Genomic DNA, 56,603 nt, shown 5'->3' with positions numbered 1-56,603 from the left:
TACACGCCACCACAAGTGGTTTGCGCCCGGCAAGCTACTTCGCGCTCGCCGAGGCGCACGGCAAGCTCGGGCACGCCGCGGAGGCGAACGATGCGGCCGCGGGGGCGCGATCGTGCGTGCCGGCCGACTACTTCTTCATGCATACCGGCTTGTCACTGGCCGACGGGTGGGCGCTGGCGACCGGCGGGCGCCTGGGCGAGGCCGTGGCGACGGCGCAGGCGGCCGCGCGAGTCGCCCGCGACCGCGGCCAGCCGACCCACGAACTGGCCTGCATACAGGCGGCGGCGCAGTGGGGTGACGCCTCGGGCGCCGGACGGGCCCGCGCGCTGGCCGACACGCTGGCGCTGCCGCTGGCCGATGCCATCGCTTCGCACGCCGAGGCCCTGCGGGCAGGGAACGGTGAGGGCCTCCTCGCGGTTTCGGCCGCCTACCGGGCGATCGGTGACCGGGCCGCGGCCGCCGACGCGGCGGCACAGGCCTCCGTCGCGTTCGTCGAAGGACAGCAGCACAAGCGCGGGCTTTATGCGTCGGCATTGGCCGGCGAGCTTGCCGAGGAGTGCGGCGGTTTGTGCACGCCGGCGTTGCGGACTCCGGCGGGTCTCAAACTCTCGGGTCGCCAGCGCGACGTCATCGAGCTGGTCGTGGCCGGCCTGTCCAACCGTCAGATCGCCGAGAAGTTGGTGATGTCGGTGCGCACCGTGGAGGGCCACGTTTACCGGGCCTGTCAGCGGGTTGGCGCCCAGTCCCGCGAGGAACTCGCGTCGATCATCCGATCGGGACCGGGGTCCGACTGACGGTATTCGAGTAGGCGACTACTCGTGCGCTTGGCGGAAACCGGTCATACCGTTGCGATCTCAACGAGAAAAGGAGAGCGCAATGAAGTACGTAGTGGCGTGGACATACCGCCTGAACGGCACCGCGGCCGAGAACGACGAAAGCCTGCGACGGGGCCTGGCCGCGTACTCGAAGTGGTCTCAACCGCAGACCACGACCTATCACCAGTTCGTCGGCCGCATCGACGGCGGCGGTGGATTCGCGGTGGTGGAATCCGACAATCCGGCCGACTTGGTCGAGACCACAAGCCAATTCGCCACGATCCTGGATTACCAGATCTATCCCGTTGTGGACATCGCCGAAGCCGCGCAGGCGCTGCAGCAGGGCGTGGAGTTCAGGGAGGCGATCGGCTAGGCGCCGAACACCCGCGCCGACGCCCACAGTGCGAGCACCGCGAGCACCAGGGACACCGGCACGGTACACACCCCGAGGCGGGTGTATTCGCCGACGCCGGCGTCGACGTCGTGCTGGCGAAGCACCCGCCGCCACAACAGGTTCGACAGCGAACCGACGTAGGTCAGGTTCGGTCCGATGTTGACCCCGAGCAGCACGGCCAGGATGGCGACCGGCCCGCTCGGCGCGACCAGTGGCAGCAGCACCAGGGTGGCGGGCAGGTTGTTGACCACGTTGGCCAGCACGGCGGCCACCGCCGCGATGGCGAGCAATGCCGGCAGCGTCGAACCGGACGGCAGCACCGCCGACATCGCCTTGTCCATGCCGTTGACCATCACCGCCCGCACGACCACGCCCAGCGCGAGCACGAACACCAGGAACGACACGTGGGCCGACCGCGCGATGTCGACCACCGAGGTATGCCGGCGGCTCAGGCTGCGCACCGCCAGCACCGCCGCGCCCGCGAGGGCGACCCAGGCCGGGTCCACGTCGACGGACTGGGCCACGGCGAACCCGGCCAGCGTCAGCCCCACGACCACCAGCACGAGCACCGGCGGCCGGGGCGCCGGCCCGGGTTGCTCCGGATGGGGCTGCACGCGCAGGTCGCCGGCGAAGAACCAGCGGAATACCGCGTAGAGCGTGACCACCACACCCACCCACGGCAACGCCATCAACAGCGTGAACCGGGTGAACGAAAGGTGGGCGGTGTGAAACGCCAACAAATTGGTCAGATTCGACACCGGCAGCAGCAGGGAGGCTCCGTTGGCCAGGTGCGCGGTGGCGTAGGCGTACGGGCGCACCGGGGTCCGCAGCCGACGGACGGCGGCCAGCACCACCGGGGTCAGCAAGACCACCGCGGTGTCCAGGCTCAGCACGGCGGTGATCAACGAGGCGATGACGAACACCCGCCGCAGCAGCGCCCCCGACCCGACGCTCCCGCGCGTGATCGCCGCACCGGCCGCCTCGAACAGGCCCTCGTCGTCGCACAGCTTGGCGAGCACCAGCACAGCGCCCAGGAACCCGACCACCCCGGAAAGCCCGGCCACCTCCTCGGCCGCCTGACGCACCGATATCGCGCCGACGGCGATCAGGATGAGGGCCGCGGGAACCGCCGCGACCGCCTCCGGCAGGCCCCGCGGGCGCACGACGGCGAAGGCCAGGACGGCAGCCAGCAGCACCAGCGCAAGGGTCAAGGTCAATGTATTGAACCCGTCTCAGGCCCAGGGGTTTTCGCGTCGCCACACGGTGGGCAGGTGCAGCCCGACACCATCCGCCGCGGCCAACTCGTCGAGGATGCGGACGGAGGAGTCCAGGTCGTCGCCCGCGTAGGGCAAGGCCCGCAGCGGTTTTGACAGCGGCCGGAAGAAATCGTCCCAGTGAATCATGATCACCCGGCGCGCCCCCACCGCGCGCACGGTCTCGGTCCAGTAGTCGGTCAAGTACGACCTGGGCTGTAGTCCCAACTGCCCGACCGACAGGTAGACGGCATCGGCGTGGTGACCGGCCAGCGCACCCTTGACGAATCCGGCGCTGCCCTGAATCAGCAACCGCCGGTCCGTCGGCCGGTGGTGGACCAACGTCGACCAGGGCTCCCCGCAGCGGTAGGCGGACGCCTTGACCGGCGGGGTCAGCGGCGTGTCGATCGTGCCGGGAAAGCGGTCCGGCGGGCAATGATGGGACTCCACCAGGGTCACGTCGTACGCGCCCAACGTCATTGGCTCACCGCTGGTGGCGATCACGATACGGTCCTCGGGCAGCCCGTAGCCACGCCCGACGTTGGCCGCCGACCGCCCGCCCACCAGTCGCGCGCCGGTGCGGTCGGCGACGAGCGCGGAATCCAGCGCGTGATCGATGTGGGTGTGCACCGGGATGACCGCCTCCAGCGCTGACACGTTGGCCCGCGCCAGGCAGGCGTCCACGCGGGCGGCCGACGGCGCCACCTTGCCGGCGGCCACCCGGGCCAGGCTCGGCCGGGAGAAGTAGCCGTCGGTCAGCAGGGCCGACGAGCCGTCGTCGATCAGCAGCGTCGCCACGCCCAGCCACGTCGCCGATAGGGCCCCGGCTCTGGCGGGCGGCGCGTCGAACCGATCCGCATACCGCGCGATGTCGGGCCGACCGAGTTTGAGCCGCATCAGCTGAACGCCCCGATCTCGACGCCCGCGGCCTCCAGCCCGTCGCGCACGGCCTCCGCGATCTGCACCGCGCCGGGCGAATCGCCGTGCACGCAAACCGATTCCGCGGTGATCGTGACCGGGGTGCCGTCGATGGCGGTGACCCGGCCGGAGGTCACCATGCCGACCACGCGGTCGGCGATCGCCGCCGGGTCTGCAAGCACCGCGCCGGGTTCGCGGCGGGAAACCAACTGGCCGTCCGGCCGGTAGGCGCGGTCGGCGAACGCCTCGGCCACCGTGCGCAGACCGCGGAACGCGGCCTCGTCGAAGAACGCCGAACCCGCCATGCCCAGCACCGGCAGCGCCGGGTCCACCATCCGCACCGCCTCGGCGACCGCGGCCGCCTGGTCGCGGTCGGTCACAATCGTGTTGTACAGCGCGCCATGGGGTTTGACGTAGGACACGGCCGAGCCGGCCGCGCCGGCGAGCGCCTGCAGCGCGCCAATCTGATACGCCACGTCGGCGATCAGGTCCTCGGCGGCGACGTCGATGAAGCGCCTGCCGAACCCGGCCAGGTCGCGATAGCTCACCTGCGCCCCGATGCGGACGCCGCGCTCGGCGGCCGAGCGGCAGACCCGCAGCAGGCCGGCGGGGTCCCCGGCGTGAAACCCGCACGCCACGTTGGCGCTGGTGACGATCCCCAGCATCGCGTCGTCGTCACCCAGGCGCCAGACGCCGAAGCTTTCGCCCAGGTCGGCGTTTAGGTCGATACCGGCCACCCGTCCAGCTTATGGGGCGGCGCCGTCGCCACCCGGAGAGGCGGTCGCCTTTGCCGTCGCTACCGGGTGACGACCGCGGCTGCGATCTGCTGGGCGACGTCGACCGCGGCCGCCCCGGGCAGGAAGGACCCGCAGGCGGCCACGTCGATGACGATGTTGTTGCGCGCGGTGAGCGCACGCTGGCACCGCCAGCCATCCGGGCTACCGACCTGCTCTTCCGACGTGCTCAGCGTGCCGCCCACCTTGTGGGAATCGGCCACCGCCCACGCGATCTCGGGCTGCCCCGGGGGACGGTCGACGAATCGGCGGTTGGCGCAGGCCGACCACCTCCGGACCGATGCGTCGTAGAACGCGTTGGCCTGCCTGGCCGTTGGGTAGGAGATCACGGCCTGGTTGACGGAGTCGTTGCGCACATTGGGGTCGTCATAGCTGTCGTCGAGTCGTTCGCCGCGCACCGCGGTCCAGCCGGTGTCCGCGTATACGGCCTGTTGGGCGGGCCCGGCCATGGCCAGGCAGCTCCTCTCGCTGAACGTCTGGCTGGAGTCCCACATGTCCGGCGTGCGATACCGGAGCCGCATTCCCGCACCCAGGATGTCGTTGACTTTGCCGTCGTCGAGCAGCAGCCCGTCCAGGGCGGTGACGGCCACCGGGGCCTGCGACAGCGGACCGCGGGTGTCCGCGGGCGCGGCGCTTCCGCCGACGACGGTGGTGCAGCCGGCCGTGAGGGCGCACAACGCCGCCTGCAGGACGATCGCGATTTGCCTACGCACCAGAGCCTTTCGGACGCGGGCCCGTCTGTGCCGACCAGCTTAGGCGGCGACCTCCTGTCGACGCCCCAGCGACCAGCAGACCAGGTAGATCAGGAAGGAAATCCCCGCGACGAAGACGGACACCGGTACGCCGGGCGCCAGCGACAGCACGATGCCGCCGACGGCGGAGACCTCGGCGAAGACGACCGAGGCCACCATCGCCGCCGCCGGCGAGGCCACCACCCGGGCGGCCGCCGCCGCCGGCGTGATCAGCAACGACATCACCAGCAGCGCACCCACGATCTGCACGGCCTGCGCGGCCACCACGCCGACCAGGGCGGCGAACACGATGCCCAGCGCCCGAACCGGCACGCCGCGGGCCGCCGCGACGTCGGGGTCGACGGTGGCGAACAACAGCGGGCGGTAGCACGTCGCGATGACGGCAAGGACGAGCAGGCAGACCAGGGCCAGCATGCCCAGCCCGGTGTAGCCGACGCCGACGATCTGCCCGGTGAGCAACGCGAAACTGGTCGCGGTCCGGCCCGGGTAGAGGTAGATGAACAGCACCGCCAGGCCCAGCCCGAAGGCCAGCACCACGCCGATGACCGAATCGCGTTCGCGGGCCCGCCGGCCCAGCACGCCGAACAGCGCGGCCGCCAAAGCGCTGCCGACCAGGGCGCCCAGCCCCACCTCGACGCCGACCAGCAGCGCGAAAGCCGCTCCCGTCAACGACAGTTCGCTCGAGCCGTGCACGGCGAACGACATCTGCCGCATCACGATGAACGGCCCGATCAGCCCGGCCACCAGGCCCAGCAGCGCGGCGGCGAGCAGCGCCTGCTGGACGAAGTCGTGGCGCAGTAGGTGGGCGGTGACGTCGAAGTCGAGCAGGTGGGCCAGCACGCCGGTCAGCCGGTTATTCACCGTGGGCCCAGTCGGTCGTCTCACCGACCACCACGTAGCGGTCCTTGACCTTGACCACCGCGATGTCGGCTCGGTAGAGCGTCGAGAGCGTCTCGGTGGTCATCACCTCGTCGACGGTGCCGATCCGGAACCGTCCGTCGACCAGATAAATCAGCCGGTCGACGTACGGCAGGATCGCGTTGAGGTCGTGGGTGACGACGATGACGGCGGTCCCGGCATCCCGGCGGCGACGGTCGATCAGCGCGGACACCAGTTTGGCGTTCGCCGGGTCCAGGGCCAGCAGCGGCTCGTCGCACAGCAGCAGCATCGGGTCGCTGACCAGCGCCTGCGCGACGCGGATCCGCTGCAGCTCGCCGCCGGACATCACGCCCACCCGGATGTCCGCCAAGTGTTCGGCGTTGACCTGTCGCAGCGCCTCGGCCACGGTCGCGCGGCGGCGGGCGCGGTCGGCGGATCTGCGCGGCATGCCGCCCCAAAGATGCCCGTCGACGCCGAGCCGAACCAGGTCGCGTCCCCGAAGCATCACGTCGGAGTCCATCGGTCGGTGTTGCGGCACGTAGCCGACGCGTCCGCTGCCGGAGTGCATCGGCTCTCCGTCCACCAACGCGACACCGGCGGACAACGGCAGCTGCCCCAGCAGCACCTTCAGCAACGACGTCTTGCCGCTGCCGTTGGGGCCGAGGACGGCGATGAATTCGCCGGGCGACACGGACAGGTCGAGGTGGTCCCACAGCACCCGGTCGCCGAACGCCAGCCGCGCACCGCGCAGCGAGACGGTATCCGGACGGCTGTCGACCGCGCGGACCGCGTCGAGGCTCACGGTTGCACTGACCGGCGCGATTGGAGCGCGGCCAGCAGCTGGTTGACCGTGTTGCGCTGCCACGTCAGGTAATCCGTGCCGTCGGGCAGGGTCTCGCTCACTTCGGTCACCGGCACGCCCGCGCGCCGCGCGGCGTCCCGCACGCCGTTGATCGCGGGGGTCGACGTCTGCGGGTTGACCAGCACCGCCGACACCTGACGATGGTCGATCAGGTCGAGCACGAACGCCATGTCGGCGGGCGAGGGGTCCGTCTCGTTCTCGTTGGCCGCGGTGAAGGCGGCCGGTGTGCGGTTGACCAGACCGGACGCCTCCAGCAGGTAGTGGCCGACGGGTTCGGTCGCGATGACCCCCGTGCCGGGGTAGGCGCTGGCGATGGCGTGTTCGGAGATGGCGATCGCGTCGGCGCCGCGGCAGAAGCCGGCGGCGTTGGCCCGGTAGTCGGCGGCGTTGGCGGGATCGATGGCGGCCATGCGGTCGGCGATCGCGAAGGCGACCGATTTGGCGACGTCGAGGTCGTAGAAGACGTGCTCGTTGGCCGGCTGCTCGGCCGAGTCCCTGTGGAACGAATAGGCGCCGATCGCTTTCACGCCGGGGTGGCCGGCGAGCACTTGGTCCACCCAGGGGTCATAACCGCCACCGTTGTACACCACCAGGGTGGCGTCGGTGATGGCCGCGGCGTCCGCGGGGCTGGCTTGATAGGAGTGCGGGTCGGTGTCGCCCCCGGTCAGGATGGACTTGACCGCGAGGTGACGGCCGGTGACGGCGCTAGCCACGCTGCCCCAGGCGCCGGTCGAGGCGACGATGGCGGCCGCCCGCGGGTGTGCCGGGCCGCCGCAGCCCGTGCCCGCGGCCAGCAGGATCAGCACGGCGGGCAGCCAGCGCAGCGCGCCGGCCACCGCGATTCGTCCCCGCGTCAGCGCCATGCGTGCGTCCGATGTCCTCTCGCCGGCCGGTCGGCCGACCCATAATACTAATGAAAATCGTTTCCATTACAAAGCGGCGAGTGGAAGCCGCTTAGGCGCGCATCCGGATTCGCTGTAGCGTCACCGATTGTGAGTCCCGCACCACGCCCGCGTGCGACTCTGGCGTCGTTGGCGGACGAACTGAAGGTTTCGCGCACCACGATCTCCAACGCCTTCAACCGGCCGGATCAACTCTCGGCCGACCTACGCGAACGCGTGCTCGCGACGGCCAAGCGGCTGGGGTACGCGGGTCCCGACCCGGTGGCGCGCTCGCTGCGCACCCGGAAGGCCGGCGCGGTCGGCCTCGTGATGGCCGAGCCGCTCACTTACTTCTTCAGCGATCCGGCGGCGCGGGACTTCGTCGCCGGAGTCGCGCAGTCCTGCGAAGAGCTGGGGCAGGGCCTGCTGCTGGTGGCCGTCGGGCCCGGCCGCAGCATGGAGGACGGGACGGGCGCCGTGCTCGGCGCCGGGGTGGACGGCTTCGTCGTGTATTCGGTGTGCGACGAGGACCCGTACCTTCAGGTCGTCCTGCAGCGCCGATTGCCGGTCGTGGTCGTCGACCAGCCGAAGGGGCTCGCCGGCGTGTCCCGGGTGGGGATCGACGATCGGGCGGCGATGCGTGAGTTGGCCGACTACGTGCTGGGGCTGGGGCACCGCGAGATCGGGCTGCTGACCATGCGGCTGGGCCGGGACCGCCGACAGGGGCTGGTGGATGCCGAGCGGTTGCGGTCACCGGCGTTCGACGTGCAGCGTGAACGCGTCATCGGTGTCTGGGAGGCGATGTCGGCCGCCGGTGTCGACCCCGATGCGCTGACCGTGGTGGAGAGCTACGAGCACCTGCCGGAGTCCGGGGGGACCGCCGCCAAGGTGGCCCTGGAGGCCAACCCCCGCATCACCGCGTTGATGTGCACGGCGGACATCTTGGCGCTTTCGGCCATGGATTACCTTCGCGCACATGGCATTTACGTCCCCGGCCAGATGACCGTCACCGGTTTCGACGGCGTGCCCGATGCGATCGGCCGGGGGTTGACGACGGTGGCCCAGCCGAGCCTGCAGAAGGGCCGCCGGGCGGGGGAGTTGCTGTTGCGTCCGCCGCGGTCGGGCCTGCCGGTCGTCGAGGTGCTGGACACGGAGTTGATCCGCGGCCGCACCGCCGGTCCGCCGGCTTAGCTAAGAGTCCTGATCCCCGATCAGCAACCGCACGGCCAGATCCAGCCGCTTGCTGACGTCGGTGGCCGAGGCCCGCCGGGTGAGCCAGGCGAGCAGGTTGGACAGCCACACGTCGGAGATCACCCGGGCGATGTGGTACTGGTCCTCGGTCGGTTCGCCGTCGGCCATCGCGCGGGCGAACATGGAGTCGATCAGCTTCTCGACCTGGTCGACCTCGCTGGCCGCCGACGCGTCGGCGAACACGTAGGCGCGCGTCATGGCCTCGGTGAGCAGCGGATTGCGCTGCATCGCGCGGTTGAGCTTGCCGACCATGAAGTTCAGCCGCTGAAACGGCGTTCCCCCGGCGACCGACGACCGGTCGGTCTTGGCGTCGATCCGGCTGAACTCCCGGCCCAGGGCCGACACCAGCAGGTGCACCTTCGACGGGAAATACCGGTACAGCGTGCCCACCGCCACGTCGGCGCGGTCAGCGACGGCGCGCATCTGGACCGCCTCGTAGCCACCCTTCGACGCGATCGCCATGGTGGCGTCCAGGATCCGCTTGCGGCGCTCCCGCTGTGCTTCCGAGCCGAGTTCGGACTCCGCCAGTACCGCCACGTTCATCACCTCACGCGGCTGCGAGTCTGAACCGCGGCTCGCGTTGGCCCTCGAGTTGGCACTGGCTGGCATATCGCGGGTTGCTCCTGTTCCTGGCGGCTCGCTTGCAAACGATACGCATGCTGAGTGTGAATTTCCCACCTCCGTACCGCCGGGACAGCCGCGTGTGCTGCTGTGATGACGTTCGACTTGACGGTCGATCGCTGGCACTATTAGAACACGTTCTAGTCTGCGACGAGGCGGGTTGCGCAGCGACCCGAGCCGAGCAGGAGAATCGAGAGCTAGGGGTCGTAGGCCCCGAGTCATGTCGAGTCAACGGACGTGGAGGTCCCGAGGGTGGTAGCGACCGTCACAGACGAGCAGTTCGCCGCGCGCGCCCTGGTGCGCGACTGGGCCCGCAATTCGACGTCGGGGCCGGGCGGGACGACGGCGATCCGCGAGGTCGAGCAGGGCGACGCCGACGCGTGGCGCCCGGTCTTCGCCCGCCTTGCCGAGCTGGGCATCTTCGGCGTCGCGATCGCCGAGGAGCATGGCGGCGCCGACGGCAGCGTCGAGGACTTGTGCGCGATGGTCGAGGAGGCGGCCAAGGCGCTGGTTCCCGGCCCCGTCGCGACGACCGCGCTGGCGACGCTCGTCGTCACCGACCCCGAACTGCTGGCGGCGCTGGCCGCCGGCGAACGCTTCGCCGGGCTGGCGCTCGAGGGTGACGCCCAGTTCGACGGCCAGCGCGCCTCCGGAACCCTGCCGCTCGTGCTGGGCGCCGCCGACGGCGGTGTCCTCCTGCTGCCGGCCGGCGACGAGTGGCTCCTCGTCGACACCGAGAGCGACGGCGTGCAGGTCGAGCCGCTGGAGGCGACCGATTTCTCCCGCCCGTTGGCCAGGGTGGTGCTGACGTCGGCGCCGGCCGCCGTCGTGTCGGAGTCGCGTCGGCGCGTCGACGAACTGGCGGCCACCGTGCTGGCCGCCGAGGCGGCCGGCCTGACCCGCTGGGCGCTGGACACCGCCGTCGACTACGCCAAGGTCCGCGAGCAGTTCGGCAAGCCGATCGGCAGCTTCCAGGCCGTCAAGCACCTGTGCGCCGAGATGCTGTGCCGCGCAGAGCAGACCGAGGTGGCCGCCGCCGACGCCGCCCGCGCCGCGGCCGAGCCCGATCCGGACCAGTTCGCCATCGCGGCCGCGCTGGCCGCGAGCATCGGCATCACGGCGGCCAAGGCCAACCTCAAGGACTGCATCCAGGTGCTCGGCGGCATCGGCTGCACCTGGGAGCACGACGCGCACCTGTACCTGCGGCGGGCGCACGCGATCGGCCGGTTCCTCGGCGGCGCCGAGCGCTGGTTGCGCCGGGTCACCGAACTGACCCAGGGCGGTGTGCGGCGCCGCCTCGGAATCGATCTCACCGATGTCGAGGGCCAGCGCGCGGAGATCGCCGCAACCGTTGCCGAAATCGCCGCGCTGCCAGTCGAGAAGCGGCAGGCGGCGCTCGCCGAGGCCGGGCTGCAGGCCCCGCACTGGCCGGCGCCGCACGGGCGCGGCGCGTCACCGGCCGAACAATTGCTCATCGATCAGGAGCTGGCGGCCGCCGGCGTGGTGCGCCCGGACTTGGTGATCGGCTGGTGGGCCGCGCCGACCATCCTCGAGCACGGCACACCGGAACAGATCGAGCGCTTCGTGCCGGGCACCCTGCGCGGCGAATTCCTTTGGTGCCAACTGTTTTCCGAGCCGGGAGCCGGCTCCGACCTGGCGTCGCTGCGCACCAAGGCGGTTCGTGCACCAGATTCCCAAGGCGGCTGGCTGCTCACCGGGCAGAAGGTGTGGACGTCGGCGGCCCACAAGGCCCGGTGGGGCGTGTGCCTGGCGCGCACCGACCCCGACGCCCCGAAGCACAAGGGCATCACCTACTTCCTGGTGGACATGCGCTCGCCGGGCATCGAGATCCGCCCGCTGCGTGAGATCACCGGTGACTCGCTGTTCAACGAGGTCTTCCTGGACAACGTGTTCGTGCCCGACGAGCTGGTGGTCGGCGCGGTGAACGACGGCTGGCGGCTGGCCCGGACCACGCTGGCCAACGAGCGGGTCGCGATGGCCACCGGCACCGCGCTGGGCAATCCGATGGAGGAGCTGCTCAAGGTGCTCGGCGAGCTCGACCTCGACGCCGCTCAGCAGGACCGGCTCGGGCGGTTGATCGTCATCGCCCAGACCGGCGCGCTGCTCGACCAGCGGATCGCCCAGCTCGCCGTCGGCGGGCAGGACCCCGGGGCGCAGTCCAGCGTCCGCAAGCTCATCGGCGTGCGCTATCGGCAGGCACTGGCCGAATACATGATGGACGTCTCCGAGGGCGGCGGGCTGGTCCGCAACCACGCGGTGTACGACTTTCTCAACACCCGCTGCCTCACCATCGCCGGCGGCACCGAGCAGATCCTGCTCACCGTGGCCGCCGAGCGGCTCCTCGGCCTGCCCCGCTGACGGCTTTCGCCGAACCTTCGCCGAGATTGCCACCACGGTCGTGGATTGCCCGAAATCACGACCCTGGGCGCAATCTCGGCGACGGGGCAGCTAGGAGAACGTGGTCTGCGCGCAGGTGCTGGGCGAGGTGATGTTGACCCCGGGATAGACCACCTGGATGTGGGTGCAGACGATGACGTTGTTGTCGGTTTTGGGCTGACCGGTCTGCCAATCGGTGGAGTCGATGCGCCCGGTCGTCTGGTACTTCTCCGGCGGACCCTCGCCGAAGTAGACCGTGGTGATCTCGTCGGACCCCATCGACTTCATCACCCGCTCGTGCTCACCGTTGGCGTGCGCGTCCAGGTAGGCCAGGCGGTTCGACGACCGGATCTCGGTGGTCTGTCGGGCCCAGAGGCCGTTCGGGAAGCCTGTCACCCCGTCGGGCGTCAGCATGTCCGCCCCGGCGGTGAAGTCGCAGTGGCCGTCGGCCTTGAAGCAGTTCAGGATGGTGCGCGTTTCGAGCTGGTTGGGCCCGTCGAGCGGGAACAGCGTGGTCGCGGTGTTGCTGGCCGCGCCGGCCGCCGGGGCGGGCAGCAACGCCAACGCCGACCCGATGACCGCACACCCGGTGATCAGTCGCTTCATGCTGCTCCCCTTTCGGTTCGCCAACCCTGAAGGTGAACCTAACCCCGCGACTATTCGTCGTAGGTGACTTCTACCGAATCAGATTCCGGGTGAGATTGACAGGCCAGGATCAGGCCGTCGTCGAGGTCCTGCTGCTCGAGCACGTCGTTGACCTCCATGCTGACCTTGCCGCCGCGCAAGGTGCACGCGCACGCGCCGCAGTGGCCCTCGCGGCAGGAGAACGGCGCGTCCAGGCCCTTGGCCAGCAGGACGTCGAGCAGCTTGGCGTTGCGCGGCCACGACACGGTGTGGGTTTCGCCATCGAGCTGCACCACCGCGGTGGCCGGCGGCGCGTCGCCCGGGGCGGTGTCGTCGATCTTCACCGCCGCGAACGGGTCGGAGTCCAGCGACTTGAACACCTCGACATGCACTTGCGCCGCAGGCACTTTCAGCGATTCCAGCGCTTCGCGGGCCGCGTTCATGAAGGGCCCGGGCCCGCAGATGTACACCGGCCGGCCGGTGTAGGGGGACGCGAGCCTCGCCAGCGCGGCCACGCTCGGCATCCCCTGCAGTGATTCCAGCCAGTGCACCACGGTGAGCCGGTCGGGGTACTTGGCGGACAGGTCGCGCAGCGCGTCGGCGAAGATCACCGACTTGTCGTCGCGGTTGGCGTAGAGCAGCGTCACCTGGCCGCTGCCCTCGGCGAGGGCCGACTTGGCGATCGACATGATCGGGGTGATCCCGCTGCCCGCCGCCATCAACAGGAAGTCGTCGTCGAGCGTCTTGGGCACGAAGTTGCCCGACGGGGCCAGCACGTGGATCCGCATGCCCGCCCGCGCGTGCTCGCACAGCCAGTTGGACGCGTAGCCGTCCGCGGTCCGCTTGACCGTGACGGTCAGCGCGTCGTCGGTGAACGGGGAGCTGCACAGCGAGTAGCAGCGGGCCACCGAACCGGTGCGCTCGCTGGGGACGCGCAGCGTCAGGAATTGCCCGGGCGCGTAGCGCAGCCGCTCGGGCGGGATGTCGGGGTCGCCCGGCTCGGCGGGTACCGCGAACACCAGCGACCGCGCGTCGTCCGTCTCGGCGACGACCTCGGCGATCTGCAGTTCAAGGACATGGTCGCCGAGCGGCTCGTCGAGGTTGGCCTCGGCCAAGACCCTATCCTCCCTCTCGTTACAACTAGAACATGTTACAGAAAAGCCGATTCGTATCGCTACCAGCCGCAGGAATACCCTGCTCGACACAAATCGGAACGTGTTCTAGTCTCTGGTGTAAGCCCGCTGAGTAAGTCTGGCCCAGGAGGCAAACTTAAGTGACGTCCATTCAACAACGTGACGCGCAGTCGGTTTTGGCCGGCATCGACGATCTGCTGCCGCGGATTCGGGAGCGCGCTCAGGCGACGGAGGATTTGCGGCGGCTGCCCGACGAGACCGTCCAGGAACTGCAGGACATCGGCTTCTTCACGCTGCTGCAGCCCGAGCAGTGGGGCGGCTTGCAGTGCGATCCGGGCCTGTTCTACGAGGCCGTGCGGCGGCTCGCCAGCGCGTGCGGGTCCACCGGCTGGGTGAGTTCGATCATCGGCGTGCACAACTGGCACCTGGCGCTGTTCGACCAGCAGGCACAGGAGGAAGTCTGGGGCGACGACGCGAACGTGCGGGTCTCGTCGTCGTATGCGCCGATGGGTGCCGGCGTGGTGACCGATGGCGGCTACCTGGTCAACGGTTCGTGGAACTGGTCGTCGGGATGCGACCACGCCACGTGGGCCTTCCTCGGCGGTCCGGTGATCAAAGACGGCCGCCCGGTCGACTTCGGCAGCTTCCTGATCCCGCGCAGTGAGTACCGCATCGACGACGTCTGGCATGTCGTCGGCCTGCGCGGCACGGGCAGCAACACGGTGGTGGTCAAGGACGTCTTCGTGCCCCGGCACCGGTTCCTGTCCTACAAGGCGATGAACGACGGCACCGCCGGCGGGTACCAGACCAACACCGCCCCGGTGTACAAGATGCCTTGGGGCACAATGCATCCCACCACCATCTCTGCGCCGATCGTCGGCATGGCCTACGGCGCGTACGACGCGCACGTGGAGCACCAGGGCAAGCGGGTGCGCGCGGCGTTCGCCGGGGAGAAGGCCAAGGACGACCCGTTCGCCAAGGTGCGCATCGCCGAGGCGGCCAGTGACATCGACGCGGCGTGGCGCCAGTTGAGCGGCAACGTCGCCGACGAATACGCGTTGCTGTCCGCGGGCAAGGAGATCCCGTTCGAGCTGCGCGCCCGCGCGCGCCGTGACCAGGTGCGCGCGACCGGGCGGGCGATCGCTTCGATCGACCGGCTGTTCGAGGCTTCGGGCGCGACCGCGCTGGGCAACGATCAACCGGTGCAACGGTTCTGGCGTGACGCGCACGCGGGCCGGGTGCACGCGGCCAACGACCCCGAGCGGGCTTACCAAATCTTCGGGAACAACGAGTTCGGGTTGCCGCCGGGCGACACGATGGTCTAGGCCGTGCGCCGGCGACGATGCAGAGCGTAAGAGCGACGTGGGGGCACTCCCCAGCTCCGCGGGGACCCCACCCGCTTGCGGGGGAGAGGAGCGGCGCTGAATGACGGCCACGACCGAACAGCTGACGTTCGACTCGACTTCGCGATTCGCCGAAGTCGACGTCGACGGGCCGCTGAAGCTGCACTATCACGAGGCCGGGGTCGGCAACGATCAGACGGTGGTGCTGTTGCATGGCGGGGGTCCAGGCGCGGCGAGCTGGACCAACTTCTCGCGCAACATTCCGGTGCTGGCGCAGCGGTTTCACGTGCTGGCCGTCGACCAGCCCGGCTACGGGCTCTCCGACAAGCGCGCCGAACACGGGCAGTTCAACCACTACGCCGCGCGGGCCCTCAAGGGGCTCTTCGACCAGCTCGGGCTGGGACGCGTTCCGCTGGTTGGCAATTCGCTGGGCGGGGGCACCGCGGTTCGGTTCGCCCTCGACTACCCGGACCGGGCGGGCCGGCTGGTGTTGATGGGGCCCGGTGGGCTGAGCATCAACCTGTTCGCCCCCGACCCGACCGAGGGCGTCAAGCGACTGGGCAAGTTCTCCGCCGAACCCACCCGGGAGAACCTCGAGGCGTTCCTGCGGGTCATGGTCTACGACCAGAAGCTGATCACGCCCGAACTGATCGACGAGCGGTTCGCGCTGGCCAGCACGCCGGAATCGCTGAGGGCGACCCGCGCGATGGGAATGTCCTTCGCGGGGGCCGATTTCGAGCTCGGGATGATGTGGCGCGAGGTGCACCGGCTGCGCCAGCCCGTGCTGTTGATCTGGGGTCGCGAGGACCGGGTCAACCCGCTGGACGGCGCGCTGGTCGCGCTGAAGACCATTCCGCGTGCGCAGCTCCACGTTTTCGGGCAGTGTGGGCACTGGGCGCAGGTGGAGAAGTTCGACGAGTTCAACAAGTTGACCGTCGATTTCCTGGGAGGTGCGTGATGAGCATCCGTTCGCTGGGCTACCTGCGCATCGAGGCCACCGACATGGCGGCCTGGCGTGAATACGGCCTGAAGGTGCTCGGCATGGTCGAGGGCAAAGGCAACACCGAGGGCGCGCTTTACCTGCGCATGGACGACTTCCCGGCCCGGCTGGTGATCGTGCCCGGCGAGCGCGACCACCTGATGGAGGCCGGCTGGGAGTGCGCCAATGCCGAAGGGCTGCAAGAGATTCGGAACCGACTTGACGTCGAGGGCGTGCCCTACAAGGAGGCCACCGCCGCCGAGTTGGCGGATCGCCGGGTCGCCGAGATGATCCGGTTCGCCGACCCGTCCGGCAACTGCCTGGAGGTCTTTCACGGCGTCGCGCTGGAGCACCGGCGCGTGGTCAGCCCGTACGGGCACAAGTTCGTCACCGGTGAGCAGGGCCTGGGACACGTGGTGTTGTCCACCCGCGACGACGACGAGGCGTTGCACTTCTACCGGGACGTGCTCGGCTTCAAGCTGCGCGACTCGATGCGGATGCCGCCCCAGGTGGTGGGCCGGCCCGCCGACGGTGCGCCCGCGTGGCTGCGGTTCTTCGGCTGCAACCCGCGGCACCACAGCCTGGCCTTCCTGCCGCTGCCGACGCCCAGTGGCATCGTGCACCTGATGATGGAGGTCGAGAACGCCGACGACGTGGGTCTGTGCCTGGACCGGGCGCTGCGCCGCAAGGTGCCCATGTCGGCCACCCTGGGCCGCCACGTCAACGACCTGATGCTGTCCTTCTACATGAAGACGCCCGGCGGGTTCGACGTCGAATTCGGCTGCGAGGGAAGGCAAGTGGAGGACGACGACTGGGTCGCCCGGGAAAGCACCGCCGTGAGTTTGTGGGGCCACGACTTCACGGTCGGCGCCCGCGGGTAATCATGTCGGCGCCGATCGATCCGCGGGCCTTCCGGCAGGTGCTGGGCCAGTTCTGCACCGGCATCACGATCATCACCACGGTGCACGACGAGGTCCCGGTCGGCTTTGCCTGCCAGTCGTTCGCCGCCCTGTCGCTGGATCCGCCGCTGGTGCTGTTCTGCCCGACCAAGGTGTCGCGGTCCTGGCAGGCAATCGAGGCCAGCGGCCGGTTCTGCGTCAACGTGCTGACCGAGAAGCAGAAGCACGTTTCCGCGCGTTTCGGCTCGAAGGAACCGGACAAGTTCGCCGGAATCGACTGGCACGCCTCGGAACTCGGCTCGCCGATCATCGACGGGTCGCTGGCCTACATCGACTGCAAGGTGGCGTCCGTGCACGACGGTGGCGACCATTTCGTGGTCTTCGGCGCGGTGCAGTCGTTGTCGGAGGCGCCCAAGATCAAGCCGCGCCCGCTGCTGTTCTATCGCGGGGAGTACACCGGCATCGAACCGGACAAGACGACGCCGGCGCAGTGGCGTGACGACCTGGAGGCGTTTCTCACCGCCACCACTCAGGACACCTGGCTCTAAGCCGTTCCGCGGTACGTGTCGTGCCGGACGCCCTCGACGTCCGCCGTCGGGTCGTGCGCCTCCGAGGACCGCGCGATGTCGGGATCGTCATGCTTATCCGCGGGCTTCGCATCGGTTTCCGGGTGCAGTTCGTCGGCGCGCTTCAACTGCTCCTGCAGTTGCTCTCGCGACGCCGCGACCTCGCTTTGATGGTTGGCCGCCCGTTCCTGCAGCCGGGCGGCCTCCGCCGCCTTGGCCTCCGCCTCGGCCTGGGCCGCGCGGGCCTTGGCGGCCGTCTCCTGGGCCAGGGCCTCGCGGCGTTCGACCTTCGCGGTCTCCAGCTTGGCCTGTTCGCGGATCTCCTCCGCCTGCCGTTGCCGGCGTTGGCGTCGCACCCTGGTGAGCGCGACGACGACGACCAGAATTACAAAGACCGCCGCGGCGGCGACCACGAGCCAGATAGCGGTGCTGTTCATCATGGGCTCCCATCAGATCGGTTTTCGCCTGGCGCTGGGCCTGGCTCGTAGTGGGATCCCCCTATCTGGCGTAGGTAAAACAACCGGCTGGATCGGCCGGGCTTCGGCCGGGTGACCTTGGCCTCTACCCGGCGGCACCGGGGCGCCGCGAGGATGAGTCGCGCAGGGCCGGCGCCGTACAACCAGTCGACGGCGCGTCGCCGCTCACTCATCGGCGACCGCTACATGAAGTCCAGCGCCTCGACCGTCGCGATCGGGCCCTCGTGGGTCGGGCGGTTCGCGCCGCCGATGCAGTAGACGGTGTTGCCGACCGTCGCCACCACCTCGGCGTGACGCGCGGTGGGCATCGGGGCCAGGGTGCTCCACTTGGCGTCGGCGATGTCGTACATCTCGACGACGTTCAGGACCATCGTCGGTTCCTCGCCGCCCACCACCACGATGCGGCCGTCGATGTAGGTCGCGCCGTAACTCCCGCGCGGGGTCGGCATGCCCACCAACTTGGTCCAGGCGCCCGATTGGGGATCGAACCGCTCATTCGCCGCGGAGTTCTTGTCGGCGGAGAGGAACCGCCCGCCGATGGCGTACACGTAGGTGCCGTCCGACACCGCGGCCAGGTGTTCGCGGGGGGTCGGCATGTCGGCGGCGTCCTTCCACGAGTTGCCGTCGAAGACCTCGGTCTGCGGGACGAGCTGTTTGGCGTTCTGCCCGCCCACTACGACCAGTTGGTCGCCCACCACGGCGGCGGCCGGGGCCGCGCGTGGGTGCGTGAGATGTGGCAGCTCAACCCAATTGCCGCCGCGCAGCGCGAACACCTTGTCGGACGCGTCGGCGAGTTGATCGCTCGCTCCGCCGAGCACCACCACCTCGTCGCGGTATGTCGCCGCCGCCGCGTGATGCAGCGGGATCGGCAGCGGCGGCCCGGTCTGCCAAACGCCGGTGTGCGGGTCATAGCTCTCGACGGTCTGCAACGCCGTGCCGTTCCGCAAGCCACCCAGAATCCAGATCTTGTCGCCCTGCACGGCCCACGCCATCATCAGCCGGGGCGTCGGCGCGTCCGGCAGCGAGCGCCACTGCGACGCCGGCTGGATCCGGCGGGCCGGCAGCTTCAGCGCTTCTGCCGACGAGGTGAGCTGGCCGTCGCCGACGGCGGTCGACCCGCCGATCGCGTACACGGACTTCTCCACCGCGTCGACGGCCATGCCGTGCCGCGCCGTCGTCATATCGGGCAATCCGGACCAGGTCTTCGTCATCAGGTCGAACGCGGCGACGGTCTTGAGCACTTGGCCCGAGGAGACGCCCCCAACCGCGACCAGGCGCCCGTCCACGATCGCCACCCCGAGGTCGCTGCGCGGCTGGCTCAGCGGGGGCAGCGGCGCCCAGCTCTTGGCGGCAGGGTCGTAGGCCTCGACCGCCGGCAGGTCGGCGGTGCCGTTGGTGCCGCCCACCGCATAAACCAGCTTCCCGTCCGAAGCCGCCGCCAGCAGCTGCCGCGGGGTCGGGATCGGTGCACCGAGGCTCCAGGCGTTGCCGTCGAACACCTCGGTGGTGTTCAGCAGCGCGCCGGACGCGTCGACACCGCCGGTGACGACCAGGCGGTCACCGACCACGGCCGCCGCCGCGGCCGCGCGGGGCTGCAGCAGGTGCGGAAGCTCCACCCAGCGGCTGTTGATGACCCGCCAAACCTGGTCGGACGCAACCTTTTTGCCGCCTTCGGATTTCCAGCCGCCGAGCACGACCGGGTTTCCCTGCCAGGTGACGGCCATCGCGTGCGACACCGCGACAGGTAGGTCGTCGCCGCCCTTCCAGCTGTCGATGACGGGGTCGTAGCCCTCCTGCAGTCCGGTGGGGGCGCCGTCGCTGCGGATTCCGCCGAAGATCCAGATCGTGCCGTCGGCCTGCGTGGTGGCCGCGGCGTCCCGCGAAATTCGGGCGTTGGTGATCGGTTTCCACTGCATGGGCGGCTGCGCGGTCGGCTGGCCGGAACCGCCTCGGGAACCGGCTTTCTTGTCGGGTGAGAGCGCGAAATAGAGGCCGCCGACGACCAACAGCAGGACCGCAGCGAGCGCGCCGGCCGTCAGCGCGATGCGATTCCGCTTCTTGCCCGGTTCCGTGAACCACGCGGCCGCCCGTGCCCCCGGGCCCCGTGGCGGCCCCTGGGCGCCGCCGGCCCGGGTCGGCGGCGCGGCGGCTTGGGGTGGCCGCGCCGTGGGCTGCGTTGACGACGCTTGTGCGGCGCGCAGCAAGCTGGCAGCCTCGGGCAATTCGGCCGGGCTCGCCTGCGGAAAAGGCGCGGTCTCCCGCGCGTGTTCGCGATCGATCGGGGCGCTGATCGCCGAGGTCGGGTCGTCGTGCCCGGCCGGCAACCGCGGTGGCGGGGGCATGCTCGACGTGTCGAGGGCCGATGGGTGCGCCACCTCGCTGTGCGGCCCGGGCGGCGCCGCATGCCCAACGTCCGTCGCCACGGCCGAGGCGCGTCCGGTGATGGCCATCGCGTCGGGTTTCAGGCCGTTGCGGCGCTGGGCGGCCTGCAGTTCGCGGCCGAACTCCTCGGCCGAGGCGGGCCGCAAGGCCGGGTCGATCGACATCGCCTTCTCGATCGCCGAGCACACCGCGTCCGGGATGCCGTCGGGCCGCATATCCGGGATTCCGGTGGTGCTGATCCGCAGATATTGCGCGATCAGGTCCTCGCCCTTCTTGCGCTCGTGCGCGGCGTTGCCCGCGATGAGCGCATAGAGCGTCGCGCCAAGCGAATACATGTCGGAGGCCACCGTGGCCGGATTGCCGGTCATCACCTCCGGCGCAGTGAAGTCGATGGTGCCGGAGAAGAATCCGGTCGCGGTCTCGTAACCGCCTTCGATGTGGGCGATTCCGAAATCACTCAATTGGGGCTCGCCGTAATCATTTACGAGAATGTTGGCGGGCTTTATGTCGCGGTGCAGAGTTCCGGTCCGATGCGCGGTTTCCAGTGCGCCGCAGAGCTTCACACCGATGTGCAAGGCTTCGGGCCACGGGACCGGCCCCTCCCGGCGCAGCCGGACGGCCAGCGAATCCGCCGAGTGGTAGGGCATCACGATGTACGGCTTACCGCTGCCGGTGACGCCGACCCGCAGGATGTTGACGATGTTCGGATGCCCGGAGAGCCCGCCCATCGCGTAGCCCTCGCGAAGGAAGCGCTCGCGGCTGTCGTCGTCGATGTGTGACGGCAGCACCTTGACGGCGACATTTCGTCCGAGGGCGGTCTCATAGCAGCAGTAGATGACCCCGGCCCCGCCACGAGCTACCTGTCGCGCATCCTCGAACCCCGCGGCCGCCAGCTCCGCGGCGATGCCGCTCGGTACCGGGGCGACACTCTCGGGCCGTGGCTCATCAGGCATTTGCTGGCGCTCAACCCTCCGCGAAGTATGTGATTGGCGAGGTCAAGATTAGCGCTCAGAACCTCACGGATGTGCTTTTCGGGCAACCTTCGTCGGCTTGTGGGGCGGCGGCGCTCACGCCTCGATGGTCGGGGGGCCTTCATACGGCCGTTGCAGCGCGGCGAATTCGGGAACTGCGGCCATGGTGAGCACGGCCTCAAGCAGCCGAACACCGCCCGGTCCCTTCAATGTTCGGGTGAGCACCGGTCCGGAGAACGCGTGGCCGTCGACCGCGATGATCGGGCTGCCGGCCTCGTCGCCCAGGGTGTCTTGGCTGACCCGGTGCGCCCGCTTGACCGCCTCGTCCAAGCCGCTGTCGTCCTGCGCGTCGGCAAGGCTTTCCGCCAGGCCGTTCTCGGCGAGGGCTTCGCGGATCGCGGGTGCGGTCAGCTCCTCGCCGTCGACGTGGATGCGACGGCCAATCGAGTCGTAGAGGCCCGCGAACGCTTCCGGCCCCCGCTCGCCGACGGCGGCGGCGAACAGCCGTCCCGCCCGCGTCGACCGCTCCATCATGTGTTGCTGTTTGTCGTCGCCGTCCCGACCTTCGTTGAGGACCGCCAGGCTCATCTGCCGCAGGGTAACGGGCGTTCCCGTCGCCTGCCCGGCGTCGATCAGCCAGCGAGCGGTCACCCAGGAGAACGGACAGACGGGGTCGAGATAGAGGTCGACATCGGTCACGGCTCCTCCTTCGATCCAAGGCTTGGGGCTACCGAGCGGCATACCCGCTACCGGCCGTCGCACGCCTGCCGATGACCTGCCAGCAGAATGGCCGTATGACGCTGAACCTGGACGAGTACTTCGAGCGGATCGGTTATCGCGGCGCCACGGCACCCAATCTCGAGGTCCTGCAGGCTTTGGTGAGCGCCCACACCAAAGCGATCCCGTTCGAGAACCTCGATCCGGTGATGGGGGTTCCGGTCGACGACCTGGGTCCGGGCGCCCTCTCCCGCAAGCTCGTTCAGCGGGGCCGCGGCGGCTTTTGCTACGAGCACAACGGATTGATGGGCTACGTGCTCACCGAACTCGGCTTTCGGGTGCGGCGCCTGGCCGGTCGGGTGGTATGGATGCGGCCGCCCGATGCGCCGTCGCCGCCGCCGCAGACACACACCGTGTTGGCGGTGACGTTCCCCGGCTCCCACGGTTCATACCTGGTCGACGTCGGCTTCGGCGGGCAGACACCCCCCTCGCCGCTGCGGATCGAGACGGGCACCGTGCAGCAGACGACGCACGAGCCCTACCGGCTGGAGGACCGCGGCGACGGGCTGGTGCTGCAGGCCCAGATTCGGGGCGAGTGGCAGCCGCTCTACGAGTTCAGCACCCGGACCGCGCCCGACATCGACCTGGCGGTGGGCAGCTGGTACGTCTCGACGCACCCGTCGTCGCATTTCGTCACCGGCCTGACGGCCGCGCGCGTAACCGACGACGCCCGGCTGAACCTGGCAGGCCGGAACCTCGCCATTCACCGCGCCGATGCCAGCGAGAAGATCCGCCTCGACGACGCCGCGGCGGTGGTCGACACCCTCAGGGACCGGTTCGGCCTCAACGTGTCCGACGTGGGCGAGCGCGGCGCGCTCGAGGCGCGCCTCGATAAGATCCTGGACGCTTAGATCCAGGACCCGATTCGCCGTAGGGCCTCTTCGATGTCGCCCGTGGGCCCGGCGAACGACAGCCGGACGAACGAATCGCCGTGGGTGGTGTCGAAATCGATCCCCGGGGCGATGGCAACGCCGGTGTCGCTCAACAGTTTCGAGCAGAACGCGGTCGAGTCTTTGGTGAGTTCGGAGACGTCGGCGTAGACGTAGAACGCCCCGTCGGTGGGTGCGAGCCGGTCGATGCCGATGCGGCGCAGCCCGTCCAGCAGCAGGGCGCGGTTGGTCGCGTAGTGGTGCAGGTTGCCGTCGGCCTCGGCCGTCGACTCCGGCGTGAACGCCGCAACGGCGGCGAGCTGCGACAGCACCGGCGGGCAGATGGTGAAGTTTCCGGTCAGCCGATCCACGGCGCGCAGCAGCGCCTGTGGCACCAGCATCCAGCCCAGCCGCCAGCCCGTCATCGCGTAGTACTTGGAAAAGCTGTTGACCACCACGGCGTCTCGGGATGTCTGCCAGGCGCAGCTGGTCTGCGGCGCCCCCTCGTAGACCAGGCCGTGGTAGACCTCGTCGCTGATCAACCGCACGCCCGACGCCTCGCACCACGCTGCGATCGCGGCCAGCTCGGCCGGCGCGATCACCGTCCCGGTGGGATTGGCCGGGCTGGCGACGATCACGCCGTGGGGCGGCGGGTCGAGTTCTTCGAGCATCTGCACGGTGGGCTGGAAGCGGGTCTGGGGTCCGCACGGGATCTCGACCACCTCGCACCCCAAGGCGGACAGGATGTTTCGATAACACGGGTAACCGGGACTGGCCAGCGCGACCCGGTCGCCCGCGTCGAAGCAGGCCAGGAACGCGAGCAAAAATCCGCCGGACGAGCCGGTGGTCAACACCACGTCATCGGGCTCGACCCGAAGCCCTTGCTGGCGTTGATAATCCGCGGCGATCGCCGCGCGCAGCTCCGGAATGCCCAGCGTCACGGTGTAACCCAGCTCGTTGCCGTGCAGGGCGGCGGCCGCCGCGGCGCGCACCGGCTCGGGCGCTCCGACGCTGGGCTGACCGGCTGACAGGTTCACCAGGTCGCCGTGGCTGCGCTGGCGCTCGGCGGCGGCCAGCCACACGTCCATCACATAGAACGGCGGGATGGCGGCGCGCCGCGCGACGTGGTCGTTCACGACGGTTCGAGCACCTCCGCTTCCAGTCGCGCGAGAACCTCCTGCGTTGTGCTGAGCAGGTGGGCGCTGCCATGGGCGCGCTTGAAATACAGGTGCATGTCGTGTTCCCAGGTGATCGCGATTCCGCCGTGCAGTTGGATGCCCTCGGCGGCCGCGTTGCACAACGCCTCGGTGGCGGCCAGGCGCGCGGTGGCCGCATTGGTCGGGGTGGGTTCGTCGCAGGCCTCCGCCACGACGGCCTTCGCCGCGGCGATCGTGACGTACAGATCGGCCATCCGGTGCTTGAGCGCCTGGAAGCTGCCGATGGGCCGGCCGAATTGCACTCTGTTCTTGGCGTATTCGACGGTCAGCTGCAGGCAGCGTTCGGCGGCGCCGATCTGCTCGGCGGCCAGCAGGATGGCCGCGGTGTCGGCGAGGCCGGGGTCGGTGCCGATGGGTTCGGTGTCCTCGGGCGTGACCCGGGCGAGCCGCCGGGTCGGGTCCATGGTGACGGCCGGTTCCGCGGAGAACCGGGTCCACCGGGTCAGCTGGCCGTCGGTGGCGGCGACGACGACGTCGGCGGTGTCGCCGTTGACGACGTAGTCGGCGTCGAAAACCAGCGCGCCGATCGAGGTGCCGTCGGCGAGGCCGCCCAACGTCTCGGCATCCGGCTCCGGCGCGCTCAGCAGCGCCAGCTCCGCCAGCGTGGTGCCCAGCAGCGGCGAGGGCACCAGCGCCCGGCCCAGTTCCTGCAAAACTGTTGCGGCGTCGGCCAATTCACCGCCCGCGCCGCCCAGCTCCTCGGGGATGACCAGCGCGGCGGCTCCCACCTGCTCACACAGCAGCTGCCACAGCGACTCGTCGTAGCCGCGCTCGGAGTCCATCGCGGCGCGCACCGCCGCCGGGTTGGCGTGCTTGGCCACCAGGGCCGCGACGGTCTCCCGCAGCATCTCCCGTTCTTCACTCATGAGCACCGCTCCTGTTCGTCGCTCCACGGCGTCGTCGCGACGTGGCTGGTCACAGCGCCTCCAGCACTCGCCGCCGATGCGCCTCGGGAGTACCCCAGGCCGAACGCAATGCTTGCACGCGTAGTAGCCAAAGCGACAAATCATTTTCCTGGGTGAAGCCGATCGCGCCATGGGTCTGCAGCGCCGACCGCGCCGCCAGCAGGCCCGCCTCGGCCGCGGCCGCCTTGGCCGCGCTGACATCGCGGGGCTCCATCGACAGGGCCGCGCCGTACAACAGTGGCCGGGCGAGCTCGATCGCGATGTGCACGTCGGCGAGCTTGTGCTTGATCGCCTGATAGGAACCGATCACCCGGCCGAACTGGGCGCGCTGCTTGGCGTAGTCGACGGTGTCCCGCAGCAGCGCCTCGGCGGCGCCGACCAGCTGCGCGGCGGTGGCCAGCGCGCCGAACTCGAAGGCGCGCCGGACCTCCGCCTGCCAGGGTTGGCCGGTGGCGGTCACGTCGTAGACGGGCCGGCTCGGATCGACCGACTCGTGCCGGTCGCCGGGCGCGGCCTCGCTCACACCGTCGTCGGTGGCCAGCAGCACCAGCCCGGCCGAGTCGGCGTCCACCGCGCGCGGCGCATGCGGTGGCAACGCGACCGTGGCTACCAGCTCGCCGGAGGCCAGCGCCGCGCACCGCTCGTCCGAGGCGAGCAAAACCGGTGCCACGGCGATGGATTCGGCCACCGGCCCCGGCACGCACCAGCGTCCCAGGCGTTCCAGCGCGACCACCAGGTCGACCGGGTGCGCCTCGATGCCGTCGAACTTCTCCGGAACCGCCAGCGCGGTGACGCCCAGTTCGGCCAGCCGCTCCCACACCTTGCGGCCGGGCGCGGTGTCGCCGGCGGACCAGGCACGGATCGCGCCGGGCAGGTCGGCCGCGCCGAGCGCGGCGTCGATGCTGGCCGCGAAGTCGCGCTGTTGCTCGTCTAGCGCGAATTTCATTTCGTGCCCCCGGACTTCTCGCGGGGCAGGCCCAACAGCCGCTCCGAGATGATGTTGCGCTGAATCTCGTTGGTGCCGGCGTAGATCGGGCCGCCCAGGGCGAACAGCAGGCCATCCGTCCAGCTGCCGGCGAGCTCGCCGTCGGCGGCGAGGATGTCCAGCGCGGTCTGATGCAGGTCAACATCGAGGTCGGACCAGAACACCTTGGTCACCGACGATTCGGCGCCCAGCTCACCGCCGTCGGCCAGCCGCGTCACCGTGGCGAAGGTCTGCAGCCGGTAGGCCTGCGCCTTGATCCAGCCGTCGGCCACCCGGTCTGCGAACCCGGGGGGCGAGCCGCTGTCCTGCCACAGTCGCACCAGCCGCTCGGCGGTCGCCAGGAATCGCGCCGGGCTGCGCAGCGACATGCCCCGCTCGTTGCTCGAGGTGCTCATCGCCGCCCGCCAACCCTCGTTCGGGGTGCCGATCACGTCGTGGTCGGGGACGAACACGTCGTCGAGGAAGATCTCGCCGAACCCGGTATCGCCGCCCAGCTGCACGATGGGCCGCACGGTGACGCCCTTCGCCTTCAGGTCGAACATGAAGTACGTCAGGCCGTTGTGCCGCTCGGCTTCCGGGTCCGACCGGAACAGCCCGAAGCCCATCTCGGCGAACGGCGCGCGCGAACTCCAGATCTTCTGCCCGTTGAGCAGCCAGCCGCCGTCGGTCTTGGTCGCGGTGGATCGCAGCGAGGCCAGGTCGCTGCCGGACTCCGGCTCCGACCACGCCTGCGCCCAGATCTGTTCGCCGCTGGCCATTTTCGGCAGGATTCGGTCCAGCTGCTCGGAAGTGCCGTGCGCGAACAGCGTGGGCGCCAGCATCGAGGTGCCGTTGGCGCTGGCCCGGCCCGGGGCGCCGGCGCGGAAGTACTCCTCCTCGAACACCACCCAATGCAACAGCGGCGCATCGCGGCCGCCGTATTTCTTCGGCCAGGTGATCACCGACAGCCCGGCATCGAACAGCACCCGGTCCCAGTGCCGGTGCTGCGCGAAACCTTCGGCGTTGTCGTAGGACTTCGTCGGGATCGACTCGGCGTTGGCGGACAAGAACTCACGGACCTCGGCCGCAAACGCCTGGGTCTCCTCGTCTAATTCCAGATCCATTCAGGCCAGCTCTCGCAGTTGGGGTTTGACCACCTTGCCGCCCGGATTGCGCGGCAACGCGTCGACGAACCGCACCGAACGCGGTGCCTTGAAGTTCGCCAAATGTTCACGGGTGTAAGCGATCACGGATTGTTCGTCGAGGTCGGCGCCGGGCCGGGTCACCACGAAGGCCCGGCCGACCTCGCCGAGGCGCTCGTCGGGGACGCCGATCACCGCGGCGTCGGCGATCCCCGTCATCCGGGCGAGCACCTGCTCGACCTCGGCGGGGTACACGTTGAAGCCGCCGCAGATGTACATGTCCTTGAGCCGGTCGGTGATGCGCAAATTGCCTGCCGCGTCGACGGCGCCGATGTCACCGGTGTGCAGCCAACCGTCGGCGTCGATGGCCGCCGCCGTGGCGTCCGGGTCATCGAGGTAGCCCAGCATCACGTTCGGCCCGCGCAGCAGCACCTCACCCGCTTCGCCGGGAGCGCTTGAGTCGATACGCAATTCGAAGTCGGCGAACGGGCGCCCGCAGGTGGTGGCGACGGTGACGGCGTCGTCGTCGGCGCGGCACATCGTGCCCATCCCGTTGGCCTCGGTGAGGCCGTACGCCGTCAGCACGATGTCGATGTCGAGTTCGGATTGCATGCGCTCCACCAGCACGACGGGCACGGTGGCCGCCCCTGTCACCGCGAACCGCAGCGAACTCAGGTCGTAGTCCCCGCGCTGCGGATGGTCCAGCAGGGTCTGGTAAATGGTGGGCGGTCCCGGCAACACGGTGATGCGGTGCCGCTCGATCGCCTGCAGCGCGCGCAGTGGGTCGAACGTCAGGTGCGGGATCAGCGTCGCGCCGGTCTGCAGACAGGCCAGGATGCCCGCCTTGTAGCCGAAGTTGTGGAAGAACGGGTTGATGCACAGGTAGCGGTCGTCGCTGGTGATCTTGCCGTTGGCCGCCCACGACGCCGATGCCGACAACGACTGCCGGTGCGCGCACAGCACCCCTTTGCTGCGGCCGGTGGTGCCCGAGGTGAACAGGATGTCGCTGACGTCCTCGGGCGTGACGGCGGCGGCGCGGGTGGCGACAGACTCGAGGTCGGTGCCCTGCGTGACGAAGTCGTCCCACGTCCCTGAAACGGGATCGTCGGCCTCGACCGGAATCCGGACGACGTGCCGCAGCGCGGGCAAGGCATCCCGATCCAGATCGGCGACGCGATCGTGGCCCAGGAACGTGCCCATCCCGAACAGCACGGGCGCCGCGGTGCGGGCCAGGATGTCGGCGGCTTCCTCGGCGGTATAACGGGTGTTCAGCGGCACCATCGCCGCGCCGGCGTGGTGGACGGCCAGGCAGGCGACCACCCAGTGCCAGGTGTTGGGCGACCAGATGGCCACCCGGTCGCCCGACCGCACGCCGAGGGCGATCAACGCGGCGGCCGCCCGGCGAACCTCGTCGCGCAGGGCCGCGGCCGTGAACGAACGCTCGTCGGTGATCAACGCGTCGTGGTCGGGAAACCGACTCGCAAAACGGTCCAGCGCCGCGGGAATCGTGCGGACATCGCCGGTCATCGAGACTGCTCCTACCTGGATTGCCCGGTTCCTCCCACGCCGCTGCGCGGCGCGCATCGTCACCGAGCCGACAAAGCAAGTGCTTGGTAGGTTAGCCTACAGGGCATGCAGGACGTCGAGGAGTTCCGGGCGGAGGTTCGCCGATGGCTCGCCGACAATCTGGTCGGCGAATTCGCAGCTCTCAAGGGTCGTGGCGGACCGGGGCGCGAACATGAGGCGTTCGAGGAGCGCCGGGCATGGAACCAGCACCTCGCCAAGGCCGGTCTCACCTGCCTGGGCTGGCCCGTCGAGCACGGCGGCCGCGGGCTGTCGACCGCGCACCGGGTGGCGTTCTATGAGGAGTACGCGAAAGCCGACGCGCCGGACAAGGTCAACCACTTCGGCGAGGAGCTGCTCGGCCCGACGCTGATCGCCTTCGGGACGCCCGAGCAGCAGCAGCGGTTCCTGCCCAAGATCCTCGACGTCACCGAGCTGTGGTGCCAGGGCTATTCCGAACCCGGCGCCGGCAGCGACCTGGCCAACGTGTCCACCACCGCCGAGCTGGACGGCGACCAGTGGGTGATCAACGGCCAGAAGGTGTGGACCTCGTTGGCGCACTGGGCGCAGTGGTGTTTCGTGGTCGCCCGCACGGAGAAGGGGTCCAAGCGGCACGCCGGGCTTTCCTACCTGCTGGTGCCGTTGGATCAGCCCGGGGTGCAGGTGCGCCCGATCATCCAGCTCACCGGTGACTCGGAGTTCAACGAGGTCTTCTTCGACGACGCCCGCACCGACGCCAACCTGGTGGTCGGCCAGCCCGGCGACGGCTGGCGGGTCGCGATGGGCACGCTGACCTTCGAGCGCGGGGTGTCGACGCTTGGGCAGCAGATCCGCTACGCCCGTGAGCTTTCCAACCTCGCCGACCTGGCGCGTCGCAACGGCGCCGCCGACGACCCCTTCATCCGCGAGCGGCTGACCCGCGCGTGGACCGGGTTGCGCGCGATGCGCAGCTACGCGTTGGCCACCATGGACGTCGAAGGAGGCGGCCAGGCCGCCGGGAAAGATAACGTGTCGAAGTTGTTGTGGGCCAATTGGCATCGCGCGCTGGGGGAGCTGGCGATGGACGTGATCGGCAAGCCGGGGCTGACCCTGTCCGACGGTGAATTCGACGAATGGCAGCGGCTGTTCCTGTTCACCCGCGCCGACACCATCTACGGCGGATCCAACGAGATCCAGCGCAACATCATCGCCGAGCGCGTGCTCGGCCTGCCCCGGGAGGTAAAGGGATGAGCCTGTCCGAAGCTCCGAAAGAGGTTGCCGGGCATGGGCTTTTGCAGGGCAAGGTCGTCGTCGTCACCGCGGCGGCGGGCACCGGCATCGGCTCGGCGACCGCGAAGCGGGCGCTGGCCGAGGGTGCCGACGTCGTGGTGTCCGACCACCACGAGCGCCGGCTGGGGGAGACCGTCGAGGAGCTGTCCGCGCTGGGCCTGGGCCGGGTCGAGAGCGTGCTGTGCGACGTGACGTCCACCGCGCAGGTGGACGCGCTGATCGCGTCGACAACGGCCCGGATGGGCCGGCTCGACGTGCTGGTCAACAACGCCGGGCTGGGCGGTCAGACCCCGGTGGTGGACATGACCGACGACGAGTGGGACCGCGTCTTGGACGTCACCCTGTCGTCGGTGTTCCGGGCCACCCGGGCGGCGCTGCGCTACTTCCGCGAGGCCGCGCACGGGGGCGTGATCGTCAACAACGCAAGCGTCTTGGGCTGGCGGGCACAGCACTCGCAGTCGCACTACGCGTCCGCCAAGGCGGGGGTGATGGCCTTGACCCGTTGCAGCGCAATCGAAGCGGTCGAATACGGGGTGCGGATCAACGCCGTGTCGCCGAGCATCGCCCGGCACAAGTTCCTCGACAAGACCACCTCGGCCGACCTGCTGGACCGGCTGTCCGCGGGCGAAGCGTTCGGGCGGGCCGCCGAGCCGTGGGAGGTGGCCGCCACCATCGCGTTCCTGGCCAGCGACTACTCCAGCTACCTCACCGGCGAGGTCATCTCGGTGTCCAGTCAGCATCCGTGATCGGATCGCTGGCCAAGCAAGCGCTTGGTTGATATCCTGGCCGGGTGGATCGAGTGGCCGGTCAGGCGAACAGCCGCCGCGACGAGTTGTTGGACCTCGCCGCGACGATGTTCGCCGAGCGCGGCCTGCGTGCCACCACCGTGCGCGACATCGCCGACAGCGCCGGGATCCTGTCCGGCAGCCTCTATCACCACTTCTCCTCCAAAGAGGAGATGGTCGACGAGCTGCTGCGCAGCTTCCTGGACTGGTTGTTCGCCCGCTACCGCGAGATCGTGGACAGCGAGGCCAACCCGCTCGAGCGGCTCAAGGGGCTGTTCATGGCGTCGTTCGAGGCCATCGAGCATCGGCACGCGCAGGTCGTCATCTATCAGGACGAAGCCCAACGGTTGTTGTCGCAACCCCGGTTCTCCTACATCGAGGACATGAACCGGCAGCAACGCAAGATGTGGGTCGAGGTGATCAACCAGGGCATCGACGAGGGCTACTTCCAGCCCGACCTCAACGTCGACCTCGTCTACCGTTTCATTCGTGACACCACCTGGGTGTCGGTGCGCTGGTATCAGCCCGGCGGACCGCTGACCGCGAACCAGGTTGGCGAGCAATATCTCGCCATCGTTCTTGGCGGAATTACCAAGGAAGGGAACTGAACTATGGCTGAGGCGTACGTCATTGACGCTGTGCGCACCGCGGTTGGCAAGCGGGGCGGCTCGCTGTCCGGCATACATCCCGTCGACCTCGGCGCGCTCGGATGGCGCGGACTGCTCGACCGGGTCGACGTCGACCCCGCCGCCGTCGAGGACGTGATCGCCGGCTGCGTCGACGCCATCGGCGCGCAGGCGGGCAACATCGCCCGGCTCTCGTGGCTGGCCGCGGGCTATCCCGAGGAAGTGCCCGGCGTCACCGTGGACCGGCAGTGCGGCTCCAGCCAGCAGGCGATTTCCTTTGGCGCACAGGCGATCATGGCCGGCACCGCGGACCTCATCGTGGCGGGCGGCGTGCAGAACATGAGCCAGATCCCGATCTCGTCGGCGATGACGGTCGGCGAGCAGTTCGGGTTCACCTCGCCGACCAACGAATCCAAGCAGTGGCTGCACCGCTACGGCGACCAGGAGATCTCGCAGTTCCGCGGCTCGGAGCTGATCGCCGAGAAGTGGAACCTGTCGCGCGAGGAGATGGAGCGCTACGCGCTGACCAGCCACGAGCGCGCGTTCGCCGCGATCCGCGCCGGTCACTTCGACAACGAAATCATCACCGTCGAAACGGAATCCGGGCCGTTCCGGGTGGACGAGGGTCCGCGCGAGTCGTCGCTGGAGAAGATGGCCGGCCTCAAGACCCTCGTCGAGGGTGGCCGGTTGACGGCGGCGATGGCCAGCCAGATCTCCGACGGAGCGAGCGCGGTGCTGCTGGCCTCCGAGCAGGCGGTCAAGGACCACAACCTGACGCCGCGGGCCCGCATCCACCACATCAGCGCCCGCGCCGCCGACCCGGTGTTCATGCTGACCGGTCCGATCCCGGCCACCCGCTACGCGCTGGAAAAGACCGGGCTGTCCATCGACGACATCGACACCGTCGAGATCAACGAGGCGTTCGCGCCGGTGGTTCTGGCCTGGCTCAAGGAGATCAAGGCCGACCCCGAGAAAGTCAACCCCAACGGCGGTGCGATCGCGCTCGGTCACCCACTGGGCGCCACCGGCGCCAAGCTGTTCGCCACCATGCTCAACGAACTCGAGCGCGTCGGCGGCCGCTATGGCCTGCAGACGATGTGCGAGGGCGGGGGCACCGCGAACGTCACCATCATCGAGCGGCTGTAAACCATTGCGCCGAGCCGGTATTCGGCGCGGTGTTCGACATTACGGGGTCGCCAGCACCAGGCCGATCCCGCCGAGGGCCAACAGCCAACTGGTGAAGCTGCCGACCAAGAAGTACTCGGTCACCTCGTCGATCCCGACGTCGCCGTTGCGGCCTTGCTGGGCGTTCAACTCCGGGAACCGGATGATGCCCTTGGCGGCGACGACCGCGCTGGCGGCGGCCACCTGCCCGCCGACACCCAGGCTCAAGATCAGTAGCCGTTCCATCGGGCCCAACAGCCGCCCGCCCTTGAGCTTGTCCGATGGTTGCGGTTCGCCGACCGGCCGTACCGCTCCCACGGAACCGAGCACCAGGCGCACGAGCTGGTTCGCGGTCGCGAATTGCACCAGCACCACGCCGACAACCATGAGCAGCCGAGTGGGCGTGACATGGCCGAGCGGCAAGTGCACCCAGCTCACCCACCGCGCGATGCCGCCGTTGACCGTCGACGACCATCCGGACAGCAACGTCAACAGCGCCAGCGTTGCGGCGAACACCGCCAGCGGCGCGCCCTGGTGGCCGCCGCTACGTTCGCTGCGCGCGCAGAGCCCTTCCCATGCGACGACCGACGCGGCGGCCAGGACGAGCAGCGGGATGTCGCCGGCATGCCACAGGGCGCCCAGCACCAAGAACACCGCCACCGCGGCGGGTCCGACCGCCAGCGAGACCCACATCGGGCGGAACGCCCGCCGACACAGGTCGGCGATGCCGAGCGCCGTGAGCAGGACGGCGACGGCGCTCACGGCAGACCCCGCAGGTAGTGGCTGGCAAGGACGATGAGATCCAAACCGTCACGGCTCGAGCGCTGCGAGACCGCCGACGGGCTGATCCCCTCGGCGGCCGCGAGGTCCCTTTTGGTCCGGCCGGCCATCAATCCCCTCACAATCCGCAACGATCTCTCATCGAGCGATCCAAGCAGATGGTCCCGACAAATCAGGGCGGCGTTGACCGCGGCGACGTCGGTGCACGTCTCCGCGGCCGCCCGAAATGTCGTGCGCACCAGCGAGAAGCCGGGCTGCCGCTGCGCCTCCGCCGTCTGCTGGATGGCCTCCCTCGCGGCCCACCACCCGGGCCCGTCCTGGATTCCCGCGTCGGCGTCGAGGACGGTCACCGCGCCCCATCCGAGCCCGAAGCGGACGTCGACCTCGGGCGCAAGTAACAGCCGCACGGTCAACGCCGCATCGATTGCACCGCCCAGGGCGGGGTAGCTGCCCTGGAACTCATCCCCCACGGTGAAGGACGGCGGGTCGATGGCGCCGTTCGCGACCTGGCCCAGCGCGGAGGCGACACGTCGATGCAGGGCCGGCCGGTCGCCGGCACGCCGGGACCCCACCACGTCGCCGATCAGCGTCGCCCGCATTGAAGGTATAGTCTTCACCCTAGCCATATGAAGATTATAGCTTCATTTCACCGATATTCAGATCATAGCTTAACCCGCGCGTACGGTCGAGGCGCCGTTCAGTTCGCCGGCTGGTCTTTGACCCTGAGGTAACCCGCTATGCCGACCCGTTCGAAGGTGCGGCGGCGGGAAGCCGATAGCAGGGGGAGGGCGTCCGCCGCGTCGATGATCTCGGGGTGCACCACCGGATATGTCTCGCCCTGGGACGCGATGGTAGCGCGTCCCGCGGCGCGCACGTTTTGCAGCCAATCCACGTCTGTGCCGTAGGGCAGCGGTATGACGAAGCCGTCGTCGATGCGCTCGGCGACGACCGGTGTGGTGTACGCCTTGCCCGACCGCCGTCCGGTGTGCTCTATCGCCGCTGCATACCAGTTCTTGCGGCCGGCCAGCCGCAGCATGAGCGGGTTGAGCAGGTATCTGTTGGAGGTTCGGACCGCGTTCAAGAGCGGGGTCGGCCAGGTTTCCGGTGCCAGCGTCATCATCCCTCCAGGGTGACGTGGCGTCGCGGCCGCGGCCAGGGTCTTTAGTCGCCCGCTTCGACGAGCGCAGACGCCGCCTTCAGGTGTGCGATCGCGTCGCGCACAACCGAGTCGATCAGCTCGGCGCATGACGGCAGGTCCTCCAGGATGCCGGCCACCTGTCCGGAGGCGAGCACCCCGGCGTCGGTGTTGCCTTCGACCAGGCCGGCCTTCAGCAGCATCGGGGTGTTGGCCGCCATCACCACCTGGGACCAGGTCAGCTCCTTGCCGTGGCGCATCGCCAGGCCGTCGCGGATCATCGACCGCCAGGTCATCTGCGACATGTGTTTGAACTTTGCCGCGTTGCGCACGGCCGCGGTGAGACCCCTTACCGGTGAACCGCTTTCGAGCCTCTCGACCAGGCCGGTGCGCAGCACGCGGTGCGGCATGCCGTCGACGCGCGTGGTGACCACCGTGCCGTCGAGCGCCGCCTCCAGGTAGCGCCGCTTGACCTCGTCGGGCACCGTCGAGTCCGAGGTCAGCAGGAAGCGCGTGCCCATCGCCACGCCGGCCGCCCCGTAGCTCAGCGCGGCCGCGAGCCCGCGCCCGTCGAAGAAGCCCCCCGCGGCGATCACGGGGATCCCGGTGCCCTGCACGGCATCCAGCACCGACGGCAGCAGCAGCGTCGTGGCCACGGGCCCGGTGTGTCCACCACCCTCGCCGCCCTGCACGATCATCGCGTCGGCGCCCCAGGCCGCCACCTTTTTAGCGTGCTTGGCGGCACCGATCGACGGAATCACCACCGCGCCCGCCTCTTTCAGCCGGGCGATCAGCTCCTGCTTGGGCGCCAGGGCGAAGGACGCCACCTTCACGCCCTCGCGGATCATCAGATCGACGCGGTCGCCGGCGTCCGCGGCGTCGGCGCGGATGTTCACCCCGAACGGCTTTTCGGTGGCGGCCTTGACCTTGCCGATGGCCGTCGCCAATTCGTCCAGCGTCATGGTGGCCGAGGCCAGGATGCCCAGCCCGCCCGCGTTGGCCGTGGCGGCCACCAGTCGCGCGCCGGCCACCCAGCCCATTCCGGTTTGCACCACCGGGTGCTCGACACCGACCAGCTCGGTCAGCGGCGTACGCAGCCTGTTCAACGTATCTCCCTGTCGCGCAGCGACTTCGGATCGATGACCTCGCGGATCAGCCGGAGTTCCTCGTCGGTCGGCTGCCTGGTCTCTTCCGCCTCGTCCACGCCGTGCACCTCGAACGACGTGGCCTCGCGGACGTCGTCGGGCGAGACCCCGGGATGCAGGGACACCGCGCGCATGGTGTGGTCCGGACCGCCGAAGTCGAACACCCCCAGGTTGGACACGACGCGGTGGGTGTTGGCGAAGCGGAACGCCGGGTTGTCCGGATCCACCTTGTCCCAGCCGATGCCGCAGATCACGTCGACCGCCTCGCAGAACACCCGCTTCGAATGGTTGCCCACCCAGTAACTGGTCGCGTGGTTGATCGCGTTGCCGGGCGCTCCCCGCAGGCCGAACATCTGGCGGGTCGGGTGTTGCAGCGGGCCGAACGCCGAGATGTTCTGATTGCCAAAGCGGTCAACCTGATTGGCGCCCATCACCACGTGCCGCCGGCCCCAGGCCAGTGTCTCGAACACCCGGCCGAACGGCATCCAGCCCTCGACGGGTCCGGTCTTGCCCAGGGCCGGGGTGTCCGCCAGCAGTTGCGCCTCGCCGTCGGTCAGCAGGATGTCCGGTGAAAAAGTCAATCGCGCCAGCCGCGCCCCGACCGAGGCCATGTTCGTCATCGGGCTGACCATGATTTCGCCCGAGTTCCTGAATAGCTCGGCGCACGCGACCGCGCACACCTCGGCGCGGGTGGTGCTCATTTGGCCGCCTCCTCTGCGAATGCGCGGACCGCCGCCTGGTAATCGTCCTCGCTGCCCGACAGGTAGGTCTGGACGAACTTCTGCCAGCCCTCTTCGGTCGAGGCGGCCTCGGCGTAATGCCGCTGGAATTTCTCGTCGCGACCGTAATCCGGTGCCGCGGTGGTGAAGTGTGCGCCGCCGGGGGCCTCCACGACGGAGTCGACCATCATCCGATTCACCAGCAGGGCCTGGGGGGGAACGGCTTTGACCAGCTCCTCGGTGGAGACGACGCGCTCCACCGACAGGAAGCGCTTGTCGGCGGCCATCAGGAACAGGTCGTCGAAGTACGGATCGATCCCCGTGTAGGCCGCATTGCCGCGGCTGTCACCGAGATTGAGGTGCACGAAGGCCGCGTCCAGGCGCAGCGCCGGCATGGCGATCAGCGTCTCGTGCCCGCCCTCCGGCGCGGGGTACGGGCTGGTCACGGTCTGCAGCTCGCCCTCCCAAAAGTCGGGGACCGAGCTGCCCAGCCCGGCCCGAATCGGCAGGAACGGCAGGCGTTGCGAGGCGGCTTGCAGGCCGCAGCGCAGCATGCCCTCGTCCATTTCCCGGGCCTCGATCGCGCCGCTGGTGCGGGCCTTGGCGAACCAGGGGTCGTAGAACGGCGGGGAATCCAGGGAGACGAACCCGTAGTAGACGCGCTTGACCTTGCCGGCCGAGCACAGCAACCCCAGGTCGGGCCCGCCGTAGGTGACCACCGTGAGGTCCGTGACGTCGGAGCGCAACATGGCGCGCACGAACGCCATCGGCTTGCGCCGCGAGCCCCAGCCGCCGATGCCGACCGTCATGCCGCTGCGCAGCTGCGCGACGGCCTCGTCGAGGGTGGTTCTCTTGTCGGTCACTATGCGCCGCTCCTCATCACTTCGTTCTGCATCGTCGCCGGCGGCTAAGACTTCTCACGCTTCGTGGTACCGGCGAATGCGTCGCGGTGCTCATCGGCGACGCCGGCCAGGTTGAGCTCGAACGTAAAGCCTTGCTCCATGCGGTAACTCGAATTGACGCGCTGCACGTCGATCAGGTTGAGCGCCTCCTTGGCCGCGCGGATGACCCGGGTGTCCTTGGCGGCGATGTCGCGGGCCACCTTCAATGCGGCCTCATCCAGCTCGTCGCGCGGCACCACCTCGTGCACCGAACCGAAATGGTGCAGGGTGGCGGCGTCGACGGTCGCGGCGGTGAAGAACAGCCGCCGCATCATGTGCTGCGGCACCAGCCGCGACAGGTGGGTGGCCGCCCCGAGCGCACCGCGCTCGACCTCCGGCAGCCCGAAGGTGGCGTCCTCGGAGGCCACGATGACGTCGGAGTTGCCGACCAGGCCGATGCCGCCGCCGACGCAGAAGCCGTTCACGGCCGCGACGACGGGCACCGCGCACTCGTAGACCGCCCGGAAGGCGGCGAAGCAACCGCGGTTTGCGTCGATCAGCGCGGTGAATCCCTCGGTGCGCTGCATCTCCTTGATGTCGACCCCGGCGTTGAAGCCGCGGCCCTCCGCCCGCAGGATGACCACGTGGGTCTCGGGGTCTTGGCCGGCGGCCGTGATGGCGTCGGCCAGTTCGAACCAGCCGCGCGACGGGATGGCGTTGACCGGGGGAAAGTCGACGGTGACCGCGACGATGCCCGGTTCGGTGGTGGTGGATGTGATGGGCAAGGCGCCACTTCCTCGTGGGGTAACTACCTAAGCAAGCACTTGCTTGGTACGCTAGCACAGTGACTCGCGCCGAAGCATCCGACGCCGTGAACTTGGGGCTGGCCGGGCGGGTGGTTCTGGTAACCGGCGGGGTCCGGGGGGTGGGCGCCGGCATCAGCTCGGTGTTCGCCGGGCAGGGCGCGACGGTCATCACCTGCGCACGGCGGGCCGTCGAGGGCCTGCCGTACGAGTTCCATTCCTGCGACGTCCGCGACGACGACGCCGTGAAGGCGCTCATCGACACCATCGTCGACAGGCACGGCCGGCTCGACGTCGTGGTCAACAACGCCGGCGGTTCGCCGTACGTGCTGACCGCGGAGTCCAGCGCGAAGTTCAACCGCAAGATCATCGAACTCAACCTCATTGGCGCACTGTCGGTTTCCCAACACGCGAACGAGAAGATGCAGAACCAGGACCGCGGCGGGTCGATCATCAACATCTGCAGTCTGTCCGGTCGACGGCCATCGCCCGGCACCGGCGCCTACGGGGCGGCCAAGGCCGGCCTGGAAAGCCTCACACAGACCCTGGCGGTGGAATGGGGGCCGAAGGTCCGGGTGAACTCCTGTGTCGTCGGCATGGTCGAGACCGAGCAATCCGAGCTCTTCTACGGCGACGCCGAGTCCATCGCCGCAATCTCCAAGAACGTGCCGCTGGGCCGACTCGCCAAGCCCGACGACATCGGCTGGGCCGCAGCCTTTTTGGCATCGGACGCGGCGTCCTACATCAGCGGCGCGTCGCTCGAGGTGCACGGCGGGGGCGAGCCGCCGCACTACCTGGCCACAACGAACGCCGGCGCGATCAAGTAGAGGAGACACGAACAATGGGAGTGGTTGACGGCCGCGTGGTCATCGTCACCGGAGCGGGCGGCGGTATCGGTCGCGCGCATGCGCTCGCCTTCGCGGCCGAAGGTGCGCGCGTGGTGGTCAACGACATCGGCGTGGGCCTGGACGGCTCGCCGGCCGGGGGCGGCAGCGCCGCCCAGGGCGTGGTCGACGAAATCACCGCGGCCGGTGGGGAAGCCGTCGCCAACGGATCCAACGTCGCCGACTGGAACGAAGCGGCCGCCCTGATCCAGACCGCCGTCGACACCTTCGGCGGGCTGGACGTGTTGGTCAACAACGCCGGCATCGTCCGCGACAGGATGATGGCCAACACCAGCGAGGAGGAGTTCGACGCCGTTATCGCCGTACATCTCAAGGGCCACTTCGCCACCATGCGGCACGCGGCGTCGTACTGGCGCGGGTTGTCCAAAGAGGGCAAGGCCGTCGACGCGCGGATCGTCAACACCAGTTCGGGCGCCGGCCTGCAGGGCAGCGTCGGGCAGGGCAACTACAGCGCGGCCAAGGCCGGCATCGCGGCGATGACGCTGGTCGGCGCCGCCGAGATGGGCCGCTACGGCGTGACGGTCAACGCCATCGCGCCGTCGGCCCGAACCCGCATGACCGAGACGGTCTTCGCCGAGATGATGGCAACGCAGGACCAGGATTTCGACGCCATGGCGCCCGAGAACGTCTCGCCGCTGGTGGTGTGGCTGGGCAGCGCGGAATCCCGCGACGTGACCGGGAAGGTGTTCGAGGTCGAGGGCGGTAAGATCCGGGTCGCGGAGGGCTGGGCACACGGGCCGCAGATCGACAAGGGCGCAAGGTGGGATCCCGCGGAACTGGGGCCCGTCGTCGCCGACCTGCTCGCCAAGGCCCGCCCGCCGGTTCCCGTGTACGGGGCCTGATTCAGCTACCGGGCAACCGGATCCGGAGCGTTCCAGGGGAGCGACGATGATCCCCAGTGCGTCAGCTCGTTCGCTTCCTCGTTCGCATACAGGTGACGCGGCGGTGTGGCGAAGGTCGCGTAGGGACGACAACGAAGCACCAGTCTGTCTTCGCGCTCGGCCATTTCCCGGACGAACGGCCGGGCTTCCGCGCCCGCCTGGTGTCCGGACATGCGCCAGCCGACGGCCATCATGACGTCGACGGTGAGGTCGGGGTCTTTATCGACGACGGCGTCGGCGTATACCTGCAAGAAGGAGAACGGCCAGCGCTCGTCGAGCACACAAATGCTCACTTTCGGGTCCCGCGCCACCGCGTTCGCCTTCGCGCGTCCGGCCATGGTGGACACGAGCAGCTCATCGTCATCGGTCGGGACGTAATACACGATCGACATGGCCGGGCCGTCATGGCGGCGGCGGTAACCGAAGACACACGTCCGGTGCGTGCGGACGAATTCTCGGCGCTCCGAGGGGAGCATGTCCCGGTCGGGCGGAGCAGTGAACGGCTCGGCGGCCGGGGGCAAGAGTCTCATTGAGTCCCTTTCAGTTTGGCGCGGGCGGCGTCGAGCTGACACCACGCGAATTTATGCCGGAACCAGCTTGAGCGGCAGGGCCTCGTGACGGCGGATGATGTTGTTCATCGCCCACTTCGGTGTTCCGGTGACCTCGATGCGGTCGACGCGCTCAATCAGTGCGCGCAGCATGGCCGACGTTTCCAGGCGCGCCAGACCTTGGCCGGCGCAGGCATGCGCTCCGTGGCCGAAGCCGATTTGACGGCTGGCGTCGCGGCGGATGTCGAAGACTTCGGGTTCCTCCCATTCGCGTTCGTCTCGGTTGGCAGAGGCGTACATCACAAGGGCGCGAGCACCGGACGGCATTGGCGTGCCGGCTATTTCAGTTTGGCTGGCCACCCAGCGCGCGAATGCGCGCAGCGGGGGCTCGTACCGGACCACTTCATTGACGGCGTTCGTCATGAGGCCCGGGTCCTCTTTCAGCAGCCGCCACTGCTCGGGGTGGCTGGCGAACAGGTGCAACGCGTTGGAGATGGCGCTCATGGTGGTGTCGATCGACGGCGCGAGATAGTCGACCATCAGCGGCGGACACTCGCGATGCGACAGCTTGCCTTCGTCGGCGGCAAGCAGAAGCTCGTGTGCCATGCTGCCGTCGAGAACGGCCCGCTGGCGAACCACGCGGCGCGCGAACCGCAGCATTTGCAACGCGCGAGGCGTCGACTTGATCGCTTGCCAGTTCAGCGGGCCGAGGACATCGAAAGTGGCTCCGCCCCAGTCGATGAGGTGATGCCGACCATCCCGCGGCCAACCGATGAGGTCAGGCACCACGGCCAGCGGCAGGGCGGCCGCCAGGTCGTTTACCCCGTCGACCGCACCCTGGGCGAGCGCGGCATCGACGACCGCCGCGGCGGTGGCGTCCACGCTGTCGCTGATCGCACGCAGCACGCGCGGCAACAGTCGGTGCGCGACCAGTTTGCGACGTTGATCGTGCTCGTCGCCGTCGCTGTTGAGGGTCGTGCCTCGCGATAGGCGATTGGTGATCGGGTTCAGGGAGACGCCCCTGCCCGACAGGAACGTCGTGTCGTCACGCAACACGGCCTTGCTCTCGGCGTAGCGGGGGAGCGCGTACGCCTTCTGCTTGGCCAGCCAGACCACCGGGCCGAGGTCGCGCAGGCGCCGGTAGTGCGGGTAGGGATCGACGATGGCGGCGGCGGAGTAGAGGTCGGGTTCGTATACCGGGACACCGGCCGGTGTGCGACGCATCGTTCTCCTCACAGCGCGCCTGGCGGCCACGGCGCACGCTTTCTGACGAAATCGTCACATACGGCGATATGCTCAGTCAAGCCCTGAGGTGCCGTGCCCGGGTGCAACGGATGGTTCGGCGGCGGACGGCCAAGGCCGGCTGCTCCGTTCTCACCGACGGTCCTACCCAGACAAACCGGCCGCGCCTAGCGCGGCTCGCAGACCACGAGCGGGATGACGCGGTCGATGGCCCGACGGTATTCGCGGTAGCGAGGGCAGATCCGCTTCAGCGGCGGCCAATAGCGTTCGCGCTCAGCGTCTGTGGCATCCCGGGCCACCAGATCCAGCTGCCGGGCGCGGATCTGCACCCGCACTTCGGGATGCTCCTTCAGGTTGCGATACCACAACGGGTCTACGTCGCGCCCGCCGAAAGAAGCCGGCAGAATCACCCTTTCGCCGTCGAGCTGTTCAGTGCCCGCGGCTTCGCCGACGTCAGCGTCGACGACGTCGCCCAGGATCTTTCCCAACCTGCAGCGAGGGAAACGTTACGGGTCGCAGATGACGATCGGGATGACGCGGTCCGTCCACGATCGGTAGTCGCCGAATGACGGGTACATGGCATCCAGCTTCGGCCAGTATTCCGCGCGCTCGGCCTCGGTGGCGTCACGGGCCTGCAGCTGCAGCACCTCGTCCTTGATCTGCACGGAGACTTTGGGATTGGCCTTGAGGTTGAGGTACCACAATGGGTTCTTGTCGCTGCCGCCCTTCGATGCGACCAGTACCACCCGGTTCCCTTCGCGTAGATACAGCAGCGGGCTCACCCGCGGTTCACCGGTCTTACGGCCCGTCGTGGTGAGCAGGGCGACCGGCGCGTTGCCGAAGGTGCCGCCCAGTTTTCCGTTGCTGCGTCGGTAGATCCACGTGTTGCCCTTGGCCATCCATTTGATGATGAAGCCGACCCAGGGGGCGTTCAAAGAGCGTGGCTTCGGTTTAGGCATGATGTTCCCTTAGCGCTGGACAAATGGTTGGAAGCGAACCTTGATGTGGTGGATTTCGGCCTTGCCGCTTGAGCTTTCGGCCGGTATCACGAACGTCTCGTTGACTCGTGCGGCCAGCCGACGGCCGCCGAACGCCGCCTTGGTCAGCACGGTGTACGCCGCGTGCACCCGGTCTCCGTCGATTCGGTAATCCGGCGGCGTCGTGTCCGCGAGAAATCGGTACTGCGGACCACGATTCATGCTGCGGCGCAGATGGTTTCCGGAGAACCCGTTCTTGATCCCTTGCTCGACGCGGGTGCACCGCGCGGCGAACGGAACGGAGTCGCCGTGATGGCTGACAAGCGCGTCGATGTAGGCCTGCGCCGCGGCGATGCGGCTCTCTTCGGAGACGAGCACCGAGAGGCTAGATGCGTTCGATGATGGTGCCGGTTGACAGGGCACCGCCCGCGCACATGGTGATCAGCGCGGTGCTCTGGTCGGTGCGCTCCAGCTCGTGCAGCGCGGTGGTGATCAGCCGGCTGCCGGTGCTGCCCACCGGGTGGCCCAACGCGATCGCCCCACCGTTCACGTTCACCTTGTCCATGTCCGGGTTGTGCACCCGCGCCCAGGACAGCACCACCGACGCGAACGCCTCGTTGATCTCGGTGATGTCGATGTCACCAATCTTCATGCCGGCCTTTTCCAGAACCTTGGCGGTGGACTGGACGGGGCCGTCGAGGTGGTAGTACGGCTCGGCGCCGACCAGCGCCTGGCTGACGATGCGGGCCCGCGGCCGCAATCCGAGCGACTTGGCCTTGTCCTCGTCCATCCACAGCACCGCCGCGGCGCCATCGGAGATCTGCGACGACGTTCCCGCCGTGTGGATTCCGCCCTCGATGACCGGCTTCAGCGAGCTCAGCCCCGACAGGGTGGTCTCCCGCAGGCCCTGGTCGCGGGAGATGGTCACCCGCTCGGACGTCGGCTGCTTGTTCTCGTCCAGTGCCGGCGCCTCGATCGGGGAGATCTCGCGGTCGAACCGGCCTTCCTCCCACGCCCGCTTGGCCTTGGCCTGCGATTGGTAGCCGAACTCGTCGATGTCGTCGCGGGTGATGCCCCGCCGCTTGGCGATCCGCTCGGCCGCGGTGAACTGGTCGGGCAGGTCGATGTCCCACGACGCGGGCCGCAGGATGCTTCGGTCGGGACCGGCGTTGGCGCCGAGTCCGACGCGGCTCATGGCCTCGATTCCGCAGGCGATGCCGATGTCGATGGCACCCGCCGCGATCAACCCGGCCACCAGCCCGTTGGCCTGCTGGCTGCTGCCGCACTGGCAGTCCACGGTCGTGGCGCCGACGTGCTCCGGCAGCCCGGCGACCAGCCAGCTGACCCGGGTGATGTTGTTGGACTGCTCGCCGAACTGCGTCACGCAGCCGCCGATGACCTGTTCGACGTCGCCGGCGTCGATGCCGGCCTTCTCCACCAGCGCCCTCTGCACCGCGCCAAGCAGCTCGGTCGCATGCAGCCCTGACAGCCATCCGTTGCGCTTGCCGATGGGGCTGCGGGTGGCTTCGACGATTACCGGGTTACCCATTCCGTCAGGCTAGAACACGTTTCATTAGTCTGACAAGCGACGATGGTGACCTGCCTTTTATCTGCGCAGGAGCCGTGTTTTACTGGCACTAGAACACGTTGCAATTGAGGAGCGCACACATCATGGCACCCCCCAACATCCCCGCCGACTTCGACTTTCTCGACCCCGACGTCAACCTCGCCGGGCTGCCCGTCGCGGAACTCGCCGAGCTGCGCAAGGCGGAGCCCATCCACTGGGTCGACATCCCCAATGGCGCGGGCGGGTTCGAGGACCACGGATATTGGCTCGTCACCAAGCACGCCGACGTCAAGGAGGTGTCCAAGCGCAGCGACATCTTCTCGAGCTGGATGAACGGCGCCATCCCGACGTGGCCGCCGGAGATGAAGCGCGAGCAGGTCGAGCTGCAGCGCAGCGTCATGCTCAACATGGACGCACCCCACCACACCCGGCTGCGCAAGATCATCTCGCGCGGCTTCACGCCACGGGCCATCGGACGGCTGGAGGCCGAGCTGGCCCAGCGTGCCCAGAACATCGCGAAGACCGCGGCGCACGAGGGCAGCGGCGACTTCGTCGAGCAGGTCTCGTGCGAGCTGCCGCTGCAAGCCATCGCGGGCCTGCTCGGCGTTCCCCAGGAGGATCGCGACAAGCTCTTCCGCTGGTCCAACGAGATGACCGGCGGCACCGACCCCGAGTACGCTCACGTCGATCCCGCGCAGTCGTCGATGGAACTGATCACCTACGCCATGGCGATGGCCGCGGAGCGCAGCAAGAACCCCACCGACGACATCGTCACCACGCTCGTCCAGGCCGACATCGACGGCGAGAAGCTCTCCGACGACGAGTTCGGTTTCTTCGTGGTGATGCTCGCGGTGGCGGGCAACGAGACCACGCGCAACTCGATCACCCACGGCATGTGATCGGCGACCGCGTTGAAGATGAGGTTGATGGTCATGCGGGCCAGGTTCGCGCCGATGCAGTAGTGGGCGCCGGTGCCACCGAACCCGACGTGGGGGTTCGGGTCGCGCAGGATGTTGAAGGCGTGCGGATCAAGAAGGGCGAACGGGTGGTGATGTCCTACCGCTCGGCCAACTTCGACGAAGAGGTCTTCGAGGACCCGCACGCCTTCAACATCCTGCGCGACCCGAACCCCCACGTCGGGTTCGGTGGCACCGGCGCCCACTACTGCATCGGCGCGAACCTGGCCCGCATGACCATCAACCTCATCTTCAACGCGGTCGCCGATCACATGCCGGACCTCAAGCCGGTCGGCGAGCCCGAGCGGCTGCGGTCGGGCTGGCTCAACGGAATCAAGCATTGGCAGGTGGACTACACCGGCAAGACCGCGGTGACGTCCTGATGGACTTCAATCTCACTGCGACGCAACAAGCCGTCGCGGATGTGGTGACGTCCGTTCTGGATCGGGACCTCGGCTGGGACGCGTTGGTCAGCGGCGGGGTGACGGCGCTGCCGGTGCCCGAGCGCCTCGGCGGCGACGGCGTCGGCCTGCCCGAGGTCGCCACGGTGCTCACCGAGATAGGCCGCCACGGCGCCATCACGCCGGCGCTGGCCACCCTCGGCTTCGGCGTGGCGCCGCTGCTTGACCTGGCGTCCGATGAACAACAGGACCGGTTCCTGGCCACGGTCGCCAAGGGCGGCGTGCTGACGGCCGCGCTGAACGAGCCCGGCGCCGCGTTGCCCGACCGGCCGTCGACCACCTTCGCCGACGGCCGGCTGTCGGGCACCAAAGTGGCTGTGCCGTATGCCGAATCCGCCGACTGGATGGTCGTGACCGCGGACAGCGCGGTCGTGGTGGTGTCGCCGAAGGCCGACGGTGTGGCGGTGGTCAAGACGCCGACATCGAACGGTGCGGACGAGTACAGCGTCACGTTCGCCGACGTCGCTGTCGGCGACTCCGATGTGCTCGCCGGCGCCCAGGCGCATCGGGTCAATCAGCTCGCCTTGGCGGCCGTCGGCGCCTACGCCGACGGGCTGGTGGCCGGGGCGCTGCGCCTCACCGCGGACTACGTGGCCAACCGCAAGCAGTTCGGCAAGCCGCTGTCCACGTTCCAGACGGTGGCGGCGCAGCTGGCGGAGGTCTACATCGCCTCGCGCACCATCGATTTGGCGGCCAAGTCGGTGGTGTGGCGGCTGTCCGAAGGCCGGGACGCCGACGACGACCTGGACGTGCTCGGCTACTGGATCACTTCGCAGGCCCCGCCGGTGATGCAGACCTGCCATCACCTGCACGGTGGCATGGGCATGGACATCACCTACCCGATGCACCGGTATTACTCCACGATCAAGGACCTGTCCCGGCTGCTGGGCGGTTCTTCTCATCGTCTCGACCTGGTGGGAGCGCAATGTTCATAGACCTCACTCCGGAGCAGCGTCAGCTGCAAGCGGAACTGCGGGAGTACTTTTCGAACCTGATCTCGTCCGACGAGATGAAGGCGATGGAGCAGGACCGGCACAACGAGGCCTACCGCGCGGTGATCCGGCGGATGGGCCGCGACGGCAAGCTCGGGGTGGGGTGGCCAAAAGAGTTCGGCGGCTTGGGCTTCGGGCCCATCGAGCAGTCGATCTTCGTCAACGAGGCGCATCGGGCCGACGTTCCGCTGCCCGCGGTCACGCTGCAGACCGTCGGGCCGACGCTGCAGCAGTTCGGCAGCGAAGCGCAGAAAAAGAAGTTCCTGCCGGCGATCTTGGCGGGCGAGGTGCACTTCGCGATCGGTTACAGCGAGCCCGAGGCCGGCACCGACCTGGCGTCCCTGCGGACGACCGCCGTCCGTCAGGGCGACGAGTACATCGTCAACGGCCAGAAGATGTGGACCACCGGCGGACACGACGCCGACTACATCTGGCTGGCCTGCCGCACCGACCCGGAAGCCGTTAAACACAAGGGCATTTCGATCCTGATCGTGGACACGAAGGATCCCGGGTTCTCCTGGACGCCGATCATCCTGTCCGACGGCGCCCACCACACCAACGCCACCTACTACAACGACGTGCGGGTGCCCGCCGACATGCTGGTCGGCGAGGAGAACGGCGGCTGGCGGCTCATCACCACTCAGCTCAACAACGAACGTGTCATGCTCGGCCCCGCGGGCCGCACGGCCGGCATCTACGACCGCTTGCACGCCTGGGCGTCCAAGCCGGGCAGCGACGGGATCACCCCGATCGACCACCAGGACGTCAAGCGGGCCCTCGGTGAGATCCACGCGATGTGGCGAATCAACGAGCTGCTCAACTGGCAGGTGGCCGCGGCCGGTGAAGACATCAACATGGCCGACGCCGCCGCCACGAAAGTCTTTGGCACCGAGCGGATCCAGTACATCGGCCGGCTCGCCGAGGAGATCGTCGGCAAGTATGGCAACGCGGCCGACTCGGACACCGCGGAGCTGCTGAACTGGCTGGACTCGCAAACCAAGCGCAACCTGGTCATCACCTTCGGTGGAGGCGTCAACGAAGTCATGCGAGAAATGATCGCGGCGGCAGGCCTCAAAGTGCCGAGGGTCCCTCGATGACCGACACGGACGACATCAAGAAGGCTGTCGCCGAGATCACGTCCACTGTCGTCGCCGCACCCCGCACGGGCCGGGATCCGGTCAACCAGCCGATCATCAACAACTGGGTCGAGGCGCTGGGCGACCGCAACCCGATCTACGTCGACGAGGCCGCGGCCAAGGCCGCCGGTCATCCCGGACTTGTCGCGCCCCCGGCGATGATCCAGGTGTGGACGATGTTCGGACTGGGCGGCGAGCGTCCGACGGACGATCCCATGGGTCCGATCATGGAATTGTTCGACGGCGCAGGCTATGTCGGCGTGGTCGCCACCAACTGCGAGCAGACCTACCACCGGTATCTGCGTCCCGGCGAGCGGGTGACCGTGCACTCCGAGATGCGTGACGTGGTCGGGCCAAAACAGACCGCTCTCGGCGAAGGCTGGTTCATCAACCAGCACATCACCTGGCGCGTCGGTGACGAGGATGTCGCCGAGATGGCATGGCGCATACTCAAATTCAAGCCGCGCGAGACATCCGAGACGGCGCGGTCTTCGATTCCCGAGGATTTGGACGCCGACGCCCTGATGCGCCCGGCGGTTTCCCGGGACACCGCGTTCTTCTGGGAGGGTGTCAAGGCACACGAGCTGCGCATTCAGCGGCGGCCCGACGGCAGTCTGCAGCACCCGCCGGTGCCGGCGGTGTGGCAGGACAAAGAGCAGCCGATCGACTTTGTGGTGGCCGGCGGCACGGGCACGGTGTACAGCTTCGTAGTGCACCACGCGCCCAAGGTTCCCGGGCGCACGCTGCCCTTCGTGATCGCCCTGGTCGAACTCGAGGAAGGGGTCCGGATGCTGGGCGAGCTGCGCGGGGTGGACCCTGCCGCGGTGAAGATCGGAATGCCTGTTCGCGCAACCTATATCGACTTTCCCGCCGGTGAGTCCGGCCCGGAATGGACCCTGTACGCATGGGAGCCCCAAGCATGAGTGCGCCCGTCGTCGAAGTGGGTACGAAGCTGCCCGAGCTCAAGATCGAAGGCACGCCCACCTTCATCATCTCGACGGCCATCGCCACCCGCGACTTTCAGGACGTGCACCACGACCGGGATCTGGCCCAGGCCAAGGGATCGAAGGATATCTTCGTCAACATCCTCACCGACACCGGGCTGGTACAGCGCTTCCTGACCGACTGGGCCGGGCCGACCGCGATGATCAAGTCGATCGGTCTGCGGCTGGGCGTGCCGTGGTACGCCTACGACACCATCACCTTCTCAGGTGAGGTGACCGCGGTGGAAGACGGGTTGATCACCGTGAAGGTGTTCGGCCGCAACAGCCTTGGTGACCACGTCATCGCGACCGCCACGCTCACGATTGGGGACGCTTAATGTTGTCGGGTAAGGCCGCCATCGTCGGCATCGGTGCCACCGACTTCTCGAAGAATTCCGGCCGAAGCGAGCTGCGCCTGGCGGCCGAGGCGGTTCTGGATGCGCTCGACGACGCGGGCCTCAAGCCGTCGGACGTCGACGGCCTCACCACCTTCACGATGGACAGCAACAACGAGACCGCGGTGGCGCGTGCGACCGGCATCGGCGACCTGAGATTCTTCGCGCAGACGGGTTACGGCGGCGGTGCGGCGTGCGGGACCGTCGCACACGCAGCAGCGGCCGTCGCGACCGGGCTGGCGGACGTCGTGGTGGCCTACCGCGCGTTCAACGAACGGTCCGGCCAGCGTTTCGGTCAGGTGCAAAGTCGCCTCGCGGGGACCCCTGGGGCACAGGCCGATTCGACGGCAGCCGACAACTCCTTCTCGTATCCGCATGGCCTTTCGACACCGGCCGCGCAGGTGGCCATGATCGCGCAGCGGTACATGCACTGGTCCGGTGCCACCAGCCGTGACTTCGGCGCCATCTCGGTCGCAGACCGCAAGCACGCGGCCAAGAACCCGAAGGCGTACTTCTACGAGAAGCCGATAACCATTGACGACCACCAGAATTCGCGGTGGATCGCCGAGCCGTTGCGGCTGCTGGACTGCTGCCAGGAGACCGACGGCGCGGTGGCCCTCGTGGTGACCTCGGTGGAGCGGGCGCGAGACCTCAAGCAGCGGCCCGCCGTCATCGAGGCGGCGGCCCAGGGCGCCAGCCCCGACCAGTACACCATGGTGAGCTACTACCGCTCCGAACTCGGCCTGCCCGAGATGGGTGTGGTCGGCAAGCAGCTCTGGCAGCAATCGGGCCTGAAGCCGGACGATATTCAGACCGCCGTGATCTACGACCACTTCACTCCGTTCACACTGATTCAGTTGGAGGAGTTGGGATTCTGCGCCAAGGGCGAGGCCAAAGACTTCATCGCCAACGGCGCGGTCGAGGTGGGCGGTCGGCTGCCGATCAATACCCACGGCGGCCAGCTCGGTGAGGCCTACATCCACGGGATGAACGGAATCGCGGAGGGTGTCCGGCAATTGCGCGGGACCTCGGTCAACCCGGTCCCCGACGTCGAGCACGTCCTCGTCACCGCGGGAACCGGCGTGCCCACGTCAGGCCTCATCCTCGGCTAACGCTGCCATTCGCGTTCGAGTGTGCGGCCTGCCGCACGTTCGCGTTCGACTGTGCGGCCTGCCGCACACTCGACGGCAGTCGGCTAAGAACGCGCGACGACCGAATACACGGTCTCCATGCCGCGCCGGCCCTTGATCTCGACCTGCTCCGAGTGGCCCCAGACATATTCCGGCTCAACGGCATCGCGCACGCGGCTGCTGACCATCACGGCCGGGCGCCCGGCCCGCCCGGCGATGCCGGCCAGCCGGAACGCCACGTTGGTCGCGTCGCCAATCACGGCCGTGACCGTTCTCGTCATCGCGGCGATCGCGGCCCGGCCCTGCACCACCCCCCAGCCCATGCGGATCGGCGAGCCGTCCGGGCTCCGCAGGGGGAGGGTGGGCCCGAGCTCCTCGACCCTCCGGTTCGCGGCGAGCGCGAAGTCGATCGCGAGCTCATTGGCCTTTGGAATCGTCCGCAGCTCCCAGACGGCATACAGCGCATCGCCGGCGTAGTGGTTGAGCGTGCCGCGGTGGGCGCGCAGCACCTGGTTGAGGTCGTGCCACAGATAGTTCAGGCTCTGGGCGATCACCCGGTTGTCGGTGACCTCCGAGATCGTCGAGTAGTTGGTGATATCGCCGACCACCATCACCATGGTCTCCTCGGCGATCCGGGTCAGGGTCGGGCTGGTGTTGGTCAACCCCGCTGCATTGAACCGGTCCGATCGGAAGATCAGCACGACGTCGCCGATCGAGATCTGGTCGTCGGGCTTGATGGGGACCTGCACGGCGCGTTCCAGCGGCATGCCGTTGAGCAACGTTCCGTTGGTGCTGGTGTCGATGAGGTAGGCCCGGTCGGTTACGACGTCGAGACGGATCTCGAGGTGGTTACGGGAGATGTTCGGGTCCTGGATAACCAGCCGGCGCGCTTCGTCGATGCCCGCGCACTGACGGCCGACGAATAGTTGATCGAAGATCGGCACGAGCTTCTCGCCGCCGTTCAAGTGCATGACCAGATTGGCCAGCGGCTTGTTCAACCAATCGGGGCGCATGGCTTAACGACCTCGCCGCACTCGAACGGCAGGGTGTGCGAGCGAGACCCGTCGTTGAGTGCCACGCCCGCCCTGACCACTCTGTGCACACACTAAGCGTCTGCCATCTGAACGTGCTGAGCTGTTAGCTGCAGGGGTAATCGTATCCGACGCTCAGCGAACGAGCGTCGGCTGCGCTTCGAGTGCGGCCCGGGCCGCTTTCCGCCCGGCTTGCAGGGCGGCGTCGATGTTTTTGAAGTCCAGTGGACCGATCGCCGAGACGTCAGGCTCGATGATCGCCGTGACCCGGGGGAGCTCGCGCAGGTTCCACTTGGGTGCCGCGAGTTCGACGCTGCGAAGCAACGTGTCTTGCAGCGGAGGCAGGGCCGCATCCGTGCCTGTCACGAGCCGCCGGACGAACGCGGGAGGCTGAAGCTTCGCCGGCAGCGGGCCAAAGCCCTTCGACGGCACCCACGTCGTGCGCAGATCGACGCATATCACTTCGCCGTCGGGGTCGGCACACATCACGTCGGCCGGGAGGATGTTCATCAATCCGCCGTCCACGAGCAGCCGCTCGCGATGTTGCACCGGCGGCAGGAGACCGGGTATCGAGATCGATGCGCGCACGGCGACCCACAGCAGCCCACGGCGATGGATGATCTGTTCGCCCGTGATGATGTCGGTGGAGACGGAGAAGAACTCCCTCGGCAGGTGCTCGATCAGGGTGGTGCTGCCGAAGAATCCCTCTATCAGACGGTCGACACGGCGACCTCGGGTGAGGGCTATCGCAGGGATCGTGTAGTCGCTGACCGGCCTGGTCTCGGCAACGTACTTCCGCGCCGCCGCGGTGCAATCCCGCGCGTCCAGCCCCAACGCGAAGGTGGCGGCGGCGAGGGCACCGGAACTGGTTCCGCCGAACCGGTCGATGACGATGCCCGCCCGCGTGAGCTCTTCGTAGACGCCGTAATGCGCGAGGCCCCGCGCGCCCCCGCCCCCCAGCACGAGACCGATAGAGCGCCCGGTGATTCTGCGGGCCAGCGCGCCGATTCCGTCGTCGTCGGCGGGGTGATGCGATACGGGCTGCAGCAGATCCCACCAGCTCGGGTCCGGCACGACGCCACAAGTGACCAGGTGGACCGGCCCTTGCGTCACCGGTGGTTCGAGCGTGGCCGGCGGATGGGTTTGATCGGCAAGGACCACGACTCGGTCGCTCTGCGCGGTGACATAGCGTCGCCAGCTGTCGCCCGAGCCCCGGTCGGCCACCAGCAACACCCAATCGTTGCTCCGCTCGACGCGGTCGAGGGTCTCGCTGAACGCTTCGACGAGCTCGCCGTAATGATTGGCCGCCGCCGTCGTTTCGACCGGCGGCGCGACGACGGCCGCCCGACCGTGCGATCTCAGCCGAGTCGCGATCGCCTCGATGATCGGCATGGCAACCGCATCCCCGGTCGACACCACGCCGACGACCCGCCGACCGCGAGAGACGGTGGCGGCTCGTGACTCGCGAAGCATTACCGCCATCGCTCGGAACATCGCCGATTGCAATTGCGGCGCCTTGGCGAGCACCTCGCTGAACGCGTCAGCGGCGATCCTCCAGACGACGCCGTCCCGAAGGGCTCGTACTCCGGCCGAGCGAGCGGCGCCGGTGATCACGCCCAGGTCTCCGATCGAGTCACCGGACGCCATCTCACGAAGCACCTGTCCGTCGATGCCGATGGCCGCGAATCGCCCCGAGGCGATTACATAGATTGCGTCCGACGGGTCCCCAAGGTGAAAGAGCCACTCGTTGGCGAGAACGTGCTGGCGACCTACGGTCTTCGTGAGCAGGTCGAGTTGTTCGTCGTCGATATCGGCGAATATCGGCATGCTCCGCAGTGCGGTTCGCTCGTCGGCCGCACGCGGCTCGGGCGACTGCCCTTCAGCGACCATGAAAGGACGAAAGCATATTGCGCCGTCTAGCGGTAGTCCGCCCGGCGCAAAGCCGCTACGCGGGGACCAGCTCGACGCCGCTGAGCACCGCGGCGTTGTCGCGCGAAGGCGCGACAACGCTAGCCACGAAACGGCCGTCCTCTTTCCACAGGTTGACGCGCAGCGTCTCGCCCGGGAACGCCACGCCGGCGAAGCGCGCGCCGTACGCGGCCACCGCGCCGGCGTCACCGTCCAGCAGCGTGTCGACGATGGCCTTGCACGTCATGCCGTAGGTGCACAGGCCGTGCAGGATCGGTTGCGAAAAGCCATTGGCCGCTGCGAAATCCGGGTCGGAGTGCAGCGGGTTGCGGTCGCCGCACAGCCGGTAGAGCAGCGCCTGCTGCGGCAGGAGCGGCACCGCCACCTCCACGTCGGGCGCCCGGTCCGGCGCGGCGTCCGACGTCGACGGCCCACGCTCGCCGCCGAATCCGCCCTCACCGCGGGCGAAGATGGACCGCCGCTGCGTCCACAGCAGCGTGCCGTCGGGCGCGCTGACGGTCGTCTCACTCCAGATCACCGCGGCCTTGCCCTTGTCCCAGATGTCGGTGAACCGGGTGACGGCGCGGGCCGAACCCGACGGCGGCAGCGGGCCGGGCACCTCCACCCGCTCGCTGGCGTGCAGCACCTTGCCCAGCTCGATGTCGATGCCGGGGAATTGCACGATCGGCGGTTTGGTCATGTGAAAGGACGCCGCCACGTTGCCGAACGTCGGCAGCACCTGCGGTGTGTCGTCAACCAGGTAACGCAGTTCGCGTGGATCCATCGGATCCTTGCCGGCGCCCAACGCCAAGTGGTAGAGCTGCACGTCGCTGCTCGTCCACGAGAAATCGATCGGGTCCAGCTCGGCGGCCAGTGCGACGTCTACATCGATGGGCATCAGCGTTCCCCCGCAATGTGCAGCGCGGCCAAGTAGCCGAACGTCATCGCCGGGCCGATGGTCCCGCCCGGACCCGGGTAGGTGTGACCCATCACCGGGGCGCTGACATTGCCTGCGGCGTAAAGGCCTTCGATGATCGAGCCGTCGTCGCGCAGCGCACGGCCGTGGACGTCGGTGCGGACGCCGCCCTTGGTGCCCAGGTCACCGGGCACCATCTTGGCGGCATAGTACGGAGCGTGGGCGAGCTCACCCAGGTTGGGATTCGGCTTGTTCGTCGGGTCGCCGTAGTAGCGGTCGTACGCGCTCTCGCCGCGGTGGAAGTCTTCGTCGACGCCGGACCTGGCGAAGCCGTTGAATCGCGCCACCGTCGCGGTGAAGTCCGCGACCGGCAGGCCGGCCTTCTGCGCCAGCTCCTCGAGGGTGTCGGCGGAGATGATGACCCCCGACTCCAGCCACTTGCGGGGAATGCGTTGTCCCGGCTGCAATCCCGCGAAGATGTAGCGGTCGCGGTATTGCTGGTCGAACACCAGCCACGCCGGAATGTTCTCGCCCGGCCCGGGGCCCTGGCCGAATTCTCCGCCATACATGTGGTGGCAGGCCTCGACGTAGGGCATCGACTCGTTCATGAACCGCTTGCCCGACATGTTGACGATGATCGATCCCGGCGAATTGCGCTCGGACAACGCGAACCACGGCGCGCCCACCAGCGGCACGGTCGGGCCCCACCAGGCGTCTTCCATCAGTTCGAGTGCGGCGCCGAGCTTTTCGGCGGCGACGATGCCATCACCGGTGTTGTCCTTGGCGCCGACGGTCCACTCGGTGGTGATCGGCGCGCGCTGATACTTCACCCGCATCTGCTCGTTGTGCTCGAAACCACCGGAGGCGAGGATCACCCCGCGCCGCGCCCGGATCAGCCGCGGCTCCGACGACTCCGACGCGCCGGTGTCGCGAACGTAGACTCCGCGCACGACGCCGTCCTCGACGTACAGGTCGGTGAGCGCGGTGTTGAGCAGCACCGGGACCCCGGCCTGCTGCAACCCGATCCGCAGCGGGCCGATCAACGCCCGGCCCATGCCGACGAGGTTCTTACCGGTCGCCTTCGCCCACATCGTGCGGGCGCCGACCTTCAGGCTGCGCAGCACACCCCGAGGGTGGCGCTTCAGCTGGTTCAGCCGCACGTAATCCTGTTGCATCACAACGACGTTGAGCGGCACCTTGCCGTATGCCGGCTCGAGCCCGGGCATGTCGGCGCCCAGCTTGCGCGCGTCGAACGGCTTCGGCTCGATCGAACGTCCCTCGGCGCGACCGCCCGGCGCCTCCGGGTAGTAGTCGGAGTAGCGCGGAACCCAGCACATCTTCAGCGGGGTGTGCTTCAGCACGAACGAGAGCATCTCGGGTCCGCGCTCGAGGTACGTGTCGATGCGTTCCGGCTCGACGACGTTGCCGACGATGCCGTGCAGGTAGGTCCGGGCCGCCTCCGGGTTGTCCCGGACGCCGTCACGCTTGAGCACCTCGTTGTTGGGAATCCAGACGCCCCCACCCGAGCGGGCGGTCGAGCCGCCGAAGTGCGCAGCCTTCTCGATGACTACTGTGGAGAGGCCCCGGTGAGCGGCGGTAAGCGCAGCTACCATGCCGGCTCCGCCGCTGCCGACCACGACGACGTCGAGCTCCTGTGCTGTCATGTAGAACACGTTATAGAATTGCCCGGGCCGGGCGCTACTGGGCCGGTCACACGAACGAGGGGACTTCTGCAGATGCTCAGTGTTGCGACACGAGACGAGCTCGCTGCCGACCTGGCGCAGGCTGAGCGGAGCCGCTCACCGATCGCTCCGCTGACCGCCGCTCATCCGGAGATCGACGTCGTCGACGCCTATGAGATCCAGCTGATCAACATCCGCCAGCGGGTGGCCGAGGGAGCCCGCGTGTTGGGCCATAAGGTCGGCCTGTCGTCGAAGGCGATCCAGCAGATGATGGGGGTCGACGAGCCGGACTACGGGCATTTGCTCGACGAGATGCAATTGTTCGAAGACACCCCGGTTAAGGCGAGCCGCTACCTGTGGCCCCGGGTCGAGGTGGAGGTCGGCTTCATCCTCAACGCCGACCTGCCGGGAGCCGACTGCACGGAGGACGACGTGCTGGCGGCCACCGAGGCGCTGGTCCCGTCGATCGAGTTGATCGACACCCGGATCACCGACTGGAAGATCGAGTTGTGCGACACCATCGCCGACAACGCGTCGTCGGCGGGCTTCGTGCTGGGCAAGGCGCGCGTCTCCCCGGGCGACGTCGACATCAAAGGGATCGATGCGGTCCTCAGCTGCAACGGTGAGGTCGTCGCCAAGGGCCGCACCGACGCGGTGCTCGGCAACCCCCTCACCGCGGTGGCCTGGCTGGCCCGCAAGGTGGAGGGCTTCGGCGTGCGGTTGCGCAAAGGCGACTTGGTACTTCCGGGCTCGTGTATGCGCGCGATCGACGCGCACGCCGGCGACGATTTTGTGGCCGACTTCACGGGCCTGGGATCTGTTCATTTGTCATTCGAATAGTCTCGGATTAAGTCGTCGGACTTAAATAGCGAGCTTCGCAAAAGGAGCGTCAGATGCCGGCTAAGGCGAGTGTGGCCATTGTCGGGTCGGGAAACATCAGTACTGACCTGCTCTACAAG

General features: G+C 68.6%; 56 protein-coding genes and 3 pseudogenes (1 of these 59 running past the window's edge). 24 read left to right on the top strand and 35 right to left on the bottom strand.

The genetic code is table 11. The features are described from left to right. Together A5691_RS17615 and A5691_RS17610 are read left to right on the top strand one after the other, a co-directional pair. A protein-coding gene (locus A5691_RS17615) for a LuxR C-terminal-related transcriptional regulator (protein ID WP_068017264.1) crosses the window boundary here: on the top strand, positions 1-794 show its 3' end. 1,825 nt of this gene lie to the left of the window's left edge; 794 of the gene's 2,619 nt are visible here — the last part of the coding sequence; the start codon falls outside the window, past its left edge; its stop codon occupies positions 792-794. A gap of 82 nt (positions 795-876) precedes the next feature. Continuing rightward, the gene (locus tag A5691_RS17610; RefSeq protein WP_067279019.1) at positions 877-1,188 is read left to right on the top strand and encodes a DUF3303 domain-containing protein; all 312 of its coding nucleotides are present in this window, start codon (positions 877-879) and stop codon (positions 1,186-1,188) included. On the opposite strand, the gene A5691_RS17605 is transcribed toward A5691_RS17610, so the two are convergent. From A5691_RS17605 to A5691_RS17575, 7 genes are read right to left on the bottom strand one after another with little or no spacing between them, the layout of a single operon-like run. Next, entirely contained in the window at positions 1,185-2,426 is a 1,242-nt protein-coding gene (locus A5691_RS17605; RefSeq protein ID WP_067747800.1) for an SLC13 family permease, read from the bottom strand. The two genes, A5691_RS17610 and A5691_RS17605, sit on opposite strands and share 4 nt — an antisense overlap. A gap of 15 nt (positions 2,427-2,441) precedes the next feature. Next, on the bottom strand, positions 2,442-3,359 hold the full coding sequence (locus A5691_RS17600) for an MBL fold metallo-hydrolase (RefSeq protein WP_067747798.1): 918 nt from the start codon (positions 3,357-3,359) through the stop codon (positions 2,442-2,444). Further along, positions 3,359-4,117, bottom strand: a complete 759-nt coding sequence (locus tag A5691_RS17595; protein WP_067747796.1) for a LamB/YcsF family protein — start codon at positions 4,115-4,117, stop codon at positions 3,359-3,361. Before A5691_RS17595 ends, A5691_RS17600 begins: the two co-directional genes overlap by 1 nt. A 59-nt stretch (positions 4,118-4,176) precedes the next feature. Further along, on the bottom strand, positions 4,177-4,890 hold the full coding sequence (locus A5691_RS17590; RefSeq protein WP_067747794.1) for a sensor domain-containing protein: 714 nt from the start codon (positions 4,888-4,890) through the stop codon (positions 4,177-4,179). 36 nt (positions 4,891-4,926) lie between these two features. Then, the gene (locus A5691_RS17585; protein WP_067747792.1) at positions 4,927-5,787 is read right to left on the bottom strand and encodes a metal ABC transporter permease; all 861 of its coding nucleotides are present in this window, start codon (positions 5,785-5,787) and stop codon (positions 4,927-4,929) included. After that, entirely contained in the window at positions 5,780-6,607 is an 828-nt protein-coding gene (locus A5691_RS17580) for a metal ABC transporter ATP-binding protein (RefSeq protein WP_067889278.1), read from the bottom strand. Before A5691_RS17580 ends, A5691_RS17585 begins: the two co-directional genes overlap by 8 nt. Next, positions 6,604-7,530, bottom strand: coding sequence for a metal ABC transporter solute-binding protein, Zn/Mn family (locus A5691_RS17575; RefSeq protein ID WP_067889280.1), 927 nt, complete (start codon positions 7,528-7,530; stop codon positions 6,604-6,606). The genes A5691_RS17580 and A5691_RS17575 overlap by 4 nt, the downstream gene beginning before the upstream one ends. 129 nt (positions 7,531-7,659) lie before the next feature. Between A5691_RS17575 and A5691_RS17570 the strand changes: the two genes are divergently transcribed. Further along, entirely contained in the window at positions 7,660-8,739 is a 1,080-nt protein-coding gene (locus A5691_RS17570; RefSeq protein ID WP_067889282.1) for a LacI family DNA-binding transcriptional regulator, read from the top strand. Here the strand turns inward: A5691_RS17570 and kstR are convergent, their stop codons facing one another. Beyond that, positions 8,740-9,336 carry a cholesterol catabolism transcriptional regulator KstR gene (gene kstR / locus A5691_RS17565; protein WP_067279200.1) on the bottom strand — a complete coding sequence of 199 codons (597 nt, stop codon included), beginning with the start codon at positions 9,334-9,336 and terminating at the stop codon, positions 8,740-8,742. 336 nt (positions 9,337-9,672) lie between these two features. On the opposite strand from kstR, the gene A5691_RS17560 reads away from it, so the two are divergent. Then, entirely contained in the window at positions 9,673-11,799 is a 2,127-nt protein-coding gene (locus tag A5691_RS17560; protein WP_068017261.1) for an acyl-CoA dehydrogenase, read from the top strand. Positions 11,800-11,889: 90 nt separating this feature from the next. On the opposite strand, the gene A5691_RS17555 is transcribed toward A5691_RS17560, so the two are convergent. After that, complete coding sequence (locus tag A5691_RS17555; protein WP_067761004.1) at positions 11,890-12,423, bottom strand: hypothetical protein; 534 nt, start codon at positions 12,421-12,423, stop codon at positions 11,890-11,892. A 50-nt stretch (positions 12,424-12,473) separates the two neighbouring features. Then, positions 12,474-13,556, bottom strand: coding sequence for a ferredoxin--NADP reductase (locus A5691_RS17550; RefSeq protein WP_067887392.1), 1,083 nt, complete (start codon positions 13,554-13,556; stop codon positions 12,474-12,476). 158 nt (positions 13,557-13,714) lie between these two features. On the opposite strand from A5691_RS17550, the gene hsaA reads away from it, so the two are divergent. From hsaA to hsaB, 4 genes are all read left to right on the top strand, one after another. Next, the gene (gene hsaA / locus A5691_RS17545) at positions 13,715-14,899 is read left to right on the top strand and encodes a 3-hydroxy-9,10-secoandrosta-1,3,5(10)-triene-9,17-dione monooxygenase oxygenase subunit (protein ID WP_067761008.1); all 1,185 of its coding nucleotides are present in this window, start codon (positions 13,715-13,717) and stop codon (positions 14,897-14,899) included. 100 nt (positions 14,900-14,999) lie between these two features. Then, positions 15,000-15,875 carry a 4,5:9,10-diseco-3-hydroxy-5,9,17-trioxoandrosta-1(10),2-diene-4-oate hydrolase gene (gene hsaD, locus A5691_RS17540; RefSeq protein WP_068017259.1) on the top strand — a complete coding sequence of 292 codons (876 nt, stop codon included), beginning with the start codon at positions 15,000-15,002 and terminating at the stop codon, positions 15,873-15,875. Then, positions 15,875-16,777, top strand: a complete 903-nt coding sequence (gene hsaC / locus A5691_RS17535; RefSeq protein ID WP_067761017.1) for an iron-dependent extradiol dioxygenase HsaC — start codon at positions 15,875-15,877, stop codon at positions 16,775-16,777. Before hsaD ends, hsaC begins: the two co-directional genes overlap by 1 nt. Positions 16,778-16,779: 2 nt before the next feature. Next, positions 16,780-17,343 (top strand): 3-hydroxy-9,10-secoandrosta-1,3,5(10)-triene-9,17-dione monooxygenase reductase subunit, encoded by a 564-nt coding sequence (gene hsaB / locus A5691_RS17530; protein ID WP_068017256.1) that lies wholly within the window; start codon positions 16,780-16,782, stop codon positions 17,341-17,343. Here hsaB and A5691_RS17525 read toward each other — a convergent pair. From A5691_RS17525 to A5691_RS17515, 3 genes are all read right to left on the bottom strand, one after another. Then, a complete protein-coding gene (locus A5691_RS17525) occupies positions 17,340-17,798 on the bottom strand; it encodes a hypothetical protein (RefSeq protein ID WP_231981010.1) in 459 nt (152 codons plus the stop codon). The genes hsaB and A5691_RS17525 overlap by 4 nt on opposite strands. A gap of 221 nt (positions 17,799-18,019) precedes the next feature. After that, on the bottom strand, positions 18,020-21,172 hold the full coding sequence (locus tag A5691_RS17520) for a serine/threonine-protein kinase (RefSeq protein ID WP_067778660.1): 3,153 nt from the start codon (positions 21,170-21,172) through the stop codon (positions 18,020-18,022). 114 nt (positions 21,173-21,286) lie between these two features. Continuing rightward, entirely contained in the window at positions 21,287-21,889 is a 603-nt protein-coding gene (locus A5691_RS17515) for a disulfide bond formation protein DsbA (protein WP_067887388.1), read from the bottom strand. 95 nt (positions 21,890-21,984) lie between these two features. Between A5691_RS17515 and A5691_RS17510 the strand changes: the two genes are divergently transcribed. After that, a complete protein-coding gene (locus A5691_RS17510) occupies positions 21,985-22,818 on the top strand; it encodes an arylamine N-acetyltransferase (RefSeq protein WP_067887385.1) in 834 nt (277 codons plus the stop codon). Here A5691_RS17510 and A5691_RS17505 read toward each other — a convergent pair. From A5691_RS17505 to fadD3, 5 genes are read right to left on the bottom strand one after another with little or no spacing between them, the layout of a single operon-like run. After that, entirely contained in the window at positions 22,815-23,972 is a 1,158-nt protein-coding gene (locus A5691_RS17505) for a pyridoxal phosphate-dependent aminotransferase (RefSeq protein ID WP_068017250.1), read from the bottom strand. The genes A5691_RS17510 and A5691_RS17505 overlap by 4 nt on opposite strands. After that, positions 23,969-24,919: an acyl-CoA dehydrogenase family protein gene (locus tag A5691_RS17500; RefSeq protein ID WP_068017249.1), complete on the bottom strand. Its 951-nt coding sequence runs from the start codon at positions 24,917-24,919 to the stop codon at positions 23,969-23,971. Before A5691_RS17500 ends, A5691_RS17505 begins: the two co-directional genes overlap by 4 nt. Positions 24,920-24,968: 49 nt before the next feature. After that, entirely contained in the window at positions 24,969-25,904 is a 936-nt protein-coding gene (locus tag A5691_RS17495) for an acyl-CoA dehydrogenase family protein (RefSeq protein WP_067887377.1), read from the bottom strand. After that, positions 25,901-27,046, bottom strand: coding sequence for an acyl-CoA dehydrogenase family protein (locus A5691_RS17490; protein ID WP_067751977.1), 1,146 nt, complete (start codon positions 27,044-27,046; stop codon positions 25,901-25,903). Before A5691_RS17490 ends, A5691_RS17495 begins: the two co-directional genes overlap by 4 nt. Then, positions 27,047-28,591 carry a 3-((3aS,4S,7aS)-7a-methyl-1,5-dioxo-octahydro-1H-inden-4-yl)propanoate--CoA ligase FadD3 gene (gene fadD3, locus A5691_RS17485; protein ID WP_067751980.1) on the bottom strand — a complete coding sequence of 515 codons (1,545 nt, stop codon included), beginning with the start codon at positions 28,589-28,591 and terminating at the stop codon, positions 27,047-27,049. A gap of 105 nt (positions 28,592-28,696) precedes the next feature. On the opposite strand from fadD3, the gene ipdE1 reads away from it, so the two are divergent. Genes ipdE1 through fadA6 form a run of 4 tightly spaced genes read left to right on the top strand, consistent with a single transcriptional unit; the run spans position 28,697 to position 32,453 of the window. After that, positions 28,697-29,857: an acyl-CoA dehydrogenase IpdE1 gene (gene ipdE1, locus A5691_RS17480; protein ID WP_067887370.1), complete on the top strand. Its 1,161-nt coding sequence runs from the start codon at positions 28,697-28,699 to the stop codon at positions 29,855-29,857. Beyond that, positions 29,854-30,642, top strand: a complete 789-nt coding sequence (ipdF, locus tag A5691_RS17475; RefSeq protein WP_067887368.1) for a (5R,7aS)-5-hydroxy-7a-methyl-1-oxo-2,3,5,6,7,7a-hexahydro-1H-indene-carboxyl-CoA reductase — start codon at positions 29,854-29,856, stop codon at positions 30,640-30,642. Before ipdE1 ends, ipdF begins: the two co-directional genes overlap by 4 nt. 44 nt (positions 30,643-30,686) lie before the next feature. Further along, positions 30,687-31,289, top strand: coding sequence for a TetR family transcriptional regulator KstR2 (gene kstR2, locus A5691_RS17470; RefSeq protein ID WP_156675640.1), 603 nt, complete (start codon positions 30,687-30,689; stop codon positions 31,287-31,289). A gap of 3 nt (positions 31,290-31,292) precedes the next feature. Continuing rightward, a complete protein-coding gene (gene fadA6, locus A5691_RS17465) occupies positions 31,293-32,453 on the top strand; it encodes a steroid 3-ketoacyl-CoA thiolase FadA6 (protein WP_067751992.1) in 1,161 nt (386 codons plus the stop codon). A gap of 39 nt (positions 32,454-32,492) precedes the next feature. On the opposite strand, the gene A5691_RS17460 is transcribed toward fadA6, so the two are convergent. From A5691_RS17460 to echA20, 7 genes are all read right to left on the bottom strand, one after another. Further along, positions 32,493-33,233: a hypothetical protein gene (locus A5691_RS17460; RefSeq protein WP_067751994.1), complete on the bottom strand. Its 741-nt coding sequence runs from the start codon at positions 33,231-33,233 to the stop codon at positions 32,493-32,495. Then, complete coding sequence (locus A5691_RS17455; protein WP_067887365.1) at positions 33,230-33,877, bottom strand: SatD family protein; 648 nt, start codon at positions 33,875-33,877, stop codon at positions 33,230-33,232. Before A5691_RS17455 ends, A5691_RS17460 begins: the two co-directional genes overlap by 4 nt. A 71-nt stretch (positions 33,878-33,948) precedes the next feature. Beyond that, positions 33,949-34,371: a nitroreductase family deazaflavin-dependent oxidoreductase gene (locus A5691_RS17450; protein WP_082950384.1), complete on the bottom strand. Its 423-nt coding sequence runs from the start codon at positions 34,369-34,371 to the stop codon at positions 33,949-33,951. 41 nt (positions 34,372-34,412) lie between these two features. Beyond that, entirely contained in the window at positions 34,413-35,492 is a 1,080-nt protein-coding gene (gene ipdC, locus A5691_RS17445) for a (3aS,4S,5R,7aS)-5-hydroxy-7a-methyl-1-oxo-octahydro-1H-indene-4-carboxyl-CoA dehydrogenase (RefSeq protein ID WP_067887362.1), read from the bottom strand. Next, positions 35,489-36,232: a cholesterol ring-cleaving hydrolase subunit IpdB gene (ipdB, locus tag A5691_RS17440; protein ID WP_067752001.1), complete on the bottom strand. Its 744-nt coding sequence runs from the start codon at positions 36,230-36,232 to the stop codon at positions 35,489-35,491. Before ipdB ends, ipdC begins: the two co-directional genes overlap by 4 nt. Continuing rightward, positions 36,229-37,113, bottom strand: coding sequence for a cholesterol ring-cleaving hydrolase subunit IpdA (gene ipdA, locus A5691_RS17435; protein ID WP_067780761.1), 885 nt, complete (start codon positions 37,111-37,113; stop codon positions 36,229-36,231). Before ipdA ends, ipdB begins: the two co-directional genes overlap by 4 nt. A 44-nt stretch (positions 37,114-37,157) precedes the next feature. Next, complete coding sequence (gene echA20 / locus A5691_RS17430) at positions 37,158-37,916, bottom strand: (7aS)-7a-methyl-1,5-dioxo-2,3,5,6,7,7a-hexahydro-1H-indene-carboxyl-CoA hydrolase (protein WP_067887358.1); 759 nt, start codon at positions 37,914-37,916, stop codon at positions 37,158-37,160. 59 nt (positions 37,917-37,975) lie between these two features. On the opposite strand from echA20, the gene A5691_RS17425 reads away from it, so the two are divergent. Next, positions 37,976-38,761: an SDR family oxidoreductase gene (locus tag A5691_RS17425; protein WP_197498981.1), complete on the top strand. Its 786-nt coding sequence runs from the start codon at positions 37,976-37,978 to the stop codon at positions 38,759-38,761. A 14-nt stretch (positions 38,762-38,775) separates the two neighbouring features. Beyond that, a complete protein-coding gene (locus A5691_RS17420; protein WP_067780756.1) occupies positions 38,776-39,681 on the top strand; it encodes an SDR family oxidoreductase in 906 nt (301 codons plus the stop codon). 5 nt (positions 39,682-39,686) lie between these two features. Here A5691_RS17420 and A5691_RS17415 read toward each other — a convergent pair whose 3' ends face one another. The 6 genes and pseudogenes from A5691_RS17415 to A5691_RS17390 form a co-directional block, all read right to left on the bottom strand. Then, positions 39,687-40,250, bottom strand: a complete 564-nt coding sequence (locus A5691_RS17415) for a pyridoxamine 5'-phosphate oxidase family protein (RefSeq protein ID WP_082950383.1) — start codon at positions 40,248-40,250, stop codon at positions 39,687-39,689. A 51-nt stretch (positions 40,251-40,301) separates the two neighbouring features. Next, positions 40,302-41,492 (bottom strand): cytochrome P450, encoded by a 1,191-nt coding sequence (locus A5691_RS17410; protein ID WP_068017244.1) that lies wholly within the window; start codon positions 41,490-41,492, stop codon positions 40,302-40,304. 185 nt (positions 41,493-41,677) lie between these two features. Then, a pseudogene (locus A5691_RS17405) lies at positions 41,678-41,932 on the bottom strand (nitroreductase/quinone reductase family protein); the annotation flags it as partial. Between the two features lie 84 nt (positions 41,933-42,016). Continuing rightward, positions 42,017-42,469 (bottom strand): nitroreductase family deazaflavin-dependent oxidoreductase, encoded by a 453-nt coding sequence (locus tag A5691_RS17400; protein ID WP_067755072.1) that lies wholly within the window; start codon positions 42,467-42,469, stop codon positions 42,017-42,019. Positions 42,470-42,478: 9 nt separating this feature from the next. Next, positions 42,479-42,865: a hypothetical protein gene (locus tag A5691_RS17395; protein ID WP_067755068.1), complete on the bottom strand. Its 387-nt coding sequence runs from the start codon at positions 42,863-42,865 to the stop codon at positions 42,479-42,481. Positions 42,866-42,872: 7 nt separating this feature from the next. Continuing rightward, entirely contained in the window at positions 42,873-44,036 is a 1,164-nt protein-coding gene (locus A5691_RS17390) for a steroid 3-ketoacyl-CoA thiolase (RefSeq protein ID WP_067755065.1), read from the bottom strand. 122 nt (positions 44,037-44,158) lie between these two features. Here A5691_RS17390 and A5691_RS29160 point away from each other — a divergent pair. The 7 genes and pseudogenes from A5691_RS29160 to A5691_RS17360 all read left to right on the top strand — a co-directional run. Further along, positions 44,159-44,957 (top strand): annotated as a pseudogene (locus A5691_RS29160) (steroid C27-monooxygenase); the annotation flags it as partial. Between the two features lie 115 nt (positions 44,958-45,072). Beyond that, positions 45,073-45,393, top strand: a pseudogene (locus A5691_RS29155) (cytochrome P450); the annotation flags it as partial. Beyond that, the gene (locus A5691_RS17380; protein ID WP_067752376.1) at positions 45,393-46,406 is read left to right on the top strand and encodes an acyl-CoA dehydrogenase family protein; all 1,014 of its coding nucleotides are present in this window, start codon (positions 45,393-45,395) and stop codon (positions 46,404-46,406) included. The pseudogene A5691_RS29155 and the gene A5691_RS17380, both read left to right, overlap by 1 nt. Then, positions 46,397-47,560, top strand: coding sequence for an acyl-CoA dehydrogenase FadE29 (gene fadE29, locus A5691_RS17375; protein WP_067752379.1), 1,164 nt, complete (start codon positions 46,397-46,399; stop codon positions 47,558-47,560). The genes A5691_RS17380 and fadE29 overlap by 10 nt, the downstream gene beginning before the upstream one ends. Next, complete coding sequence (locus tag A5691_RS17370) at positions 47,557-48,522, top strand: bifunctional MaoC family dehydratase N-terminal/OB-fold nucleic acid binding domain-containing protein (protein WP_067752382.1); 966 nt, start codon at positions 47,557-47,559, stop codon at positions 48,520-48,522. The genes fadE29 and A5691_RS17370 overlap by 4 nt, the downstream gene beginning before the upstream one ends. Then, positions 48,519-48,920, top strand: coding sequence for a MaoC family dehydratase (locus tag A5691_RS17365; RefSeq protein WP_067752385.1), 402 nt, complete (start codon positions 48,519-48,521; stop codon positions 48,918-48,920). The genes A5691_RS17370 and A5691_RS17365 overlap by 4 nt, the downstream gene beginning before the upstream one ends. Continuing rightward, on the top strand, positions 48,920-50,089 hold the full coding sequence (locus A5691_RS17360) for a lipid-transfer protein (RefSeq protein WP_067891486.1): 1,170 nt from the start codon (positions 48,920-48,922) through the stop codon (positions 50,087-50,089). Before A5691_RS17365 ends, A5691_RS17360 begins: the two co-directional genes overlap by 1 nt. 83 nt (positions 50,090-50,172) lie before the next feature. Here the strand turns inward: A5691_RS17360 and A5691_RS17355 are convergent, their stop codons facing one another. The 4 genes from A5691_RS17355 to kstD all read right to left on the bottom strand — a co-directional run bounded on the left by A5691_RS17355 (position 50,173) and on the right by kstD (position 55,626). Next, positions 50,173-51,120 (bottom strand): adenylate/guanylate cyclase domain-containing protein, encoded by a 948-nt coding sequence (locus A5691_RS17355; protein ID WP_068017239.1) that lies wholly within the window; start codon positions 51,118-51,120, stop codon positions 50,173-50,175. A gap of 153 nt (positions 51,121-51,273) precedes the next feature. Then, positions 51,274-53,028 carry a patatin-like phospholipase family protein gene (locus A5691_RS17350; protein ID WP_067891492.1) on the bottom strand — a complete coding sequence of 585 codons (1,755 nt, stop codon included), beginning with the start codon at positions 53,026-53,028 and terminating at the stop codon, positions 51,274-51,276. A 55-nt stretch (positions 53,029-53,083) separates the two neighbouring features. Next, entirely contained in the window at positions 53,084-53,944 is an 861-nt protein-coding gene (locus A5691_RS17345; RefSeq protein WP_067891496.1) for a MaoC/PaaZ C-terminal domain-containing protein, read from the bottom strand. Next, positions 53,944-55,626 carry a 3-oxosteroid 1-dehydrogenase gene (gene kstD / locus A5691_RS17340; protein WP_067752400.1) on the bottom strand — a complete coding sequence of 561 codons (1,683 nt, stop codon included), beginning with the start codon at positions 55,624-55,626 and terminating at the stop codon, positions 53,944-53,946. The genes A5691_RS17345 and kstD overlap by 1 nt, the downstream gene beginning before the upstream one ends. A 72-nt stretch (positions 55,627-55,698) precedes the next feature. Here kstD and A5691_RS17335 point away from each other — a divergent pair, with 72 nt between their 5' ends. Together A5691_RS17335 and A5691_RS28715 are read left to right on the top strand one after the other, a co-directional pair. Beyond that, the gene (locus A5691_RS17335) at positions 55,699-56,484 is read left to right on the top strand and encodes a 2-keto-4-pentenoate hydratase (RefSeq protein WP_067891499.1); all 786 of its coding nucleotides are present in this window, start codon (positions 55,699-55,701) and stop codon (positions 56,482-56,484) included. Positions 56,485-56,537: 53 nt separating this feature from the next. Continuing rightward, positions 56,538-56,603, top strand: a 66-nt coding sequence (locus tag A5691_RS28715; protein WP_231981011.1) for a hypothetical protein, incomplete at its 3' end; no start/stop codon positions are given.

The organism is Mycobacterium sp. E183 (assembly GCF_001667735.1).
Taxonomy (GTDB): Bacteria; Actinomycetota; Actinomycetes; order Mycobacteriales; family Mycobacteriaceae; genus Mycobacterium.
The sequence above is the reverse complement of the archived record's forward strand: the minus strand, read 5'-3'. Positions and strand labels throughout refer to the sequence as shown.

Bases quoted from the DNA above. Each gene is read 5' to 3' on its own strand.
- fadA6 (WP_067751992.1), top strand. From the start codon at position 31,293: ATGGCTGAGGCGTACGTCATTGACGCTGTGCGCACCGCGGTTGGCAAG.
- ipdF (WP_067887368.1), top strand. From the start codon at position 29,854: ATGAGCCTGTCCGAAGCTCCGAAAGAGGTTGCCGGGCATGGGCTTTTG.
- hsaD (WP_068017259.1), top strand. From the start codon at position 15,000: ATGACGGCCACGACCGAACAGCTGACGTTCGACTCGACTTCGCGATTC.
- A5691_RS17495 (WP_067887377.1), bottom strand. From the start codon at position 25,904: ATGAAATTCGCGCTAGACGAGCAACAGCGCGACTTCGCGGCCAGCATC.
- A5691_RS17510 (WP_067887385.1), top strand. From the start codon at position 21,985: ATGACGCTGAACCTGGACGAGTACTTCGAGCGGATCGGTTATCGCGGC.
- A5691_RS17520 (WP_067778660.1), bottom strand. From the start codon at position 21,172: ATGCCTGATGAGCCACGGCCCGAGAGTGTCGCCCCGGTACCGAGCGGC.
- A5691_RS17390 (WP_067755065.1), bottom strand. From the start codon at position 44,036: ATGGGTAACCCGGTAATCGTCGAAGCCACCCGCAGCCCCATCGGCAAG.
- hsaC (WP_067761017.1), top strand. From the start codon at position 15,875: ATGAGCATCCGTTCGCTGGGCTACCTGCGCATCGAGGCCACCGACATG.
- kstD (WP_067752400.1), bottom strand. From the start codon at position 55,626: ATGACAGCACAGGAGCTCGACGTCGTCGTGGTCGGCAGCGGCGGAGCC.
- fadD3 (WP_067751980.1), bottom strand. From the start codon at position 28,591: ATGACCGGCGATGTCCGCACGATTCCCGCGGCGCTGGACCGTTTTGCG.
- A5691_RS17600 (WP_067747798.1), bottom strand. From the start codon at position 3,359: ATGCGGCTCAAACTCGGTCGGCCCGACATCGCGCGGTATGCGGATCGG.
- A5691_RS17410 (WP_068017244.1), bottom strand. From the start codon at position 41,492: ATGCGTCGCACACCGGCCGGTGTCCCGGTATACGAACCCGACCTCTAC.
- A5691_RS17335 (WP_067891499.1), top strand. From the start codon at position 55,699: ATGCTCAGTGTTGCGACACGAGACGAGCTCGCTGCCGACCTGGCGCAG.
- A5691_RS17400 (WP_067755072.1), bottom strand. From the start codon at position 42,469: ATGCCTAAACCGAAGCCACGCTCTTTGAACGCCCCCTGGGTCGGCTTC.
- ipdE1 (WP_067887370.1), top strand. From the start codon at position 28,697: ATGCAGGACGTCGAGGAGTTCCGGGCGGAGGTTCGCCGATGGCTCGCC.
- A5691_RS17360 (WP_067891486.1), top strand. From the start codon at position 48,920: ATGTTGTCGGGTAAGGCCGCCATCGTCGGCATCGGTGCCACCGACTTC.
- A5691_RS17420 (WP_067780756.1), top strand. From the start codon at position 38,776: ATGGGAGTGGTTGACGGCCGCGTGGTCATCGTCACCGGAGCGGGCGGC.
- A5691_RS17350 (WP_067891492.1), bottom strand. From the start codon at position 53,028: ATGGTCGCTGAAGGGCAGTCGCCCGAGCCGCGTGCGGCCGACGAGCGA.
- ipdB (WP_067752001.1), bottom strand. From the start codon at position 36,232: ATGAGCACCACCCGCGCCGAGGTGTGCGCGGTCGCGTGCGCCGAGCTA.
- A5691_RS17500 (WP_068017249.1), bottom strand. From the start codon at position 24,919: ATGAGTGAAGAACGGGAGATGCTGCGGGAGACCGTCGCGGCCCTGGTG.
- A5691_RS17380 (WP_067752376.1), top strand. From the start codon at position 45,393: ATGGACTTCAATCTCACTGCGACGCAACAAGCCGTCGCGGATGTGGTG.
- hsaB (WP_068017256.1), top strand. From the start codon at position 16,780: ATGTCGGCGCCGATCGATCCGCGGGCCTTCCGGCAGGTGCTGGGCCAG.
- A5691_RS17450 (WP_082950384.1), bottom strand. From the start codon at position 34,371: ATGATGACGCTGGCACCGGAAACCTGGCCGACCCCGCTCTTGAACGCG.
- A5691_RS17555 (WP_067761004.1), bottom strand. From the start codon at position 12,423: ATGAAGCGACTGATCACCGGGTGTGCGGTCATCGGGTCGGCGTTGGCG.
- A5691_RS17525 (WP_231981010.1), bottom strand. From the start codon at position 17,798: ATGAACAGCACCGCTATCTGGCTCGTGGTCGCCGCCGCGGCGGTCTTT.
- A5691_RS17365 (WP_067752385.1), top strand. From the start codon at position 48,519: ATGAGTGCGCCCGTCGTCGAAGTGGGTACGAAGCTGCCCGAGCTCAAG.
- A5691_RS17415 (WP_082950383.1), bottom strand. From the start codon at position 40,250: ATGAGACTCTTGCCCCCGGCCGCCGAGCCGTTCACTGCTCCGCCCGAC.
- A5691_RS17490 (WP_067751977.1), bottom strand. From the start codon at position 27,046: ATGGATCTGGAATTAGACGAGGAGACCCAGGCGTTTGCGGCCGAGGTC.
- A5691_RS17575 (WP_067889280.1), bottom strand. From the start codon at position 7,530: ATGGCGCTGACGCGGGGACGAATCGCGGTGGCCGGCGCGCTGCGCTGG.
- A5691_RS17455 (WP_067887365.1), bottom strand. From the start codon at position 33,877: ATGGCTAGGGTGAAGACTATACCTTCAATGCGGGCGACGCTGATCGGC.
- A5691_RS17370 (WP_067752382.1), top strand. From the start codon at position 47,557: ATGACCGACACGGACGACATCAAGAAGGCTGTCGCCGAGATCACGTCC.
- fadE29 (WP_067752379.1), top strand. From the start codon at position 46,397: ATGTTCATAGACCTCACTCCGGAGCAGCGTCAGCTGCAAGCGGAACTG.
- A5691_RS17355 (WP_068017239.1), bottom strand. From the start codon at position 51,120: ATGCGCCCCGATTGGTTGAACAAGCCGCTGGCCAATCTGGTCATGCAC.
- A5691_RS17610 (WP_067279019.1), top strand. From the start codon at position 877: ATGAAGTACGTAGTGGCGTGGACATACCGCCTGAACGGCACCGCGGCC.
- A5691_RS17345 (WP_067891496.1), bottom strand. From the start codon at position 53,944: ATGCCCATCGATGTAGACGTCGCACTGGCCGCCGAGCTGGACCCGATC.